The 55,841-nt window shown below is 73.9% G+C and carries 50 protein-coding genes and 2 pseudogenes (2 of these 52 only partly in view); 23 read left to right on the top strand and 29 right to left on the bottom strand.

Annotation, left to right across the window (positions count from 1 at the left end):
• Positions 1–572, top strand: partial view of a DedA family protein gene (locus ACOTKD_RS23900; RefSeq protein ID WP_424891048.1) — the 3' portion only. It extends 172 nt beyond the left edge of the window; the window shows 572 of its 744 coding nt (coding positions 173–744); the start codon falls outside the window, past its left edge; its stop codon occupies positions 570–572.
• Here ACOTKD_RS23900 and cynR read toward each other — a convergent pair.
• The 4 genes from cynR to ACOTKD_RS23880 form a co-directional block, all read right to left on the bottom strand.
• A complete protein-coding gene (gene cynR, locus ACOTKD_RS23895; RefSeq protein ID WP_424891047.1) occupies positions 475–1,419 on the bottom strand; it encodes a transcriptional regulator CynR in 945 nt (314 codons plus the stop codon). The genes ACOTKD_RS23900 and cynR overlap by 98 nt on opposite strands.
• Before the next feature lie 79 nt (positions 1,420–1,498).
• Entirely contained in the window at positions 1,499–1,978 is a 480-nt protein-coding gene (locus ACOTKD_RS23890) for an NUDIX hydrolase (RefSeq protein ID WP_424891046.1), read from the bottom strand.
• A 73-nt stretch (positions 1,979–2,051) separates the two neighbouring features.
• A complete protein-coding gene (locus ACOTKD_RS23885) occupies positions 2,052–2,657 on the bottom strand; it encodes a hypothetical protein (RefSeq protein WP_424891045.1) in 606 nt (201 codons plus the stop codon).
• Between the two features lie 90 nt (positions 2,658–2,747).
• On the bottom strand, positions 2,748–3,545 hold the full coding sequence (locus ACOTKD_RS23880) for a glutamate racemase (protein ID WP_424891044.1): 798 nt from the start codon (positions 3,543–3,545) through the stop codon (positions 2,748–2,750).
• Between the two features lie 121 nt (positions 3,546–3,666).
• Here ACOTKD_RS23880 and ACOTKD_RS23875 point away from each other — a divergent pair, with 121 nt between their 5' ends.
• The gene (locus ACOTKD_RS23875; RefSeq protein WP_424891075.1) at positions 3,667–4,827 is read left to right on the top strand and encodes a glycosyltransferase; all 1,161 of its coding nucleotides are present in this window, start codon (positions 3,667–3,669) and stop codon (positions 4,825–4,827) included.
• Positions 4,828–4,840: 13 nt separating this feature from the next.
• Here ACOTKD_RS23875 and ACOTKD_RS23870 read toward each other — a convergent pair whose 3' ends face one another.
• From ACOTKD_RS23870 to ACOTKD_RS23855, 4 genes are all read right to left on the bottom strand, one after another.
• Positions 4,841–6,148: a TerD family protein gene (locus ACOTKD_RS23870; RefSeq protein ID WP_424891043.1), complete on the bottom strand. Its 1,308-nt coding sequence runs from the start codon at positions 6,146–6,148 to the stop codon at positions 4,841–4,843.
• 138 nt (positions 6,149–6,286) lie between these two features.
• Complete coding sequence (locus tag ACOTKD_RS23865) at positions 6,287–7,768, bottom strand: DUF6777 domain-containing protein (RefSeq protein WP_424891042.1); 1,482 nt, start codon at positions 7,766–7,768, stop codon at positions 6,287–6,289.
• Between the two features lie 92 nt (positions 7,769–7,860).
• On the bottom strand, positions 7,861–9,360 hold the full coding sequence (locus ACOTKD_RS23860) for a protein kinase domain-containing protein (protein WP_424891041.1): 1,500 nt from the start codon (positions 9,358–9,360) through the stop codon (positions 7,861–7,863).
• 154 nt (positions 9,361–9,514) lie between these two features.
• Positions 9,515–10,279, bottom strand: coding sequence for a DUF72 domain-containing protein (locus ACOTKD_RS23855; protein WP_424891040.1), 765 nt, complete (start codon positions 10,277–10,279; stop codon positions 9,515–9,517).
• A 127-nt stretch (positions 10,280–10,406) separates the two neighbouring features.
• Here ACOTKD_RS23855 and ACOTKD_RS23850 point away from each other — a divergent pair, with 127 nt between their 5' ends.
• From ACOTKD_RS23850 to ACOTKD_RS23840, 3 genes and pseudogenes are all read left to right on the top strand, one after another.
• A complete protein-coding gene (locus tag ACOTKD_RS23850) occupies positions 10,407–10,856 on the top strand; it encodes an HIT family protein (RefSeq protein WP_424891039.1) in 450 nt (149 codons plus the stop codon).
• A 121-nt stretch (positions 10,857–10,977) separates the two neighbouring features.
• Positions 10,978–11,619 (top strand): annotated as a pseudogene (locus ACOTKD_RS23845) (phosphoribosyltransferase); the annotation flags it as partial.
• Positions 11,620–11,636: 17 nt separating this feature from the next.
• Positions 11,637–11,912 (top strand): DUF1876 domain-containing protein, encoded by a 276-nt coding sequence (locus ACOTKD_RS23840; RefSeq protein ID WP_424891038.1) that lies wholly within the window; start codon positions 11,637–11,639, stop codon positions 11,910–11,912.
• Positions 11,913–11,997: 85 nt separating this feature from the next.
• Here the strand turns inward: ACOTKD_RS23840 and ACOTKD_RS23835 are convergent, their stop codons facing one another.
• Together ACOTKD_RS23835 and ACOTKD_RS23830 are read right to left on the bottom strand one after the other, a co-directional pair.
• On the bottom strand, positions 11,998–13,281 hold the full coding sequence (locus ACOTKD_RS23835) for an erythromycin esterase family protein (protein ID WP_424891037.1): 1,284 nt from the start codon (positions 13,279–13,281) through the stop codon (positions 11,998–12,000).
• Positions 13,282–13,430: 149 nt separating this feature from the next.
• Complete coding sequence (locus ACOTKD_RS23830) at positions 13,431–14,780, bottom strand: radical SAM protein (protein ID WP_424891036.1); 1,350 nt, start codon at positions 14,778–14,780, stop codon at positions 13,431–13,433.
• 243 nt (positions 14,781–15,023) lie between these two features.
• On the opposite strand from ACOTKD_RS23830, the gene ACOTKD_RS23825 reads away from it, so the two are divergent.
• Positions 15,024–16,430 (top strand): amino acid permease, encoded by a 1,407-nt coding sequence (locus ACOTKD_RS23825; RefSeq protein WP_424891035.1) that lies wholly within the window; start codon positions 15,024–15,026, stop codon positions 16,428–16,430.
• Positions 16,431–16,624: 194 nt separating this feature from the next.
• Here the strand turns inward: ACOTKD_RS23825 and ACOTKD_RS23820 are convergent, their stop codons facing one another.
• Positions 16,625–18,283 (bottom strand): APC family permease, encoded by a 1,659-nt coding sequence (locus ACOTKD_RS23820; protein ID WP_424891034.1) that lies wholly within the window; start codon positions 18,281–18,283, stop codon positions 16,625–16,627.
• A 525-nt stretch (positions 18,284–18,808) separates the two neighbouring features.
• On the opposite strand from ACOTKD_RS23820, the gene ACOTKD_RS23815 reads away from it, so the two are divergent.
• From ACOTKD_RS23815 to ACOTKD_RS23790, 6 genes are all read left to right on the top strand, one after another.
• Entirely contained in the window at positions 18,809–19,135 is a 327-nt protein-coding gene (locus ACOTKD_RS23815; RefSeq protein WP_424891033.1) for a hypothetical protein, read from the top strand.
• A 203-nt stretch (positions 19,136–19,338) separates the two neighbouring features.
• On the top strand, positions 19,339–20,799 hold the full coding sequence (gene gndA, locus ACOTKD_RS23810) for an NADP-dependent phosphogluconate dehydrogenase (RefSeq protein ID WP_424891032.1): 1,461 nt from the start codon (positions 19,339–19,341) through the stop codon (positions 20,797–20,799).
• A gap of 233 nt (positions 20,800–21,032) precedes the next feature.
• Positions 21,033–21,539 carry a DUF6643 family protein gene (locus ACOTKD_RS23805; protein WP_424891031.1) on the top strand — a complete coding sequence of 169 codons (507 nt, stop codon included), beginning with the start codon at positions 21,033–21,035 and terminating at the stop codon, positions 21,537–21,539.
• 84 nt (positions 21,540–21,623) lie between these two features.
• Positions 21,624–22,460, top strand: a complete 837-nt coding sequence (locus ACOTKD_RS23800) for an MOSC domain-containing protein (protein ID WP_424891030.1) — start codon at positions 21,624–21,626, stop codon at positions 22,458–22,460.
• A 283-nt stretch (positions 22,461–22,743) separates the two neighbouring features.
• Positions 22,744–23,349: an Rv1733c family protein gene (locus ACOTKD_RS23795; protein WP_424891029.1), complete on the top strand. Its 606-nt coding sequence runs from the start codon at positions 22,744–22,746 to the stop codon at positions 23,347–23,349.
• A gap of 106 nt (positions 23,350–23,455) precedes the next feature.
• Positions 23,456–25,888: a right-handed parallel beta-helix repeat-containing protein gene (locus ACOTKD_RS23790; protein WP_424891028.1), complete on the top strand. Its 2,433-nt coding sequence runs from the start codon at positions 23,456–23,458 to the stop codon at positions 25,886–25,888.
• Here the strand turns inward: ACOTKD_RS23790 and ACOTKD_RS23785 are convergent.
• On the bottom strand, positions 25,858–28,263 hold the full coding sequence (locus ACOTKD_RS23785; RefSeq protein ID WP_424891027.1) for a hypothetical protein: 2,406 nt from the start codon (positions 28,261–28,263) through the stop codon (positions 25,858–25,860). The two genes, ACOTKD_RS23790 and ACOTKD_RS23785, sit on opposite strands and share 31 nt — an antisense overlap.
• A 147-nt stretch (positions 28,264–28,410) precedes the next feature.
• Here ACOTKD_RS23785 and ACOTKD_RS23780 point away from each other — a divergent pair, with 147 nt between their 5' ends.
• On the top strand, positions 28,411–29,259 hold the full coding sequence (locus tag ACOTKD_RS23780; protein WP_424891026.1) for a DeoR/GlpR family DNA-binding transcription regulator: 849 nt from the start codon (positions 28,411–28,413) through the stop codon (positions 29,257–29,259).
• Between the two features lie 7 nt (positions 29,260–29,266).
• Here ACOTKD_RS23780 and ACOTKD_RS23775 read toward each other — a convergent pair whose 3' ends face one another.
• On the bottom strand, positions 29,267–30,364 hold the full coding sequence (locus ACOTKD_RS23775) for a PLP-dependent cysteine synthase family protein (RefSeq protein WP_424891025.1): 1,098 nt from the start codon (positions 30,362–30,364) through the stop codon (positions 29,267–29,269).
• 133 nt (positions 30,365–30,497) lie between these two features.
• On the opposite strand from ACOTKD_RS23775, the gene ACOTKD_RS23770 reads away from it, so the two are divergent.
• Positions 30,498–30,851 carry a hypothetical protein gene (locus ACOTKD_RS23770; RefSeq protein ID WP_424891024.1) on the top strand — a complete coding sequence of 118 codons (354 nt, stop codon included), beginning with the start codon at positions 30,498–30,500 and terminating at the stop codon, positions 30,849–30,851.
• A gap of 199 nt (positions 30,852–31,050) precedes the next feature.
• Positions 31,051–31,617, top strand: coding sequence for an ATP-binding protein (locus ACOTKD_RS23765; RefSeq protein ID WP_424891023.1), 567 nt, complete (start codon positions 31,051–31,053; stop codon positions 31,615–31,617).
• A 302-nt stretch (positions 31,618–31,919) separates the two neighbouring features.
• Here the strand turns inward: ACOTKD_RS23765 and ACOTKD_RS23760 are convergent, their stop codons facing one another.
• Together ACOTKD_RS23760 and ACOTKD_RS23755 are read right to left on the bottom strand one after the other, a co-directional pair.
• Positions 31,920–32,210 (bottom strand): SHOCT domain-containing protein, encoded by a 291-nt coding sequence (locus tag ACOTKD_RS23760; protein ID WP_424891022.1) that lies wholly within the window; start codon positions 32,208–32,210, stop codon positions 31,920–31,922.
• A 201-nt stretch (positions 32,211–32,411) separates the two neighbouring features.
• The gene (locus ACOTKD_RS23755) at positions 32,412–33,632 is read right to left on the bottom strand and encodes an ROK family protein (protein ID WP_235485110.1); all 1,221 of its coding nucleotides are present in this window, start codon (positions 33,630–33,632) and stop codon (positions 32,412–32,414) included.
• A gap of 17 nt (positions 33,633–33,649) precedes the next feature.
• Here ACOTKD_RS23755 and ACOTKD_RS23750 point away from each other — a divergent pair, with 17 nt between their 5' ends.
• Together ACOTKD_RS23750 and ACOTKD_RS23745 are read left to right on the top strand one after the other, a co-directional pair.
• On the top strand, positions 33,650–34,894 hold the full coding sequence (locus ACOTKD_RS23750; protein WP_424891021.1) for an MFS transporter: 1,245 nt from the start codon (positions 33,650–33,652) through the stop codon (positions 34,892–34,894).
• Between the two features lie 80 nt (positions 34,895–34,974).
• The gene (locus ACOTKD_RS23745) at positions 34,975–35,874 is read left to right on the top strand and encodes a DUF2797 domain-containing protein (protein WP_424891020.1); all 900 of its coding nucleotides are present in this window, start codon (positions 34,975–34,977) and stop codon (positions 35,872–35,874) included.
• 25 nt (positions 35,875–35,899) lie between these two features.
• On the opposite strand, the gene ACOTKD_RS23740 is transcribed toward ACOTKD_RS23745, so the two are convergent.
• From ACOTKD_RS23740 to ACOTKD_RS23730, 3 genes and pseudogenes are all read right to left on the bottom strand, one after another.
• Positions 35,900–36,571, bottom strand: a complete 672-nt coding sequence (locus ACOTKD_RS23740) for a response regulator (RefSeq protein ID WP_424891019.1) — start codon at positions 36,569–36,571, stop codon at positions 35,900–35,902.
• A gap of 10 nt (positions 36,572–36,581) precedes the next feature.
• Positions 36,582–37,067: pseudogene (locus tag ACOTKD_RS23735) on the bottom strand (sensor histidine kinase); the annotation flags it as partial.
• A gap of 96 nt (positions 37,068–37,163) precedes the next feature.
• Positions 37,164–38,390, bottom strand: coding sequence for a geranylgeranyl reductase family protein (locus tag ACOTKD_RS23730; RefSeq protein WP_030364814.1), 1,227 nt, complete (start codon positions 38,388–38,390; stop codon positions 37,164–37,166).
• Positions 38,391–38,566: 176 nt separating this feature from the next.
• Between ACOTKD_RS23730 and ACOTKD_RS23725 the strand changes: the two genes are divergently transcribed.
• The gene (locus tag ACOTKD_RS23725) at positions 38,567–39,964 is read left to right on the top strand and encodes a dipeptidase (RefSeq protein WP_424891018.1); all 1,398 of its coding nucleotides are present in this window, start codon (positions 38,567–38,569) and stop codon (positions 39,962–39,964) included.
• Between the two features lie 223 nt (positions 39,965–40,187).
• Here ACOTKD_RS23725 and ACOTKD_RS23720 read toward each other — a convergent pair whose 3' ends face one another.
• Positions 40,188–41,225: an NUDIX domain-containing protein gene (locus ACOTKD_RS23720; RefSeq protein WP_424891017.1), complete on the bottom strand. Its 1,038-nt coding sequence runs from the start codon at positions 41,223–41,225 to the stop codon at positions 40,188–40,190.
• Between the two features lie 139 nt (positions 41,226–41,364).
• On the bottom strand, positions 41,365–42,336 hold the full coding sequence (locus tag ACOTKD_RS23715) for an ROK family protein (RefSeq protein ID WP_424891016.1): 972 nt from the start codon (positions 42,334–42,336) through the stop codon (positions 41,365–41,367).
• Positions 42,337–42,521: 185 nt separating this feature from the next.
• Here ACOTKD_RS23715 and ACOTKD_RS23710 point away from each other — a divergent pair, with 185 nt between their 5' ends.
• Positions 42,522–43,502, top strand: a complete 981-nt coding sequence (locus tag ACOTKD_RS23710) for a LacI family DNA-binding transcriptional regulator (RefSeq protein ID WP_424891074.1) — start codon at positions 42,522–42,524, stop codon at positions 43,500–43,502.
• 90 nt (positions 43,503–43,592) lie between these two features.
• Here the strand turns inward: ACOTKD_RS23710 and ACOTKD_RS23705 are convergent, their stop codons facing one another.
• The 5 genes from ACOTKD_RS23705 to ACOTKD_RS23685 form a co-directional block, all read right to left on the bottom strand.
• On the bottom strand, positions 43,593–44,876 hold the full coding sequence (locus tag ACOTKD_RS23705; protein WP_424891015.1) for a DUF6986 family protein: 1,284 nt from the start codon (positions 44,874–44,876) through the stop codon (positions 43,593–43,595).
• Positions 44,877–45,020: 144 nt separating this feature from the next.
• Positions 45,021–45,983 (bottom strand): electron transfer flavoprotein subunit alpha/FixB family protein, encoded by a 963-nt coding sequence (locus tag ACOTKD_RS23700; RefSeq protein WP_359094789.1) that lies wholly within the window; start codon positions 45,981–45,983, stop codon positions 45,021–45,023.
• Positions 45,984–46,040: 57 nt separating this feature from the next.
• Positions 46,041–46,829 carry an electron transfer flavoprotein subunit beta/FixA family protein gene (locus ACOTKD_RS23695; RefSeq protein ID WP_235485100.1) on the bottom strand — a complete coding sequence of 263 codons (789 nt, stop codon included), beginning with the start codon at positions 46,827–46,829 and terminating at the stop codon, positions 46,041–46,043.
• Between the two features lie 264 nt (positions 46,830–47,093).
• Positions 47,094–47,597, bottom strand: a complete 504-nt coding sequence (locus tag ACOTKD_RS23690) for a flavin reductase family protein (RefSeq protein WP_424891073.1) — start codon at positions 47,595–47,597, stop codon at positions 47,094–47,096.
• A gap of 182 nt (positions 47,598–47,779) precedes the next feature.
• The gene (locus ACOTKD_RS23685) at positions 47,780–48,169 is read right to left on the bottom strand and encodes a thioredoxin family protein (protein ID WP_424891014.1); all 390 of its coding nucleotides are present in this window, start codon (positions 48,167–48,169) and stop codon (positions 47,780–47,782) included.
• A 201-nt stretch (positions 48,170–48,370) separates the two neighbouring features.
• Here ACOTKD_RS23685 and ACOTKD_RS23680 point away from each other — a divergent pair, with 201 nt between their 5' ends.
• Positions 48,371–49,102, top strand: a complete 732-nt coding sequence (locus ACOTKD_RS23680; protein ID WP_424891013.1) for a lysophospholipid acyltransferase family protein — start codon at positions 48,371–48,373, stop codon at positions 49,100–49,102.
• Between the two features lie 102 nt (positions 49,103–49,204).
• Here ACOTKD_RS23680 and ACOTKD_RS23675 read toward each other — a convergent pair whose 3' ends face one another.
• Genes ACOTKD_RS23675 through ACOTKD_RS23665 form a run of 3 tightly spaced genes read right to left on the bottom strand, consistent with a single transcriptional unit; the run spans position 49,205 to position 52,466 of the window.
• Positions 49,205–50,287 carry a threonine aldolase family protein gene (locus tag ACOTKD_RS23675; protein ID WP_424891012.1) on the bottom strand — a complete coding sequence of 361 codons (1,083 nt, stop codon included), beginning with the start codon at positions 50,285–50,287 and terminating at the stop codon, positions 49,205–49,207.
• Positions 50,284–51,045, bottom strand: coding sequence for an SDR family NAD(P)-dependent oxidoreductase (locus ACOTKD_RS23670; protein ID WP_424891011.1), 762 nt, complete (start codon positions 51,043–51,045; stop codon positions 50,284–50,286). Before ACOTKD_RS23670 ends, ACOTKD_RS23675 begins: the two co-directional genes overlap by 4 nt.
• 23 nt (positions 51,046–51,068) lie before the next feature.
• Positions 51,069–52,466, bottom strand: coding sequence for a DUF6421 family protein (locus ACOTKD_RS23665; protein ID WP_424891010.1), 1,398 nt, complete (start codon positions 52,464–52,466; stop codon positions 51,069–51,071).
• A gap of 370 nt (positions 52,467–52,836) precedes the next feature.
• On the opposite strand from ACOTKD_RS23665, the gene ACOTKD_RS23660 reads away from it, so the two are divergent.
• Genes ACOTKD_RS23660 through ACOTKD_RS23650 form a run of 3 tightly spaced genes read left to right on the top strand, consistent with a single transcriptional unit; the run spans position 52,837 to position 55,435 of the window.
• On the top strand, positions 52,837–53,772 hold the full coding sequence (locus tag ACOTKD_RS23660) for an ABC transporter substrate-binding protein (protein WP_424891008.1): 936 nt from the start codon (positions 52,837–52,839) through the stop codon (positions 53,770–53,772).
• A gap of 35 nt (positions 53,773–53,807) precedes the next feature.
• A complete protein-coding gene (locus ACOTKD_RS23655; protein ID WP_424891072.1) occupies positions 53,808–54,686 on the top strand; it encodes an amino acid ABC transporter permease in 879 nt (292 codons plus the stop codon).
• Positions 54,683–55,435 carry an amino acid ABC transporter ATP-binding protein gene (locus ACOTKD_RS23650; protein WP_424891007.1) on the top strand — a complete coding sequence of 251 codons (753 nt, stop codon included), beginning with the start codon at positions 54,683–54,685 and terminating at the stop codon, positions 55,433–55,435. The genes ACOTKD_RS23655 and ACOTKD_RS23650 overlap by 4 nt, the downstream gene beginning before the upstream one ends.
• 125 nt (positions 55,436–55,560) lie before the next feature.
• On the opposite strand, the gene ACOTKD_RS23645 is transcribed toward ACOTKD_RS23650, so the two are convergent.
• Positions 55,561–55,841, bottom strand: the 3' portion of a protein-coding gene (locus tag ACOTKD_RS23645; RefSeq protein WP_424891006.1) for a GNAT family N-acetyltransferase. The gene runs 262 nt beyond the window's last position; 281 of the gene's 543 nt are visible here — the last part of the coding sequence; its start codon lies off the right edge, out of view; its stop codon occupies positions 55,561–55,563.

Raw genomic sequence — 55,841 nt, 5'->3', positions numbered from 1 at the left:
GCAGCGGGGCCCACTCCGGACCGCACCTGGACCTCGTGCAGGTCCTGGCCGCGTCCGTGGCCGGCGCCCTGGGCGGTGCCCAGGCCGGCTACGCCCTCGGGCGGCGCGGCGGGCGGGCGCTCCTCACCCGCTCCCGCAGCCGCAAGCTGCACGAGGGCGCCGAGCGCGCCGAGGAGCTGCTCGGCCGCTACGGGCACGCCCGCGCCATCGTGCTGGCCCGCTTCGTCCCCGTGGTGCGCACGGTCCTCAACCCCCTCGCCGGGGCCCTGGGCGTCGCACCGCGCACCTTCACGCTCTGGCAGGTGGCCGGCGGCCTGGTGTGGACGGTGGGCCTCGTCCTCGCCGGCTACGGCCTGGGCTCGGCCGTACCGCACGTGGACCACTACCTGCTGCCCGTCGTGGGCGCCGTCGTCGCCCTGTCCCTGCTGCCGGTCGCCCTCGAACTGCTGCGCGGCCGCAGGCGCCGCGCCGCCGTCACGCCGGAGCCGCGTCCCGGGGAGCTCCGTTCTCCGGAGGGTCATTCTCCGGAGGGCCGTCCTGCTCCCGCGCCCAGCGCCGGGCAAGAGCCGTGAAGGCCCGCGCCGCCGCACTCTGGTAGGCGGCCTCCCGGCGCAGCAGCGTGACGGTGCGCGCGGGCAGCGGCGGATCGACCGGTACGGGAAGCAGGTGCGCGGGCCCGCGGGTGATGGCGTCGGGCAGCACGGTGGCGAGTGCGCTCCTGCCGACGATCTCGGTGAGCGCGTTGATGGAGTTGGCCTCGACGGCGATCCGCGGCGTGACACCGTGCCCGGCGAGGTAGGCGTCGATGTGGCGGCGCGTCGCGAAGTCGCCGCTCAGCAGGGCGAGCGGATGGCCGGCCAGTTCGCCGGCCGGCAGCGCGGTGCCGCGGCCCGCGCACGCGTGGCCGGGACCGACGACGAGGCCGAGCGTCTCGGTGAACAGGTCGGTACCGGCGACCCCCGGCAGGTGCGTGCCGCTGAAGGCGATGCCCAGGTCCAGTTCGTCGGCCAGGAGGCCGGATTCGATGCGGTCCTGCGGCAGCTCGCGGAGGTCGAGGGCGATCCCGGCGTGCCGGGCGTGGAAGTCCGCCACGAGCGGCCCGATCAGGTACGCCGTGAACGTCGGGGTCACGGCAAGCCGCAGCGTCCCGCGCGAGAGGTCCTGCACGTCCAGCACGGCGCGTTCCCCCGCCGCCAGGTCCTGCAGGGCGCGCCGGGCGTAACGCGTGTACACCTCGCCGGCGTCGGTGAGGCGCACGGTGCGCCCGGAGCGGTCGAGCAGCTGGACCCGCAGGGACCGCTCCAGCTGCTTGATCTGCTGGGACAGCGTCGGCTGCGAGATGTGCAGGGCCTCCGCGGCGCGGGTGAAGTTCGCGTGCTCGGCGACGGCGAGCAGATAGCGGAGGTGGCGCAGTTCCATGCGCGCCACTATAGGCAGCCATAGACCACGTCGATGGCTGCCCCGGGGGGCTCCCGCAGCCGCCTATGTACGGGGCCGGTCAGCTCTGCCCGATGCCCTCGAACCAGGTGGCGCCGCCCTCCACGGCGTGCTTGATGCGCCGGACCGCGAACTCCTGCAGGGGCGGGAGGGCGTCCGGCTCGAACCAGCCGACCTCCAGGGACTCGTCGTCGTTGACGCACGCCTCGCCGCCCACGGCCCGGCACAGGAAGCAGACGTCCATGTACTGGCACTGGTCGCCGTTGGGGTAGGTGACGGGGGCGAGCGCCTCGACCACCAGGACGCGCTCCGCCACGCAGTGGACGGCGGTCTCCTCGTACACCTCGCGCACGATGGCGGAAGCGGGCTGCTCACCGGGGTCGGGGATGCCTCCGATGATCGCCCATTCGCCGCTGTCCGAGCGGCGGCCGAGCAGCACGCGGCCCTCGGGGTCGAGGACGACGGCGCTCACGCCGGGGATCCACAGGAGCTGCTGACCCGCGGTGGCGCGGAGGTCTCGGATGAAATCGGGGGTGGGCATGGCAGGAGCCTAGTGGTCCGGGAGGGCCGGGCGTTCACCCAGGTGGCGGCAGGGGCGGCGGGAAAAGCCCAGGTCAGGCGGGTGCCTTGCGGCCGGGGGCGAGCCGCAGGGCCCGCCGGATCACCCGTACGGCGGATTCCGCGTCGTCGACCGTGACCGTGAACGTACGGCCGTCGCCGAGGCGGAGCACGAAGCCCTCGCCGCGGCGCACGACGACGGCGGTGCCCTTCTCGGGCCGCCACCGGTAGCCCCAGCCGCCCCACTGACGCGGCGTGACGCGCGGGGCGAAGTCCGCATCGACCACGTGGGACAGCGGGATGCGGGTGCGCGGCACGCCGATGTGCCCGCAGCGCACCTCCAGCGCCTCCATGTCGACCCGTACGGCCACATGGACGAACGCGAGGGTGCCGTAGAGCATCAGCAGCCCGGCCGCGACGCAGCCGACGACCGCCATGACGAGAGGGGCCAGACCTGAGGTCCATGCGCTGTCCACGGCCAGTTCGACGCCGAGTGCCAGGCAGGCGGCGCCGGCCGCGGCAAGCAGCCACTGGACGCGGTTGGTCGCGCGACCGGTCCAGACGGCGAGGTCCGCGGCGCCGTCGGCCGGGGAAGGGGGTCCGGCCGCGCCCGTGTTCTCGTCGCCCTCGTGGCCCTGCGGGCCCGTGGAATGGTCCCTCATACCAGGCAGCCTACTCACCTTCCGCCACCACGGCAGGGGTGATGCACGGACCGCACCGGATCGGGTGGCCGGAAGGGCCCGGCGGCCGGCTCAGGGGCGTACGGCGGCGGCCTCGACGAGGGAGCGGCCCTCGGGGTAGGTCAGGGAGGCCGGGTCGATGCTGCCCTCGCGGCCGCTGAGCAGCACCGTCAGACGACCGGACGGCGCGGCGCCGGGGTCGGGCGCGGCGCCGATGCGGCGCAGCGTCTGGGCGGCGACGGCCTCCGCCGAGCCGTACAGGGTCAGGCGCGGGACCGCCGGCGACAGCAGGGGCTGGACCGCCGCGCGGATACGCTCCGCAACGAGCTCGTAATGGGTGCAGCCCAGGACCACGCTCCTCACATTGCGGGGCGTGAGGGCGGCCGCGGCGGCGACCGCGGCGTCCACGGCCGCGGAGTCGGCGTACTGGACGGCGTCCGCGAGGCCGGGGCAGGGCACCTCCGTGACCTCGACGCCGGCTGCGAAGTCCCGGATCAGGCCGCGCTGGTACGGGCTGCCGGTGGTGCCCGGGGTCGCCCAGATGGCGACGGGGCCACCGGCGGCCGCGGCGGGCTTGATCGCGGGCACGGTGCCGATCACCGGGATCGCCGGCTCCAGCTCCGCCCTTATCGCCGCGAGCGCGTGCACGGACGCCGTGTTGCAGGCGACGATCAGCGCGTCGGGGGCGAGGGCGGCCGCGGACCGGGCGCACTCCAGGGCGTGCGCGACGATGTCCTCGGAGGTACGGGGGCCCCACGGCATGCCGTCGGGGTCGGAGGAGAGGACCAGATCGGCGTCCGGTCGCAGCCGGTGCACGGCGGCGGCCGCCGCGAGCAGCCCGTTGCCGGAGTCCATGAGCGCGATCTTCACCCGGTCACTCTAATGGATGGACGGAAACGGCGGCCCCGGCGGGCGGGCGCGTTCGCTCCGCTTCCTGCAAAGACCCCCGATCAGCCGCCCCGCGTGGGGCAGACTGCGACGGGTGAGCGCGCTGACTTGGATCACTGTGGGTTCCCTGGCCGCGTGGCTGTGGCTGCTGCTGGGCCAGGGCTTCTTCTGGCGTACGGACGTACGGCTGCCCGAGCGCAGGCCACCCGCGGCCTGGCCGCCGGTGGCGATCGTCGTCCCCGCCCGCGACGAGGCGGAGGTGCTGCCGTCGAGCCTGCCGTCCCTGCTCGCGCAGGACTACCCGGGGAAGGCGGAGGTCTTCCTCGTGGACGACGGCAGCACCGACGGCACCGGGGAGCTGGCCCGCGCCCTGGCGGCCGAGCACGGCGGACTGCCGCTGACCGTCGCCTCCCCGGGCGAGCCCGGGCCGGGCTGGACGGGCAAGCTGTGGGCCGTGCGGCACGGCATGGCGCTCGCCCGGGCCCGCACCGACGCCACGTACCTGCTGCTCACCGACGCCGACATCGCCCACCGGCCGGACAGCCTGCGCGAGCTCGTCGCGGCGGCCGAGTCGGCAGGCCTGGACCTCGTGTCACAGATGGCCCGGCTGCGCGTGGCGACCGTGTGGGAGCGGCTGATCGTCCCCGCCTTCGTCTACTTCTTCGCGCAGCTCTACCCCTTCCGCCGGATCAACCGGCCGGGCGCGCGGACCACGGCCGCCGCGGGCGGCTGCGTCCTCCTGCGACGCGACGCCGCCGAGCGGGCGGGCGTCCCCGACAGCATCCGGCAGGCCGTGATCGACGACGTGACCCTCTCCCGGGCGGTGCGCCGCACGGGCGGGCGGATCTGGCTGGGCCTCGCGGACCGCGTGGACAGCGTCCGGCCGTACCCGGGCCTGGGCATGCTGTGGCGGATGGTCTCGCGCAGCGCCTACGCCCAGCTACGCCACAACCCGCTGCTCCTGGCCGGGACGGTCGCCGGGCTGGCGGTGGTCTACCTGGCACCGCCGGTCGCCGTGGTGGCGGGCGCCCTGACGGGCGGGGCCGTCGCCCTGGCCGCGGGAGCCGCCGCCTGGGCGATCATGGCCGGGACGTACCTGCCGATGCTGCGCTACTACCGGCAGCCGCTCCTCCTGGCGCCGCTGCTGCCGTTCACGGCCCTGCTCTACCTGCTGATGACCGTGGACTCCGCGGTCCAGCACTACCGGGGCCGGGGCGCGGCCTGGAAGGGGCGGACGTACGCCCGCCCCGAGGCCGCGCCCTGAGCGGCCCGGGCGGTCACTTGCGGCCCGGCGTCCAGTTCATGCCCCAGCCGTACGCGCGGTCGAGGGTGCGCTGCGGGCTGACGCCGCGGTCGGGCACGAGGTAGCGGGCCTCGCGCTGGACGACGAGGTCGCCGCCGTTGTTGGTGATGAGGGCCAGCGCGCAGACGTTGGAGAGCACGGTGCACTCGTCGAGCGAGAAGTCGACGGGCGCGCCGTGCTGCGGCTGCAGCGTGACCGTGGCGTGCAGGCCGGCGAAGCTCCGGGCGCCCTCGTAGATCGTCACGAAGACGAGGATGCGCCGGAAGTCGTTGATGTGGTCCAGGTTGACCGTGAGGTTCTCGCCCGCGGCCACCGCCCCGGTGCGGTCGTCGCCGTCGAGGTGGATGAACGGCGGCCGGTGCAGGGAACCGAAGGAGTTGCCCAGCGCCTGCACCACGCCCTTGGTGCCGTCGCGCAGCTCGAAGAGGCAGCCGAGGTCGAGGTCCAGGTCGGAGTGCATGGCCATGGCCTTGCCGAACTTGTGGCCCCAGCCCTTGAACGACTTGCGCACCTCCCAGTTGAGGTTGACGCGCAGCGCCCCGGACGTGCCGCCCTGCTTGGTGAGGGAGACGGTGGGCGCCTCCTTGGTGAGCGTGACCTTCGTCAGGCGCACGGGCTGGGGCGCGGGCGGCGCGGCGGGCGGGGGCGGGGCGACCGGCGGCACCGGCGGCGCAGCGGGCGCCTGGGCGGGCGGCGCCGGTATGGCGGCCGGGGCGGGAGCGGCGAGGGGCGCGGCCGGGGCGGGGACGGACTGCGGCTCGTCCACCGTGATGCCGAAGTCGGTCGCCAGGCCCTCCAGGCCGCTGCTGTAGCCCTGGCCCACCGCCCGGAACTTCCACTCGCCCTGGCGGCGGTAGAGCTCGCCGAGGACGAACGCCGTCTCGACGGTGGCGTCCGTGCTGTCGAAGCGCGCGAGCTCCGTGCCGCCGGCCGCGTCGGTGACCCGGATGTACAGCCCCGGCACCTGCCCGAAGCTCCCGCCGTCGGCCGAGGCGGCCAGCACCACGGTCTCCACGGACGGCTCCACCGCGGCGAGGTCCACGGCGAGGGTGTCGGTCGTCGTGCCGGCGCCGGACGGCCGCTTCCCCTCGTGACGGACCGCGCCCGAGGGGTGCACGGCCTGGTTGTAGAAGACGAAGTCCGCGTCCGAGCGGACTCTGCCGCCCGCGAGCAGCAGGGCGGAGGCGTCGACGTCCGGCACCCCGGGGGCCGCGCTCCAGCCCAGCTCCACCCGCACCGCCGGCGCCGGAATCCGGACGTTGGCACCCTTCAGCATCCCCATGCTCCACCCCTATGGACGGTCTCTTGCTTGTGGGGGACAACGTATCGCGACCTTCGTTTGTCCCTGCTTGGCATGGATTGGGGAAGTGCGGGGTCCTGTGTCCTTGCCCTTGGCCGTGACTTCGGCCTCGGCCCGGTGTCAGGACGAGCCGGTCGCCGCCTTGGGCGGGTCGGGCCGGGCAGGGGCCACCGGGTGGCCCGCCGTGGGTGCCACTGGCTTCTCCGGCTTCTCGGGCTTCTCGGGCTTCTCCGCCGTCGGCGCCACGGGCTTCTCGGGCTTCTCCACCGGCGGCTTCACCGGTTTCTCCGGTTTGTCGGCCGTCGGCGCCACCGGCCTCTCAGGCTTCTCGGTCGGCGGCGCCACGGGCTTGTGGGTCGTGGGCGCCACGGGTTTCGTGGGGGCCTCCGGCTTCGCCGACGTCGGCGTCACCGGCTTCGGCGCCGTGGGCGGCGCGACGGGCCGCGTCGCTGTGGCGGCCGGCGCGCTCGGCCGGGGCGGCGTGGTGCGCGGAGCGCCGGGCGTGGTGCTGCCGTGCGACGGCTTCTGGGAGGACGCGCCCGACCCCGGGGGCTCCGTCGTCGGCCGGCCCTGGGCCGAAAAGCCGCCTGACGGCTCGCCGGATCCGCTGGATCCGCCGGAGGACGCTCCCGGGCCGGAAGAGCCGGCGCCGGTCGGGCCGGATCCGGACGAACCGGCCGACGGCTCCGAGGACTTCCCCGAGGACGATCCCTTGTCCTTGGGGTCCTTGGGGTCCTTGGAATCCTTGGGGTCCGGCGTCCCCGTGGATCCCGTGGCACCCGGCGAACCCGCAGAGCCCGCAGGCGTCTTCGGCGGATCCCAGTGGAAGGGCTTGCTGTCCTTGCTCCCGTCGCTTCCCACGCCGCGGTCGAAGGCCTTGTCGCCCTGGAAGGGGTCGACGAGGGGGATCTGCTTGACCGGTCCCTGTTCCTTCGTACGGGCCTTGATGACGGTCACCTCCGTGGCGGTGAACGATTCCCAGCGGGTGCCCGTGTAACTCGCCGCCTTCGTGTCGACGGCCTGGTCCGGCTCCTGGAGCGGGTTGCCGCAGTTGCACTTGACGGCCGGCCCCATGAAGTTGTCCACGAGGACGAGCACGCCCTTCTGCAGCACCGACAGGTACTCGCTGGCCTCGCCGTCGCGGAAGTCGTGGTTCTTGACGAGCGTGTCGAACTCCAGGCTCGTCTCGGTGAGTCCGTTGATGTACTCGCCGATCCTGCCCTCGTCGATGTTCTTCACCGCGGCCCACGCCCTGGCCTTCTCGGGGTCCTCGGTGAGCTGCTTGATCAGTGACGCCTTGTCGCAGTGCGTGGCGCCCTGGAGCCCGCCGAACGTGCCCCGGGCGTCCCCCGCCCGCTCCCCGCCGCCGCGCACAGCGGAACGGACGCCGCGAAGATCGGTGTCCGGGTGTTCGACGAACGGGAACGCCCCCATCTCACCCACGGCTTCCAGGACGAGTTGAACGGATTTCTTGCCGCCGGACCCGCACCCGGCCAGGCTCGCGCCGCCGATCAGCGCAGGCACGGTGAGGAGCGCGACGAGCCGGAGCCGACGGCGCCGCGCGGACGGTTTCTGCTGTGTTCCCCGGAACGGATTGGCCACCAGCCGCATCTGCACTCCCCCGAAAGCCGGTCAGTTCATTCCTTCGTCGTCTTCCTTCGGCCCTTCGGCTTCTTTCAGCCCTTCGGCCGTCTTCAGTGCGTCGCGCATTTCGTCACCCAGCCGCCGTTGCACGTGCCCGGGTTCCTCGTCGGTTCGGTCGTGGGGTAGGTGGGAGAGGTGGGGTAGTCCGTGGCGTGCCCGGACGGGGAGGGGCGGGGATCCTCCGAGCTCCCGGGGCCGCCGGATTCGTCCGGCTGCTGGGATTCTCCGGGCTGCACGGTGCCCGTGGAGCCGCCGTCCGGCTGCTTCCCGCTGTCCCCGGGACCTCCCGCCGACAGCACCCCCGCGACGGTGCCGCCCGCGATGAGCAGCAGCGCCAGCAGCGGCCCCAGGTAGACGGGCCAGCCGCGGCGCGGCGGCGGTGCGGTGCCGGGGACCGGGCTCCGGACCGGCAGCGGCAAGGGGGCCTGCACCGCCCCGTGGCCGGCCATCGGATACCCCGTGGACGATCCGGCCGAGCCGACCGAGCCGGCCGGGCCCCTGACCGCCGCGCCGGCTGTGCTCGTCGGCGCTCCGGGCACCCCGCCCGCGCCGGGCATCCCGGCCATCCCCGGCGGGCCCGGAGGCGGCGGGCTGCCGTACGACGGGGCCGGGTAGCCGGATCCGGTGGTGGGGGCCGGCGGGGGCGGCGGGGTGGGCGTGGAGGCCGCGGTGGGCACGTATCCGGCGGGCTCGGGCCTGCTCCAGTCGGGCTGGGTGAGCAGCTGACCGGAGGCGACGGCGTCCAGCAGGCGCTGTGCTTCGGTCGAGCCCATGCGGGTCTGCGGGTCCTTGCGGAGCAGTCCTTCGAGGAGCGGGGCGAGCGGCCCGGCGCGCCGGGGCGTGGGCGGGTCGTCCTGGACGACGGCCTGCAGCGTGCTGAGCGCCGACGTGCGGCGGAAGGGCGAGACGCCCTCGACGGCCGAGTAGAGCGTGGCGCCCAGGGACCACAGGTCGGAGGGGGTGCCGGGCCGTTCGCCGAGGGCGCGCTCGGGCGCGAGGTAGTCGGGCGAGCCGACGAGGTCGCCGGTGCGGGTGAGCGTGCCGGAGCCCTCCACCAGGGCGATCCCGAAGTCCGTCAGCACGACGCGGCCGCCGGGCTCCAGCAGGACGTTGGCGGGCTTGACGTCGCGGTGCAGGACGCCGCAGGAGTGCGCGCTGCGCAGCGCCTGCAGCACCATGGAGCCGACCTTGGCGGCCTCCTTGGGGCTGAGCACGCCCTCGTGCTGCAGGATCTCGGCGAGCGACCGGCCGCGGACGAACTCCATGACGATCCAGGGGCGGCCCTCCTGCTCGACCACGTCGTGGACCGTGATGACGTTGGGGTGGCTGATGCGGGCGGCGGCGCGGGCCTCCTGCTTCAGGCGCGCGTAGAGGGTGCGGACGTCCTGCTCGCGCATGTGGTCGGGGGCCCGGACCTCCTTGGCCGCGACCTCCCGGTCGAGGAGCTCGTCGACGGCGCGCCAGACCACGCCCATGCCGCCGCTGCCCAGCTGGTCGATGAGCCGGTACCGGCCGGCCAGTAACGGGTGCCGCTGCTGCTCGCCGTCCATGTGCCGTGCGCCCCCTTCCCCGTACGCACGGCACCCCGGACCGTGCGCGTTTTCGGGCCACACCGGCTGGGACGAGCCGGGTGCGTGCGGCGTTCCCGGTTCCGCTGCCGGCCGGGGAGGCACGCGGCGCACGGTGCGGCGCACCGGCGTGAGCTCAGGCGCGCACCTCCGGGGTGCGGCTCACCTTGCGCCCGAGCGCGGCCGCTGCGCGGGCGAAGGCGACGGCGTCGTGGACGGCCGCCCCGCCGGGGTCGTTGTTGAAGTAGGCGTAGACGTGGGCCCGGCCGGGCCACGTGCCGGCGATGCGCGCGGCCCAGCTCGCCAGCGCGGTCCGGCCGTAGCGCGGCCAGGGCCGGGCCCGTCCGCTGTGGAAGCGCACGTATCCCCAGGAGGCCGTCCGCCACAGCGGGGTGACGGGGCGTGAGCCGTGGTCGGCCCAGCACAGGGCGGCGCCGTGGCCGCGCAGGACGGCCTGCACCTCGTCGGTCCACCAGGAGTCGTGGCGGGGCTCGACGGCCACGCGGACGCCGTCGGGGAAGCAGCCGAGGGCGGTGTCCAGGAGGGCGGGGTCGGCGCGCAGGGTGGGCGGCAGCTGGAGGAGGACGGGGCCGAGCCGGGAGCCCAGCCCGGCGGCGTGGCGCATCAGCCGCGCGACCGGCTCCTCGGGGTCGCGCAGCCGCTTGATGTGGGTCAGGTAGCGGCTCGCCTTGACGGCCATGACGAAGTCGGCGGGCGTGCGGTCGTGCCAGTCGGCGAAGGTCCCCGGCGGCGGCAGCCGGTAGAAGGCGTTGTTGTTCTCGACGGTCGCGAACTGCCGCGCGTACTCCTCCAGCCACAGGCGCTGCGGGCAGCCGTCCGGGTAGAGGACGCCGCGCCAGTCCTTGTACTGCCAGCCCGAGGTTCCGACGTGGAGAGGCATGCGTCTTCCCTGCCCCGGCCGGGCGGGGGCGTCACGGGCGGCCCGCGAGGAACGCCGGATCGGCGGCGGTGCGGGACGCCGGCCGGGGATCGCGGGGGCGTGCGGCCCGCTGCGGTTGACTGGGGGCATGGACGAGGCTGCCTGCATCTTCTGTGAGATCGCCGCGGACGGCTCCGCGGGGCACCGGGTCTTCGAGGACGCGACGGCGGTCGCCTTCCTGGACGCCCGGCCGCTCTTCCCCGGCCACGTGCTGGTGGTGCCCCGGCGGCACGCCGAGACGCTCACCGACCTGTCCGCGGACGAGGTGGGGCCGTTCTTCGCCCGGGTGCAGCGGATCGCGGGGGCCGTGGAGCGCGCGATGGGCGCCGCCGGGTCGTTCGTGGCCGCGAACAACCGGGTGAGCCAGTCGGTGCCGCATTTCCACGTGCACGTGGTGCCGCGCAACCGCAAGGACGGCCTGCGGGGCTTCTTCTGGCCGCGGGGGCGCTACGCCTCGGACGAGGAGGCGGCGGAGGTGGCGGCACGGGTCCGTGCGGCGCTCGCGGCGGACCCCGGGGACGCGGGGCCCGTGCCCTGACGCGGACGAGCAGCGGACGCGGACGATCGCCTGACATGGACGAGCGGCGGGAATCTGACCATATTGGAGGTATGGCTTCCCTCGTTCTCCGGAGCGCCGTCCCCGGGAGAAGAGGTGGATCATGAGATTCCGCGACCGCGTGGACGCCGGGCGCCGCCTGGCCGAGCGGCTGGGCCACCTGCGCGCCGAGGACCCCGTCGTCCTGGGCCTGCCGCGCGGCGGCGTCCCCGTGGCCTACGAGGTCGCGCGGGCGCTCGGCGCCCCCATGGACGTGGTGCTCGTGCGCAAGCTCGGGGTGCCCTTCCACGAGGAGCTGGGGTTCGGCGCGATCGGCGAGGGCGGGGTGCGCGTCGTGCACAGCGACATCATCCGTATGGGCCGTGTGGAGGAGGACGACCTCGCCGAGATCCAGCGGCGCGAGGAGGCGAACCTGGCCCGCCAGGCCGAGCGGTTCCGCGGCGGCCGCCCGCGGATCCCCCTGAAGGGCCGCACGGCGATCGTCGTCGACGACGGCATCGCCACCGGCGCCACGGCGTCGGCCGCCTGCCAGGTGGTGCGGGCCCAGGAGGCGGCCCGCGTGGTGCTCGCCGAGCCGGTGGCGCCGCCGGACGCGGCGCAGGCGCTCCGCGCGGAGGTGGACGAGCTGGTCTGTCTCAGCACGCCGGAGGTCTTCTTCGCGGTCGGCGAGTGGTACCAGGACTTCTCCCAGACCCCGGACGAGGAAGTCATCGACCTGCTGGAGCGCAACAGGGCGGCAAGGACGGATCCCGGAGGTGTGCGATGACCACGGAGAAGATCGTCGAGAGCCCCATCGACATGGAGTTCCGCGAGGCCGGCGCGCTGACCCAGGCGGCGGTGCGGCTGCACATGCACGACGGCACGGACTTCACCGCCGTCGGGACGACCAACCGCAACCCCGCCGACCCCTCCCAGCAGCGCGTCGGCGAGGAGGTCGCGGCGGCGCGGGCGCTGCGCGACCTGTCCGAGCAGCTGCTCGACAAGGCGGGGATGGACATCGAGGAGGCCACGCACGTCACGACACGGCTCAACCACTGACCGGGCCCGCGGCCGCCGGGCGCGGCGGCGTGCCCGTGACCGTACGGGCCGGCCTGCCACTCGTGCCGGCCCGTAGGGTCACCGGTCAGATCTCGATGCCGTCGGCCACCCTTGAGGACGGTACGCAGAGCATCCCGTCGAAGGCGTCGGCGACCGGTACGTGCAGGTAGGCGCCCTGCAGCCGGGTCCGGTCGGGGCTGCCTGCGCCCTTGGGCGCCCGGCGCAGCCCGGCGAGGCCGATGGCGCCGGCCGGCAGGGCGCCGGCGAAGGCGGCCTCGATGCTGCCCCGCTCGGGCGGCTCCAGCTCCGTGTCGTCGACGGTGAAGCCGAACCGGGCGTTCTCGTCGAGCGGCATCTCCGCCGTGCGCCCGCCGGCGCTCGTCACGCCGAGGACGAAGTAGTCGTCGCCCAGGGCGCGGTGGAGGTAGTGGCCCATGGGCAGCGTCGCCTCGGCCCCGTCGAAGGAGACGGGCTCCTTCTGGAGGTGGGCGTTGTGGGCCATGAGCACGACGCGGGCGTCCGGCGCGGCGTGTTCCAGGTGCCACAGCACGGACCCGGCCATGAAGGTCTCCCGGGCCGAGGTGTCGACGGTGAGTCCGCCGCCGGAGAAGAGACGGGCCATGGCACGGAGGGTGTGGTCCGCATGGGCCGCGGCTTCCAGGCGCCGGAGGGCGACCTCGTACGCGTACCGGCCGGTACGGGCCACCTGCAGGGGCTCGGTGGCGCGGAAGCGGATGAGGAGGCGGGCGAGGGCGGCCGTGAGGGCGTCCTGCTCGGCGGCGGCCAGGCGGCCCCACGCGGGAGCCGCCGCGGCCGCGGACCGGGCGGCGAACCGCGCGGCGATCGCAAGGGCGGTCTCGGCGAGCGGCAGCGCTCCGGGGTCGGCGTCGCCGAGGTGATCGGCGACCGGGCGGAGCGCGGGCAGGAGGGAGCCGCCCGCCGCCGGGATGTCGACGCCGGTGAAGGCCACGGGCCGGGTCGCGGTGCGGTTGTGGAGGCGGAGGGCGCGCAGCAGCTCCTGCGCGCCCATGGGGAGGTCCGCCGAGGTGAACCGGGCGAGGTCGCCGTCCCGGCCGGCGCCCCGGCCCCAGGCGTCGAGGGCGAGGGCCTCGCTGAACCCGTACTCGAAGGCGAGGACGGTGAAGCCGCAGCGCTCGACGAGGAACCGCAGGAGGCGCCGGCGTGCTAGGCCGAATTCGTGGATGAAGTGCGAGCTCTCGCCGATGCCGACGACCCGGGCGTCGCCGATGAGGGCGCGCAGCGGCTCCAGGTCGTCGAGCGGTGCGCCGGGGTCGAGGGTGGGCAGGGTGGTGGCGTGGTCGCGCAGCCAGTGCGCGAAAAGGTCATGGCCGGAAGGCTGAACAGGCATGCTGAAGGCTCGTCTCTCGGGGTGCGGTGCACAGGTGCGGAAGCGCCCCTGTGCAGGGGTGTGCGGCTTCCCGAGGGAGCGTCAGCGGAAGAGGGTGCCCGGAACCATGATCGAAGGCTAACCGGCGCCGTGGACCGCGGGCAAAGGGTTTATTGCGGCGCGGTCCGCTCACCGGCCGCTGCCGGTTCCTCCGCCGGAAGGCTGTCCATGAAAGAGCTCACCGAGAAGACGGCCCGCCCCGGCCCGGGCGGCCCGTAGCCGGGGGGCGAGGCCAGTCCGTACTCCTCCAGGGTCGCGCGGTACACCTCCAGCAGCCGTACGTGGTACTCCAGCGGGGCGCCCTCGGGGTTCAGCCGGCCCAGGGGCGTGGTCGGTTCGGGGCACCAGGTGGTGAACCGCGGGACGATGCCGTGGGACATGAAGAACCGCAGCCCCTCCGCGGTGGACGCGATCGCCTCGTCGACCGTGGCGAATCCGTCCGGGGCCGCCATCTCCACGCCGGCGACGAAGTTGGGGATGACGTTGCGGGCGCCGAAGACGTCGGCGGAGTCGAGGATCCGCCGGTGCCACTCGGCGCGGCCCACGTAGCGCTCCTTGCCCGGGCAGTAGAGCTGGAAGAGCCGCTCGTTCCACACCTCGAAGTTGGGGTGGTAGATGCGGATGCCGTAGTCGTGGAAGCGCTGCACGTCGGCCTTGGGGAGGGCCTGTGCGACGACCTTGCCGATCCAGCGGCCCGGGAAGCGCTCCTCGATGGCCTGGGCGTAGCGGCCGTAGAAGTCGGCCTCGCCGAGCCCCGCGACCTTCGAGGTGATGGCTCCGCCGGTCAGGGTGTACGCCTGCGAGGCCCGGCCGGTGTCGTACCGGTCGATGATCTCCAGCGCCTCCAGCACCTCCTCGACCGGCTTGACGCCGGTGTAGGGGCGCCCGGCGGCCTTGTGCTGGCGCCAGTTGTGGTTGATGTCGCAGTACTGGCACTCCTCCTTGGCGCCGAAGTACTGGCACACGCGGAAGACGGTCAGGTAGACGAGGTAGCCCCACTGGATGGTGGGGGCGACCTCCATGACGGACTTCCCGTTCGAGAGGGTCTGCCGGTAGTAGTCGGGCATCGGCGGCAGCCCGACGTCCGAGATCCGCCGCCCGTCGAGGTAGAGGCCCAGCGCCCCGTCCTCGCCCGCCCGGACGCGGTAGGGCGAGGCGGGGTTGACGCGGACGGAGACGACCGTGCGGCGCAGCTCGTAGGGGCCGCCCGTCAGCACGATCTCCTCGGGCGGGCGGCGCAGGGCGGCGGCGCCGAGCTCGGGGAGGGTGCGGTGGTCGAAGGAGAAGATGAAGTACGACTTGGGCTTGATCCCGCCGGACGCCTCGTTGGCGGTGTCGCTGAGCGCGGAGTCGTCGAAGGCCATGCCGCCGCGCAGCAGGTCCTCTTTGAGGACGGCTTCCCGCGGGATGTGCGGGAACCGTTCCATCAGGCCTTCGATCAGGTGGGTACGGCCGGTCATGTGCGGTGCTCCCCCTTCGTGCGCTGCGGGCGGGGTTCGCCCGTGATCACTGACGCTAGTCCCGCGCGGTGCGGGGGATTCAGCCGGGTCCGCCGTTCCGGGGCTGTACCGTCCTCGGATGGAATGCTGCGAAACGATCACCCTGTGTGAAGGGACTGTCCGGATAACGGACGAGTTAACCGGATCTCCGCCCGCCTGCACATACTCGAACATCCCGATCTCGCATGATGGACAGGCACGACCATGAGCCGGACAGACATAACCTCTCCCCCGCAGACGGAGGGCGCCCCGACGCAGGGGTCGCCGCTCTCGAACGGGCTCAAGCAGCGCCACCTGTCGATGATCGCCCTCGGCGGCGTCATCGGCGCGGGCCTCTTCGTGGGCTCCGGTGCCGGCATCGCCGCCGCCGGCCCGTCGATCGTGCTCGCGTACGCGGTCTCCGGACTGCTCGTGATGTTCGTGATGCGGATGCTCGGCGAGATGTCCGCCGCGAACCCCGCCTCCGGGTCCTTCTCCGTCCACGCCGACCGGGCGATCGGCCCGTGGGCCGGCTTCACGGCGGGCTGGATGTTCTGGACCCTGCTGGTCGTGGGCGTGGCGATCGAGGCGATCGGCGCGGCCCACATCGTGCAGGGCTGGCTCCCGGGCACCCCGTCGTGGATGTGGGTGCTGGTCTTCATGGCGCTGTTCTGCGGCAGCAACCTGGCCGCGGTCTCGAACTTCGGTGAGTTCGAGTTCTGGTTCGCCGCCCTGAAGATCGGCGCCATCGGGCTCTTCCTGGTCCTGGGCGCGCTCGCCGTCCTCGGCGTCCTGCCCGGCAACGACTCCCCCGGCGCCGCGCACCTGCTGCACGACGGCGGCTTCCTGCCCACGGGCGTGAACGGCCTGCTGATCGGCCTGCTGGCCTCGCTCGCCGCCTACGGCGGCCTGGAGACGGTGACCATCGCGGCCGCCGAGGCGAAGGACCCCGTGCGCGGCGTGGCCAAGGCCGTGAAGACGACGATGTGGCGGATCGGCATCGTCTACGTCGGCTCGATGCTGATGATCGTCACGCTGATCCCGTGGAACGACGAGAGCGTCACGGAGAGCGGCCCGTACGCGGCCGTCCTCGACCGCCTCGGCGTCCCCGGCGGCGGGCAGATCATGAACGTGGTCGTCCTGATCGCCCTGCTGTCGGCCATGAACGCCAACATCTACGGCTCCTCGCGCATGGCCTACTCGCTGGTCTCCCGCGGCCAGGGCCCCAAGGCGCTGGGCAAGGTCTCCGGCGGGGTGCCGCGCCGCGCGGTGCTCGCGTCGTCCGCCTTCGGCTTCTTCGCCGTCCTCCTGTCGTACTGGTACCCCACCACGGTCTTCGCCTGGCTCCTGAACATGGTCGGCGGCGTCGTGCTGGTGGTGTGGGGCTTCATCGCCGCCTCCCAGCTGGTGCTGCGCCGCCGCCTGGAGCGCGAGGAGCCCGGCAAGCTGGTCGTGCGGATGTGGGCCTTCCCGTACCTGACCTGGCTGACGCTGGCCGGGGTGATCGGGGCGCTGGTGCTGATGCTGCTGGAGGACGACACCCGCGTGCAGCTGTACTCGACCGGTGGCCTGGCGCTGGCCCTGGCCGTGGTCGGGTACGTGCAGCAGCGCCGCGCCTCCGCGAAGCGCTGACGCTCGGCACACCCGGTATCCGGCGAAGGCCGGTTCCCTCATCGAGGGAACCGGCCTTCGCCGTACGTACGGGGCTCATGGCCTGCCCGGCGGGCCCCTCCGGGCTGTGCCCGGTCCGGCACCGCCGGTCAGCTGCGCCGTGGCGCGCCACCGCTGCGGCGGGAGAGCGCTGCCCGCCGCAACGGCGAGGGATCCTAGGAGGCGGCGGCAGCCGCTTCACGCTCGCGCTCCTGCGCGGGGATCACGGGCTCGGCGACGTCCGCGCCGGTGAGCACCGGGTCCGGGCCCGGCAGGCCCGCGCGGTGCGCCCGGACACCGGCCCGCACCGCCCAGAAGTAGAAGCCCAGGGCCGACAGCCCGACCAGAGCGGTGTCGAGGCCGCCCGGGATCACGCCGTGGCCGCCGAACTCCTTGCTGCCGAGGGCGGACAGCAGGGACAGCCACAGCAGGAACCCGACCATCCACCAGGCCGGCGCGAACTGGCGGCGCAGGTTCTCGCCCCGGCGGCGCAGCACGACCGCGGCGATGGGAACCGAGAGCAGGGTGAGCAGGGTCACCTTGCCGGTGTTGGGCCACTTCGACCAGTACAGGGCGCAGGCCGCGAAGGCGAAGATCAGCGGGCAGAGGACCTTGGCGGCGGGCAGCCGGAAGGGGCGGGGCAGCTCCGGCTTGGTCTGCCGGAAGACGCCGACGGCGATGGGACCCATGAGGTAGGAGACGACCATCGCGGCGGAAACGACGCTGGCCAGGGCCTCCCAGCTGTGGCCGATGGTCAGCAACAGGAGGACGGAGAAGCCCAGGTTGAGCCACATGGCGGGGCGGGCGACGCCGTAACGGGGGTGCACCTCGGCGATCTTCTTGGGGAAGAAGCCGGTGTCGGCCAGGTTCTGCGCCAGGTAGGCGGAGGAGGCGACGTTGCCGATGTTGGCGCCGTTGGGCGAGATGAAGGCGCCGAACTGGAGCATGGTGACGACCCAGTGCAGCATCAGCAGCTTGGCGAGGTCGGCGAAGGGCGAGGCGAAGTTGATGCCGCTCCAGCCGCCGGCCTCGGCGAGACTCGCAGGGGGGACCGCGCCGAGGAAGGCGACCTGGAGGGCCAGGTAGATGACCAGGCCGAGGGAGAGCGCGCCGACGAGGGCAAGCGGGATGGCCCGGCCGGGGTTCTTGGCGTTGCCGCCGAGGTTGACGACGGCCTGGAAGCCGTTGAAGGCGAAGACGACGCCGGAGGCGGTGACGGCGGTGAGGACGGCGGACCAGCCGTTGGGGGCGAAGCCGCCGTGCGCGGTGAAGTTGTCCGTGTGGAAGCCGGAGGCTATGAGCGCACCGACGGCGAGGACCGGGATGGCGAACTTGACCAGGGTCAGCAGGTTGTTGGCGCGCGCCAGCAGCTCGACCGACCAGTAGCAGGCCAGCCACAGGGCGACGGTCAGGAACAGGGCCGTCGCGATGCCGGTGCCGGTCAGGCTGCCGTCGGCGACCAGCCCGCGGGCCCAGCCGAAGCTCCACGACGACATGTACTGGGTGCCCGCGATGGCCTCGATCGGGATCAGCGAGGCGGTCGCGATCCACACGGCCCAGCCCGTGATGAAGCCGAGCACCGGGCCGTGCGAGATGGAGCCGAACCGGGCCATCGCGCCGGGCAGCGGGTAGGCGGCGCCGACCTCCGCGTACGACATGGCGATCATGCCGATGAAGATCGCGCCGATCACCCAGGCGACCAGCGCGGCCGGGCCCGCGACCTGCGCCGCCTGACCGGCTCCGAAGAGCCAGCCGGAGCCGAAAATGGACCCCAGCCCGATCATGATCAGGGCGAAGAGGCTGAGGCCTTTTCGATTGGCCGCGCTCAGATCCACGACGTGCATTCCGTTCTGCCGGAGACAAAGTCTGCGGGCAGCACGGTGCGCCTCATCGGCCGTCCGGCTGCCCTGCCTGCGTCGGCTCGCGCCGACGGGTACTCCGTCTTCCGGGCCGGGCGGGAAATGCGGCAGGGAATTCGATCAGCAGTGGTCCGATCTCGCCTGCGACGAGATCACCGAGGGCGCAAATTACGACGCCGGTCATGCTACGGCAACGGACGGATCCACTCCAATCGCCTTGATCGGAAACTTATTTCCAAAATAATTCCTGCATTTCGGCGCCGCGGCACGGTGACGAGTCCCGGTCAACTGCTCCTTGCGCCGCGGGGACTTCGGACCGCCGCTCGCTTGTGATCACCGGGCGGAAGATCCACAAGGTCCGGAAGGCCCGGCGTACGGGAGCCGCGCGGGTGGAGATGTCACAGGTACCTCGATGAACGGTGAGGTCCGCATCCGTTTGCCGGGGCCCGTCCGGCACGTCTCGGCCCGGGGGAACGTCAGCCGTGCCGGCGGCGCCCGGCGGTGAGCGCGGGCACGCCGGTGACGGTCGACGAACCGGTCGACGGCCTCTACGCCGACGACCCGCCCGCCTCCGCCCGTGTGTCCGTGGCCGACCGCGCGGGCGCCCTTCCGCACCCTGCTCTCGCGGCGGGCCGTCCTGGTCGTGCTCGGCAACGCCACGACCGTGGCCCGGTTCGAGCCGCTGTGGACGTCGGCAGGCGGTGGCGGCCGTACAGGGCCGCGGACGCGGGCGACGCCTCCGTGCGGAGCCGTCCCGTGGTCGGCCGGGCCGCCGCCTCCTCCGCCCAGAACTCCTGGTCCGCACGGTACGTGCGGCTGGCCTCGTAGGCCCGGTCCGGCCCGGGTGTTCCCGTTGCGCGAAGAAGGTGACAGTCTCCGGGCGGCCCCCGGCGGGCACCCCGTCATGCCCCGCGTGCCGTGTCACGATGGCCGGGCGGCATCCGGCTGCCCGCGGGGAAGATCCCGGCGCCCTCCGGCGTCGGGGCCTCGCACCGGCCTTTCCCCCGTACGTGACAGGAGTGGAGCCCCGCATGCCCAGCAATCCCACCCCCACGGCCACCGCTCACATCGGCGTCACCGGACTCGCCGTCATGGGCAGCAATCTCGCCCGGAACTTCGCCCGGCACGGCCACACCGTCGCCGTCCACAACCGCACGTACGCCAGGACCGAGGCGCTGATCGGCGAGCACGGCCACGAGGGGGACTTCGTCCCCGCGGAGAGCGCCGAGGCATTCGTCGCCGCGCTCCAGAAGCCCCGGCGCATCGTCATCATGGTCAAGGCCGGCGACCCCACCGACGCCGTCATCAAGGAGTTCGCCGCCCTCCTCGAACCCGGGGACGTGCTCATCGACGGCGGCAACGCCCACTTCAACGACACCCGGCGCCGCGAGAAGCAACTCCGCGAGAAGGGCATCCACTTCGTCGGCACCGGCATCTCCGGCGGCGAGGAAGGCGCCCTCAACGGGCCCAGCATCATGCCCGGCGGGTCGGCCGAGTCCTACGAGTCCCTCGGCCCGCTCCTCGAATCCATCGCGGCCGAGGCCCCCGACGGCACCCCCTGCTGCACCCACATCGGCCCCGACGGCGCCGGACACTTCGTCAAGATGGTCCACAACGGCATCGAATACGCCGACATGCAGCTCATCGCCGAGGCCTACGACCTGCTGCGCCACGTCGCGGGGTACGAGCCGCAGCGGATCGCGGAGACCTTCCGCACCTGGAACACCGGCCGGCTGGACTCGTACCTCATCGAGATCACCGCCGAGGTGCTGGCGCACACCGACGCCGCCACCGGCCGCCCGTTCGTGGACGTCGTGGCCGACGGCGCCGAGCAGAAGGGCACCGGCCGCTGGACCGTGCAGACCGCCCTCGACCTGGGCATCCCCGTCTCCGGCATCGCCGAGGCCGTGTTCGCCCGGTCCGTTTCCGGCCACGCGGACCTGCGCGGCGCCGCGCGCGAACTCCCGGGCCCCGGGCGGGAACCCCTCGCCCCGGCCGAGGCCGGGGAGTTCGCCTCCCTGGTCGAGGAGGCGCTGTACGCGTCGAAGGTCGTCTCGTACGCCCAGGGCTGGAACATGATCACTGCGGCGAGCGCCGAGTACGGGTGGGACATCGACCTCGGGGCCGTCGCCGCCATCTGGCGCGGCGGCTGCATCATCCGGGCCGCGTTCCTCGACCGCATCCGCGCCGCGTTCGCCGCCGACCCGCAACTGCCCACGCTGCTCGCCGACAAGGGGTTCGCCGCGGAGGTCGGCAAGGCGCAGGACGCCTGGCGCTCGGTGGTCGCCACCGCGGTCGGCCGGGGCGTGCCCACGCCGGGGTTCTCGGCGGCCCTCGCGTACTACGACGCGCTGCGCGCCGAGCGGTTGCCGGCCGCCCTGACGCAGGGGCAGCGCGACTTCTTCGGTGCGCACACCTACCGGCGCGCCGACCGCGAGGGCTCGTTCCACACGTTGTGGGGCGGGGACCGCAGCGAGGTGCAGACCGGCTGAAACTGCCCTGTCCTTACCGCGCGTACGGCCGTCCGCGCGGCCGTGCACCCTTCCGTCCGGGCAGCTCCGCACGGTGGCGGCGGGTGTACAGCGCGATACCCCCGGATGGCCGTACGTACGGATGTGTCCGACCTTGACGGTTCTGTCCTGACCTGCGTCTTTGCAGGTCAGAGAAGCGTTAGTGCGGACCGGGGCATGGACCGGGCGAGGGGCGTGGGCTTAACTTATGCGCTATGACCTCCCCCCGCAGCACCTACGGCGGCGGCTACTACGCCTCGTCGTCGTTCCCGGACACCCCGATTTACGACAGCCTCGTCGCCGAGCGGGGCACCCCGCAGATCGCCCCGATCCGCGTGTCGTCCCCGTACGACGGCGGCGGCAGCAACCTGCCCGCGCTCCCCGCGCTGCCGTCCGGCCCCTCGGCCGGCTCCGCGGCCCCGGCTCCGCAGGCGCCGTACGGCGCCCAGGGCGGCGCGCCGTACGGGTATCCCGCGCCCGGCCCGCAGCAGCCCGCCGGGCTGCAGCAGGCGGCCGCCCCGTACATCCCGCAGCAGACGCCGCAGCGCGCCTACCCGGGACCGGGCCCGCAGCAGTACCAGCAGCAGCGGCCCGGGGCGGCCCCGGCAGGCCAGGCGGGTCCCGCCGGATACGACGCCATGCGCCCGGTCGCACCCCGCCCGGCGGCGGGGCAGTACGAGGACCCGTACAACCGCCAGTATCCGAATCAGGGGGGTTACTGACCGTCTGTCCGTTGTGCTGGGGGTCCCGCTACGGCGGGCAGGGGTACTCGTTCAACCGCCCGGCCGGGGTGGCAAGATGACCGCATGTCCACGTCGCCCACGCTGACCGCGCTGCACTTCTACCCCGTCAAGTCACTGGCGGGGTGCACCGTCCCGGAGGCGGCCGTCGAGCCGTGGGGCCTGGCCGGCGACCGGCGGTGGATGGTGGCGGACGCCGACGGGATGATGATCACCCAACGGCAGCAGCCGAGGCTCGCCCTGGCCTCGGCCCGCCCACTCGCGGGCGGCGGCGTCCTGCTCGACGCGCCCGGGGCCGAACCGCTCGACGTCGCCGTGCCCTCCCTCGCGGAAGCGGAGGGCACGGTCACGGTGCAGGTGTTCCGGGACAAGATCGAGGCGGTCCCGGCGGGGGACGCCGCCGACGCATGGGTCAGCGCACATCTCGGGACCACGGCCCGCCTCTTCCACATGGACGAGCCCGCGAGCCGCCGCCCTATCGATCCCGAATTCTCCCTCCCCGGCGAGACCGTGAGCTTCGCCGACGGCTATCCGCTGCTGGTGACCACCCTCGCCTCGCTCGACGCCCTCAACGCGCTCGTCGCGCAGGGCGACCTCCCCGGCGAGGGCCCGCTCCCCATGAACCGCTTCCGGCCGAACGCCGTGGTCGGCGGCACCGAGCCCTGGGCCGAGGACGGCTGGAGGCGCGTGCGGATCGGCGAGGTGACGTTCCGGGCGGTCAAGGACTGCGGCCGGTGCGTGGTCACCACCACCGACCAGACCACCGCCGAGCGCGGCAAGGAACCCCTGCGCACGCTCGCCCGGCACCACCGCATCGGCAGCAAGGCCGTGTTCGGCAAGAACCTCATCCCCGAGCACACCGGGACCCTGCGCGTGGGCGACACCGTCGAGATCCTCGGCTGAGCAGCGCGCCCTCGCCCTTCTCCGCTCTTCCCTCGCCCTTCTCCGCTCTTCCCTCGCTCTTCTCCGGATTTCCCTCACCCTTATCCGGATTTCCGTCACTCTTCTCCCTCCGCGCCCTCACTCCCCTCCCCCCCGGCTCCCTCGCTCCCCTCCCCCGCCGCACGCCACCCGTCAACGCGCTGCCGCGAACGGCATCCGGAGGGGGTGATTTTGCTCTCTCCGCCGTCTTCCTCCGCATGCGGTGCCCTGTGTGAGGTATTTACGGACCCGGAAGGGGGTGAGCATGGTGCGCGCTACGGCACTCGCATGGCGATGGCGGCGCAATCCCCTGCGTCGCCGGACCGACGTCCTGGAGTCCTGGGTGGGACTGGTCGCCGTGGTGCTCATGCTGCTCGCGGGCCCGGTCACCGGCTGGGTGACGGGATCCCTCGCCCACGAGGCCCTGCGGCACACGGTCCACGAACAGCACCGGCACCGCCATCTGGTGACGGCAACGACGCTGCGCGCCCTGCGCGGCGGACCGGCCGAGACCGACCGCGAGGCCACGGCCGGCCGGGAGGGACACCATCGGGTGGTCGCCCGCTGGCCCGGACCGGACGGCAAGGAGCGCTCCGGTGTGGTCGCCGTACGCCATGCCACGCGCCCGGGGCAGCCGTTCCCGCTGTGGACGGACGACCGGGGACGGCTCTCGGGCCGGCCCATGGACCACGACACGGCCGCCGTCCACGCCGGTCTGGCGGGCACCGGGGCGGCCATGGTCGCCTGCGGCCTGCTGGAGGCGGTGCGCCGGCTGGTCGTATGGCGGCTCATGCAGCGGCGGTACGCCCACTGGGACCGCGCGTGGCAACGGGCCGGGCAGACCTGGGGCCGGGCGGACGCGGGCAGCTGACCGGTCAACTCCCGGGGCCTGCGCGCGCTACGGTGGCTCCGGTGGCCGGTCCGGTACGCACCGGTCCCGGGTGGACGCACGCACGAGGTGGGGGCAGAGCAGCACCATGGCACAGGGCTCGGTCCAGGTGACGCACACCGGCACGGCGCGATGGCGGCGGCGCACGGGCGAGTACGACTCCCTCGCCTCGGCCCTGGAAGCGGCGGCCGACGGGGACGTGCTGTCCGTCGCGCCCGGCACCTACCGGGAGAACCTGGTCGTCACGCGCGCGGTCACGCTGCGCGGCGCGGAGGGTTCGCGCGGCAGCGTGCGCATCGCTCCCCCTGATGGAGTCGCCCTGACCGTACGGGCCTCCGCCGCGCTGCAGGACCTGCACGTCGAGGGGCACGACGCGGCGGCGCCCGCGCTCGTCGTCGAGGACGGCGCCCCGGAGCTGTCCGGCCTGCGCATCGTGACCCGCTCCGCGGTGGGCATCGAGGTGCGCGGCGGCTCGCGTCCGACGGTGCGTCAGTGCACGGTCGACAATGCGGGCGGCGTCGGCATCAGCGTGCTGGACGGTGCGGGGGGCGTGTTCGAGGAGTGCGAGGTGGTGGCCGCCGGCCAGTCGGGGATCGCGGTCCACGGCGGGGCGCATCCGCGCCTGGAGCGCTGCCGGGTGCACCACGCGTCGGGCGCGGGGCTCTCGCTCACGGGCGAGGGCAGTTCGCTGGAGGCGGTGGGCTGCGAGGTGTACGAGGTGCGGGGCGCCGGGGTGCAGGTGGCCTCCAGAGCCGCGGGCCGGCTGACCGACTGCCGGGTGCACCGCACGTCCGGGGACGGCGTGACGCTGGACACCGACGCCGTGCTCTCCCTCGTCGACTGCGACATCCACGACGTTCCGGAGAACGGGGTGGACCTGCGCTCCCGTTCGGTGCTGTCGATGACGCGCTCGGCGATCCGCAGGTTCGGGCGCAACGGCCTGTCCGTCTGGGATCCGGGCACGCGCGTCGACGCCGACCTGTGCGAGATCCACGACAGCAAGGGCGACTATCCGGCGGTCTGGATCAGTGACGGGGCGACCGCCTCCCTCGGCTCCTGCCGCGTGCACGACGTCCCGGACGCCCTGTTCGTGCTGGACCGCGGTTCCCACGTCGACGTGGTGGACAGCGACCTCTCCCAGGTCCGCAACACGGCGGTGTCGGTGAGCGACGGCGCGTCGGCCCAGCTGGCCGGGTGCCGGATCCGCGAGACGGGCACGGGCGCCTGGTTCCGCGACCACGGCAGCGGCGGCTCGATGGCGGGCTGCACCATCGACGCCGCGGCGACGGGCGTCATCGTCACCAAGGGCGCCGATCCCGCCATCGAGCAGTGCACGGTGAGTTCGCCGGTGGAGGCCGGCTTCTACGTGTCGGCGGGCGGCCGCGGCACGTTCCACGAGTGCCGGGTGACGGGCAGCGGCGGCTACGGCTTCCACGTCATCGACGGCTGCCGCTCGACGCTCACCCGCTGCCGCACCGAGCGCTGCGAGCGCGGCGGTTACGAGTTCGCCGAGGCCGGCCCCGTCAGCGAGGGCTGTACGAGCGACGAGGCGGTGACGTCGACGGCCGTGGCCGCGCTGCCCTCCGGGGGCGGCGCGGGCACGGCGCCGGTGACGACGGCCGTCCCGCGGACGGTGCTGAAGCCGGTGGCCGTGCCGGTGCAGCGCTCGGCCGAGGAGGCGCCGCCCGCGCCCGCCGCCCGGCCCGGGGCGCGCGCCTCGGTGACCGTGCTGCAGGAACTGGACGCGCTGGTGGGCCTGGAGAGCGTCAAGAAGGAGGTCCGCGCCCTCACCGACATGATCGAGGTCGGGCGGCGCCGGCAGGAGGCGGGGCTGAAGGCCGCCTCGGTGCGCCGGCACCTGGTGTTCACGGGCTCGCCCGGCACGGGCAAGACGACGGTGGCCCGGCTCTACGGCGAGATCCTCGCCTCGCTCGGCGTGCTGGAGCGCGGCCATCTGGTCGAGGTGTCGCGCGTGGACCTGGTGGGCGAGCACATCGGCTCGACGGCCATCCGCACCCAGGAGGCCTTCGACCGGGCCCGCGGGGGCGTGCTGTTCATCGACGAGGCGTACGCGCTCGCCCCGGAGGACTCGGGGCGCGACTTCGGCCGGGAGGCCATCGACACCCTGGTGAAGCTGATGGAGGACCACCGCGACGAGGTCGTGGTGATCGTCGCCGGCTACACCGACGAGATGGAACGCTTCCTGACCGTCAATCCGGGCGTGGCCTCGCGCTTCTCACGCACCATCACCTTCGGTGACTACGGCCCGGAGGAGCTGCTGCGCATCGTGCAGCAGCAGGCGGACGAACACGAGTACCGGATCGGGGCGGGGGCGTCGGAGGCCCTGCTCCAGTACTTCCGCGACATCCCGAGGGGGCCCGCGTTCGGCAACGGCCGTACGGCGCGGCAGACCTTCGAGGCGATGGTCGAGCGGCACGCGGGCCGGGTCGCGCAGCTGGCCGACCCGAGCACCGACGACCTCACCCTGCTCTACGCCGACGATCTGCCGGCGCTGCCCTGAGGGGGCACGGGCATCCAGGCGGCGAGGCGCGCGAGCAGGGCCGCGCGGGTCCGGGCGAACTCGGGGTCGGACTGGTACTGGGAGTGGCCCAGGATGCCCGCGGGCAGCGGGTGTTCGGGGGTCCGGCCGTAGGCGAGGGGGTCCTTGAGGGGGCCGCGGTCGACGGCGGCGGTGCCGGCGCTGTCACCGGGGAGGCCGACGGGGCCGCCGATGGGGTCGGTGAGCCGCCACAGGTTGCACCAGCAGTGGACGTCGTCGTGGAGGGCGGCGAGCTTCACGGGGCCGAAGTAGGCGGGGAACCAGCGGCCGTAGAGCCGCTCCAGGGGTGAGCCGTAGGTGAGCAGGGCGACGCGGCTGCGCGTGGCGGCGGGCAGCTGCCAGACGGCGGCCGCGGCGAGGACGCTGCCCTGGGAGTGGCCGGAGATGACGAGGCGGCCGCCGGTGCGCTCGGTCCAGGTGCGCATCCGCCAGGTGAGGTCGGGAACCGCGCGCTCGGCGTAGCAGGGCGGGGCGAAGGGGTGGGCGGCGCGCGGCCAGAACGTGCCGACGTCCCAGAGGATGCCGACGGTGCGCCGGGCGGCGGGGTCGCGGTAGGCGCGGCGGCCCCAGGCGATCAGCAGGACGAAGCCGAGGCCGACGCACCACGAGCCGAGGGCCTGGGCGGTCTGGGCGACGTCCTCGACGGCGGCCGGGGTGCCCGCGGCGGCCCGGCCCGGGACGTCGTGGGTGCCCCAGGCGCCGGCCACCGCGCCGCCGCCGAGGAGGAGCGTGAGCGCGGCGACGGTGCCGAGCGCCCAGGGGGTGGCGTCGGTGAGGCCGGCGCGGGCGATGCTGCCGGCGATGGCGCGCGTGCGGGCCTGGTCGTACCGCTCGTCGGGATAGCCGTCGGGGACGGTGCGGCACAGGCGTTTGCGCAGGCGCAGGGTGCGGGCGGCCAGGACGAGGAGCAGCAGGAGCAGGACGGAGAAGAGCGGCGGGATCACGGACGCCTGCCAGGTGAGCAGCACCGGCGGGCCGCCGATCGGGCCGTCGCCCATGCCGGGGGTGGCCGGGCCGTCGAGCCAGTCCGCGACGCGGTGGGCGACGCCCGCGGTCATGACGCCGCCGAGGGCGCAGGCGAGCGTGGCGACGGCGGGGCCGGCGAGCCCGCCCAGCGGGGTCCGCTCGACGGGGGCGGCGCGGTGGAGCCTGCGGGCGGCGAGCGCGAGGAGGAGGACGAGGGCGCCCTGCCCGAGGGCGATGAGGCCGAAGACGCGGTCGCCGGGGAGCATGCCGTGGGACTGCCAGCCGGGGCGGTCCCAGGCGGCGTAGACGGCGGAGAGCAGGAGCAGGCCGAGCGCGGTGAAGGGCAGGGCGGCGACGGTGAGGCGGTCGGCCGTGTGGTCGGGGGTGCTCTCGCTGCGGCCCCTGCGGGCGACGGTGTGGACGACGAACAGGGCGGAGGCGGCCAGGACGGCGCCGAGGACCCGGCCCAGGGCGTCGAGGGCGGGGCTGCCGCCCGGTGCGCGGTCGTGGTGGGAGGCGGCCTGGACGAGGAAGGCGGCGACGGTGAGCAGGGCCGCGGCGGTGTGGGCGGCGCGCAGCCGGGCGACGATGCGCCGCCCGTACCAGAAGCCGGGCAGGCACAGGGCGGGGCGCCTGCGGGCCTCGTGGCCGTCCTCTTCGGTGCCGGGGCGGGCGGGCGGCTGGGTCTCGTACGCGCTCCAGGTGCGGCGGGAGAGGAGCCACAGCAGGCCGGTCACGGCGGCCGGCACGGCGGCGGCGAGGGCGAGCCGGCGGCCCGGCGGGCTCCACCAGCCGCCCCGGCCGGCCGACATGAAGCCGAGCCACGCCTTGCCCGAGGAGCAGGCGGGCGTGCCCGCGCACTGCCAGGCCGTCAGGTCGAGGGCCACTTCACAGGCGGCGGCGGTGAGGAGGACGGTGAGGGTGAGGGCGACGAGGCGCACCAGCAGGCCGTAGGCCCGCGTGGTCGTGGTGCGGCCTTCGGAGGTGGGGCGCATCCAGTGGGCGAGGTTGATGACCATGAAGGGCAGGAGCACCAGCCAGAGGGCGCGGGAGCCGTCGCCGGAGGTGAGGTTGGACCACACGTAGGCCTCGCGGACGGGCTCGCGGCGGTGGTCGCCGGGGCGGTCCTCGGCGTCGAGGTCGCCCGCGCGGCGGTGGATGCCCGCGACGGCGTCGCCCGTGACGCGCACGGTGCGCGGATCGCCCAGCATGGCCTGCGGGGTGGTGCCCCCGACGCCGTGCACGAGCAGCTCCAGGGCGAGCCCGGGGGCTCCCGCGGGCGCGGGCGGTTCCGTCTTCTTCGTCTGGGGTCGTTCGTCCGCTGCCACCGTGTGCCCCCGGTCCCGGTGTGTCGTACCGTCAACCAGCATGGTGCCAGGGGCCGCTGACAGTGCGGGGCACCGTCGGCAGGATAGGCCCGTTCGTGATCCGGCCGAACGAAGACGATCGTTGCGGCGTGCCGCGTGGGAGGATGAGCGCGCACGACTGCCGGCGGCTGACCGGAAAGGACGGGCCGGGTGAGCGACAACCAGAATCTCCTGGCGGAGCAGCGGCGTGCGCTGATCCTCGACGAGGTCAGGAGGCGCGGTGGGGTTCGGGTCAACGAACTGACGCGGAGGCTCAATGTCTCGGACATGACGGTCCGCCGGGATCTGGACGCGCTGGCCCGGCTGGGCGTGGTGGAGAAGGTGCACGGCGGGGCGGTGCCGGTGGCGGAGGCCACGGCGCACGAGCCGGGCTTCGAGGCGAAGTCGGCGCTGGAACTGGCCGCCAAGGAGGACATCGCGCGGGCGGCGGTGCCGATGGCGCCGCCGGGCAGTGCGATAGCGCTGGCGGGCGGGACGACCGTGTTCGCGCTGGCGCAGCGGCTGGTGGACGTCCCCGATCTGACGGTGGTGACGAACTCGGTGCGGGCGGCCGACGTCTTCCACAGCTCCCAGCGGCCGGTGACGGCGGCGGGGCCGTCGGCGCGGCCGGGGGCGGCCACGGTGGTGCTGACGGGCGGGGTGCGCACGCCCTCGGACACGCTGGTGGGGCCGGTCGCGGACGCGGCGATCCGCTCGCTCCACTTCGACGTCCTGTTCATCGGGGTGCACGGCATATCCGCGGAGGCGGGGCTGTCGACGCCGAATCTGGCGGAGGCGGAGACCAACCGGCACTTCGTGCGGTCGGCCCGGCGTGTGGTGGTCCTTGCGGACCACACCAAGTGGGGGACGGTGGGGCTGAGTTCGTTCGCGGCGCTGGATGAGGTGGACGCGCTGGTCACGGACGCGGGGCTGCCGGAGGCGGCGCGGCGGGAGATCGCCGAGCGGCTGCCGGAGCTGGTGGTGGCCGACGCCTCCGGCCCGGAGTCCGGTGCGGGCTGACAGCGCGTCAGTCCGGCCAGTGCCCGGTGGCCAGGAAGGTGGTGACGGCCCCGGCGTACGGGCCGATGTCCAGGCCCTGTCCGGCGAGCCAGGCGTCGGAGTAGTACGTGTCGAGGTAGCGCTCGCCGGGGTCGCAGATGAGGGTGACGATGCTGCCCTTCGTGCCGTTGCCGGCCATCTCCGCGACGATCTTCAGTGCGCTCCACAGGCCGGTGCCGGTGGAGCCGCCCGCCTTGCGGCCGATGGCCTCGTCGAGCGCGCGCACGGCCGCGATGCTCGCGGCGTCGGGCACCTTCATCATCCGGTCGATCACGCCCGGCATGAAGCTGGGCTCCATGCGCGGCCGGCCGATGCCCTCGATCCGCGAGCCGCGCTCGCCCGTCGCCGTGGGGTCGTGGTCGCGCCAGCCGTCGAAGAAGCAGGAGTACTCGGGGTCGGCGACGCAGATGCGGGTGTCGTACTGCATGTAGCGCACGTAGCGGGCGATGGTGGCGGAGGTGCCGCCGGTGCCCGCGGTGGCGACGATCCAGGCGGGCACGGGGTGGCGTTCGCTGCGGAGCTGGGTGAAGACGGATTCCGCGATGTTGTTGTTGCCGCGCCAGTCGGTGGCCCGTTCGGCGTAGGTGAACTGGTCCATGTAGTGGCCGCCGGAGCGTTCGGCGAGGGCCGCCGCCTCCGCGTACATCTTGCGGGGGTCGTCGACGAAGTGGCACCGGCCGCCGTGGAACTCGATGAGGCGGCACTTCTCGCGGCTGGTGGTGCTGGGCATGACCGCGATGAAGGGCACGCCGATCAGGCTCGCGAAGTACGCCTCGGAGACCGCGGTGGAGCCGCTGGAGGCCTCGACGACCGGGGCCTCGGGGCGGATCCAGCCGTTGCACAGGCCGTGCAGGAAGAGCGAGCGGGCGAGGCGGTGCTTGAGACTGCCCGTGGGGTGCGTGGACTCGTCCTTGAGGTAGAGGTCGATGCCCCATTCCTCGGGCAGCGGGAAGCGCAGCAGGTGGGTGTCGGCCGAGCGGTTCGCGTCGGCCTGGACCTTGCGGACCGCTTCGCTCAGCCAGGCGCGGTAGGCCGGGTCGCTGCGGTCGACGTCGGTGGTGTGCACGCCGCCTCTCCCGTTCCATCCGGGCCCATGCGGAGCACTCGGACGTTTCGATCATAAATGGGCACTGGTGCGTGGGCCCCCTCACGGGCAGACTGCGCACGAGGCACACGAATCGGCCGGGGAGGCGGTTGGCGTGGCGGAGCCGGAGTTCCAGGAGCCGGAGTTCACTGCGACCGGGGTGCGGATCGAGCGGTCCCTCCGCTCGCTCACCCGGGCGGGCCAGGTGAAGATCAAGGACGGCAGGCTGGAGCTGCTCACCAGCTACGGCCGGGAGATCGACAGCGCTCCACTGGGGGCGGTCCACGCGAGCAAGCCGTGGTTCGCCGGCCGGGACCGCGCCCGGGCGACGGTGAACGGCACGCGCTACGTCCTGACGCTGGGCCGGCTGGAGGATCCCTCGGGGTCCGGGGAGACCACGGGGGAAGCGGCCGTCCGGCGGTTCCTGGAGGCCGTGCGCTCCGGACGCGGCGGTGACGCCAGGGGCTGACGGTGCAGAAGTTGCGCGTCCGGCTGCTGGAGCCGACCCTTGACTCGTACCAGCATCACTGAGGGTTCGCGGACGGTTACGCTCTGGATGAGTAGCCGCCGCGCGGCTCGGCAGCCACCGCCGCCGGCCCGGCCCCAGCGCGTGCCAGAACGCGTTCCTGAATCAGGCTAGCCCTACTTCTTTCCAGGGAGTCGCAGCCGTGATCAGCCGACCGAACAAGCACTGCACCGTAGAGCTCCAGGCTCTTCCGCCGCGGATCGGCCAGGTCCGCAGAATCGTATCTGCGCAATTGCGGTACTGGAATCTCGATCCACTCATCGACCCCGCGGCGCTGTGCGTCACCGAGCTCCTCACGAACGTGCACCAGCATGCCGAACCGGACAAGCGCTGCACTGTCGAGATCGACCTCGTGCTGGACCGGCTCACCGTCTCGGTCCGCGACCACGACCCGCGGCTGCCCCGGCTCGCCGACGCCGACACCGGCAGCACGCACGGCCGCGGCCTCGCCCTGATCGCGGCGGTCAGCGACAGCTGGGGGGTGCAGGAGCGCCACGACGGCGGCAAGATCGTCTGGTTCTCGCTGCCCGTCCCGGAACACGCGGCCGCCGCCCGGCAGACCCGCGACGACCGGACGACGGTCACCCTCGAACAGCCCGCCCCGGCCCTGCCGCCCCTGGAGGAGCCCTCCTTCGAGCGGCCCGCCCCCGCCCGCCGGGCGGCCGTGGTGCTCGACCGCTCCCCCGCCCGCTCCGCCGTTCCCGGCTGACCGGACGGGGGTTGCCACCGTCGGGGACGGCTGCGCCGCGGGACTCGCGCGGCGCGCCGGGTCACGACCGGCCGGTCCGGCACCGCCGGACTGCGCCGTGGAGCTTGCTCGCGGTAGCGGCGGGGGGGGGGTCGTGCCGACGCGTGGACACGGCCACGGGCGGACCGTCCTGGTCATCGCTGCCGCCACGGCACCAACCCTCCGCCGCAACGGCGAGCAACGACCGTCGCGGAACCCGGCGGCGCCCGGCCGGCGTCAAGGCCGCCCGGCAGCCGTGGAAACCCCGGCGGCACGCGCCGTGCTCACGCCGGACCGCGCTTGCCGGGCGCCCCGAAGTGCTCCTCCAGGACGGAGACGCACCGCCAGTACTCGTCCTCGTCGATGTCGCCGGCGGCGAACCGGCGGCCGAGGACGGTCAGCGGGGAGTGCTCGGCACGCGCCTGGCGCTGATGCCAGGGGGCGCGGCCGCCGCGCCACACGGTGCGGCGCAGGACGGTGACGACGCCGATGACGACGGCCGCCCAGACGAGCGGGAAGAACAGGATCCACGGGCCGGGACCGCCGTCGGCCAGGGCATGGGCGAGGGTGCTCATGAGAGCTCGCCTCCTCGGTGGTGAAAGGGAAGGCGGCGGTTTGCCGCCCACCACCGAGCCTCCTCGCCGAGGCCCTCCGGGTCGTCGTACGGCCGGCTGCAGTGCCGCTGCGGCGCGGGGAGTACGCGGGGGTCGAGCCCGTACTCCGCGGCGCGGCGCGCGGTCCGCCGCGAGCGGTTGCGGCCGGCTCGTCCGTCCGGGTCAGCCCAGGACCGTCAGCGGGTCGTCCAGGACGGGCTGCCAGGCCGCTTCGGCCGCGCCGATGAGGCTGTTGAAGTCGAGCGTGCAGGGCAGGATCGGCACGCTGCCGCTGCGCCCCCACAGGCTGCGGTCGGCGACGACGGCGCGCAGCCGCTCGGGGTCGGCGTCCAGCAGGGCGCGGTGGAGCCCGCCGAGGATGATGCGGTCGGGATTGAGGATGTTGACGAGGCCCGCGAGGCCGAGGCCGAGCCGGTCGACGATGAGCTCGGCGGCGGCGCGCACGGCCGGGTCGGCGTACTCCGTACGGAGCAGGTCGCGGGCCTGCTGCAGCAGGGACACCTCGGGGCCCGGGGTGCGGCCGGCCGCGGTGAGGAAGGCGAGCGGGTCGGTCTCGACGTCCAGGCAGCCGCGGCTGCCGCAGTGGCAGGGCAGGCCGGCCGGGTTGACGGTGAGGTGGCCGACCTCCAGGGCGAGACCGGAACTGCCGCTGTGCAGGCGGCCGTCGAGGACGAGCGCCCCGCCGACGCCGCGGTGGCCCGTGGCCACGCAGAGCAGGTGGCGGGCGCCGCGGCCGGCGCCGTGCCGGTGCTCGGCGAGCGCCGCGAGGTTGACGTCGTTGCCGGTGACGCCGGTGGCGGGGCCCTCGCCGGGGCCGGGAACCCCGGCCTTGGCCAGGGCTTCGGTGAACAGCCGGCGGACCGGTGCCCCGGCGGGCCAGGAGAGGTGCAGCGGATTGAGGGCCGTGCCGTCCGGTTCGGCGACGGCCGAGGGGACGGCGAGACCCGCGCCCAGGCAGCGGCGGCCGGTCTCGCGCAGCAGGCCGGCGCCCGCCTCGACGACGGCGTCGATGATGTGCGACGGGTCGGCGGGGACGGTCATGCAGCCGGGCGCGGTGGCGACCATCCGCCCGCCGAGGCCGACGAGGGCGGCGCGGAAGCCGTCGGCGTGGATCTGGGCGGCGAGCACCACGGGGCCGCCGGGCGCGACGGAGAGCCGGTGCGAGGGGCGGCCCTGGGAGCCGGCGGCCGCGGGGCGGGCGTCGACGGTGATCAGTCCGAGGGCCTCCAACTCGGCGGCGACGGCACCGGCGGTCGCGCGCGTCACCCCGAGTTCGGCGGTGAGCACGGCGCGCGTGGGGGCGCGGCCGGTGTGTACGAGCTCCAGGGCCGGGCCGAGGGCGCCGCGGCCCCGCTCCAAACGTGTTGTCCGAGTCTGGGTCACCCCCCTATTGTGACTTTGTGCCGACACTAAACAAAATACGGACGGCTCTTCTGGGCGACACACGGACGGTCCTTCCGGGCGAACGGCGCCCGGACCGGGGCAGTCCCGCCCTCCGCCGGCTCCGTATCGCCCTCACCCTGTTCTTCGCCCTCGACGGATTCCTGTTCGCCGGCTGGGTGGTCCGGATCCCCGCCATCAAGGAGCAGACCGGCGCGTCCGCGGGCGCGCTGGGACTCGCGCTGCTCGGCGTGTCGGCGGGAGCCGTGGCCACCATGGTGCTGACCGGCCGGCTGTGCCGCCGGTTCGGGAGCCACGTGGTGACGGTCGTCGCCGGCGTGCTGATGTCCGCGGGGATCGCGCTCCCTCCCCTGACCCACTCGGCGACGGCCCTCGGCCTGGTGCTGCTCGTCTTCGGTGCCGCCTACGGCGGCATCAACGTCGCCATGAACAGCGCGGCCGTCGACCTCGTCGCGGCGCTGCGCAGGCCCGTGATGCCGAGCTTCCACGCCGCGTTCAGCCTCGGCGGGATGCTCGGCGCGGGACTGGGCGGCCTGGTCGCGGGGCACCTCTCCCCCACCCGGCACCTGCTGCTCCTGACCCTGGCCGGGCTCGCCGTCACCGCGGTCGCGGGGCGCGCGCTCCTGGCGCACCCCGCGCCGCGGGCCGAGCGGCCCGCGCCCGCACCGGCGGCGGACGGGGGCAGTCCGCGCCGCGGCAGCCGGACGGTCGCCCTCTTCGGGGTGATCGCCCTGTGCACGGCCTACGGGGAAGGAGCCCTCGCCGACTGGGGCGCGCTGCACCTGCAGCAGGACCTCGGGGTCCACGCGGGCGTCGCGGCCGCCGGCTACTCCGTCTTCGCGCTGGCCATGACCCTCGGCCGGCTCAGCGGCACGTTCCTCCTCGAACGCCTCGGCCAGACCACGGCGTTGGTCGCGGGCGGGGCGGCGGCCGCGGGCGGCATGCTGCTCGGGGCGCTGGCGCCCACGGTGTGGGCGGCGCTCGCGGGCTTCGCCGTCACGGGTCTGGGCCTGGCCAACATCTTCCCCGTCGCCGTCGGGCGCGCCGGCGAACTGGGCGGCCCCGGCGGCGTGGCCGCGGCCTCCACCTTCGGCTACGGCGGGATGCTGCTCGGGCCGCCGGTCATCGGGCTCCTGGCCGACGCCTCGTCCCTGCCCGTCGCCCTGACCACCGTCGCGGGCCTCGCGGCCGTGGCGGCGGCGATCGCCTACGCCACCCGCCGCACGGTCTCCGGTCCGCGCTGACCTGCTGCTCCGCCTGCCGCGCGGCGGCGTTGTCAGTGGCGGCTGACACAATCCGGGGGCGTGGACGGAAGGGGTGGGCCATGAGAGCCGAGCAGGAGGACTGGCGCTGCGGCGGGGTGCGCTGGGGGGCCGCCGGGCCGGCCCTCGTCTGGCTGCATCCCGCGCACGGGGAGCGCAGCACTCCGCTGTCCGCGGGGCGGCCGGTCGCCTTCACGACGGGGGCCGCGCGGCGGTGCGTGGGGGTCCGCAGGGGCGGGCGGCGCACCCCGTGTCCCGTGGGTGCGGAGCCCGCGGCCTCGGCGGTGTCGGCGCAGTGCGCGGAGTGCGCGCGGCTCGACCGCTCGCACTCGGTCGCGGCCGACACCGCTCTCGACGACCCGCGCCCGTACGACGTGTACCTGGCCTGGTCCGTGCCCGGCGCGGTGAAGGTCGGGATCACCGCCGCCGAGCGCGAGGGCGTCCGCCTGCTCGAACAGGCCGCGCTGTCCTACGCCCTGCTGGGGCGCGGGCCGCTGATGGCCGCGCGCCGTGCGGAGGCCGTGCTCGGCGCGGCGCTGTCGGTGCCCGACCGCATCCCGTACGCAGCCAAGCGGGCCGCCCGCTGCCCCGCGCCGTCCCAGGAGCTCCGGACGGCCGAGCTGGCGGGCCTGCACGCGCAGGCGTGCGGACTGGCCACGCTGCCGGAGTCGCTGACGGTGCTGCCCTTCGCCCCGGTGCACCACGACGCTGCCTTCCACCTCGACCGGCTGCGGCCGGGCTGCGGGACGGTCGTCCTTGCTCCGGGGCGCACCGTAGCGGGCACGGTCGCCGCCGTGGCCGGGCCCGACCTGTATCTGGACGCGGCGGACGGGCGGCAGCTGCTGGTGGACGCACGGCGGCTGGCCGGGTGGGCGCTCGCGGCCGCGCCGCCGGGGGTGGAAACCACCGCGGAAGTGCTGATACCCCCGCCCGCGACCGCCGGTCCCGAGGCGCTGTTCTGATCCGCCGCGGCATACGGCGGGGGGTTCAGCCCAGCCATCCGGGGCGGACGAGCCCGCTCTCGTAGGCGAGGACGACGAGCTGTGCCCGGTCGCGGGCGCCCAGCTTGACCATGGCGCGGCTGACGTGGGTCTTGGCTGTCAGAGGGCTGACGACGAGCCGCCGCGCGATCTCCTCGTTGGACAGGCCGATGCCGACCAGTGTCATCACCTCGCGTTCGCGGTCGGTCAGCTCCGCGAGGCCGGGCGCCTCGGCCGGTTCCTCGGAGCGCGCGGCGAACTCGGCGATGAGGCGGCGGGTCACGCTCGGCGAGAGCAGGGCGTCGCCGTGGACCACGGCCCGCACCGCGCGCAGCAGCTCCTCCGGTTCGGTGTCCTTGACCAGGAAGCCCGAGGCGCCGGAGCGGATGGCCTCGAAGACGTACTCGTCCAGCTCGAAGGTGGTGAGCATGATGACCTTCACGTCCGCCAGGGCCGGGTCCGCCGTGATCCGGCGGGTGGCGGCGAGGCCGTCGAGGACGGGCATGCGGATGTCCATGAGGACGGTGTCGGGCCGCAGTTCGCGGACGAGCGCGAGGGCCTCCTCGCCGTCGGCGGCCTCGCCGGCGACGGTGATGTCGGGCTGGGCGTCCAGCAGGGCCCGGAAGCCTGCGCGGACGAGCATCTGGTCGTCCGCGAGCACCACACGGATCCCGGTCATTGCGTCTCCTTCATCCGTCGCCGTTGCGCCACGGCATCTCCCTGCGCGAGGAAGTGAGGGGCAGCCGGGCCCGTACGCGGAAGCCTCCGTCCGGGCGGGCGCCCGCCTCGGCGGTGCCGCCCAGGGCCGCGGCCCGCTCGCGCATGCCCACCAGGCCGTTCCCGCCGCCGGAATCCGTGCCGGAGAGGGCGGGTCCCGCGTCGTCGACGGTCAGTTCGAGGGCGTCGGGCCCGTAGTGCAGCCGGACCTCGGCCGTGCGGGAGCCGGAGTGGCGGACGATGTCGGTGAGGGCTTCCTGGACGATGCGGAAGGCCGCGAGGTCGGTGCCGGGCGGCAGGTCCGTCCGCGGGCCCTCGGTCGTGACGCGCACGTCGAGTCCCGCGCCGGCGGCCTGCCGGGTCAGCTCCTGCAGCCGGCCGAGGCCCGGGGCCGAGGAGCGGGGCGCCTCACCGGGCGTGCGGAGGGTGTCGAGGACCTGGCGGACCTCGCCGCGCGCCGCCGGCGGCCGCCGCTTCGGCGGGGCGCGGTGGGCGCGCCTACTCCACCGGGAGCAGGCGCCGGCCCCACCGCGCGGGACGGCGCCGCGGAGGAGCTACCGGTCGACGGTGGAGAGCACGCGGCGGGCCACCGGGTGGGTCCGGACGATCTCCGCGAGCGTCGTCTGGCCCCGGGTGATCCGGGTGAAGGCGTGCCACGCGGGGCGGAAGCCGGTGAGCGCGGCGTGCATCATGCCGGGGCGGCGTTCGAAGAAGGTGAGCATGCGGCGTCCGACGCCCATCTCCACGCCCAGCCCGGCCTTGATGGCGAACGCGTAGTTCAGGGCCTGCCGGCGGGCGTCGACCGCGTCCTGCGCCTCGCCGATGCGCACCGCCCACTCGCCGGCCAGGCGGCCCGAGCGCAGGGCGAAGGAGATGCCCTCGCGGGTCCACGGCTCCAGCAGCCCCGCGGCGTCGCCGCAGACGATGACGCGGCCGCGGGAGAGCGGGGAGTCGTCCGAGCGGCAGCGGGTGAGGTGGCCGGAGGAGATGCTGGGCTCGAAGCCCGCGAGGCCGAGGCGGGCGATGAAGTCCTCCAGGTACCGCTTGGTGCCGGAGCCGTCGCCGCGCGCCGAGATCACTCCCACCGTGAGGGTGTCGCCCTTGGGGAAGACCCAGCCGTAACTGCCGGGGATCGGGCCCCAGTCGATGAGCACGCGCCCGGCCCAGTCCTCCGCGACCGTCGGGGGCACGGGGATCTCGGCCTCCAGACCGAGGTCGACCTGGGCGAGCTTCACCCCCACGTGTGCTCCTATGCGGCCGGCGCTGCCGTCGGCCCCGACGACCGCGCGGGCGAGGACGGTCTCGCCGCCGGCGAGCACGACGGCGACCGTGCGCCGGTCGGGCACGGCCGGGCCGTGCTGCTCCACGCGCGCCACGGCCACGCCCGTGCGCACCTCGGCGCCGGCGTCCTTGGCGGCCTCCACCAGGGCGGCGTCGAACTCGGGCCGGTTGATGAGGCCGAACAGCATCCGCTTGGAGCGGCGCGTGCGCGTCAGCTTGCCGTTCAGCGAGAAGGTGACCGCGTGGACGCGGTCACGGAGCGGCAGTTCGAAGCCGGGCGGCAGGGCGTCCCGCGAGGGGCCGATGATGCCGCCGCCGCACGTCTTGTACCGCGGCAGTTCGGCCTTCTCCAGGAGCAGCACCCGGCGGCCCGCGGAGGCGGCGGCGTGGGCGGCGGAGGCCCCGGCGGGCCCTGCGCCCACCACCACGACGTCCCACACCGGCTCCCGGTCCCCGCCCGCGTCCCGCCCCGCGCCCTGGGCTGCGTTGTCGCTGCTCACCTGTGCTTCTACTCCCGCTCCGTCACCGGTTTCGGCTGTCTGCCGCATCCTACGGCCAGCCCTCCGCGGCCCCGCCACGGGAAGCCCGTGGGTGCTGCGAACGGCGGGCGTGGGAGGATCGACGGCACAATCGCCCATTCGTACGGATACAACGCCGCGTCCACAAGGAGCGTTCCATGGAAGCGTCCTCGCACCACCAGGCCGGGCCGGTCCCGGCCGAGCTGGCGGCCACCGTCGCCTCGCTGCAGTCCCGCGCCCGCACCGAGCTGGCCGAGCTGGTGGCCTTCCGGTCGGTGGCGGACGAGGCGCAGTTCCCGAAGAGCGAGTGCGAGGCCGCCGCGAACTGGGTGGCGGACGCGCTGCGCGCCGAGGGCTTCCAGGACGTCGCCCTGCTCGACACCCCCGACGGCACGCAGTCCGTCTACGGCTATCTCCCGGGTCCCGCCGGCGCCCCCACCGTCCTGCTCTACGCGCACTACGACGTGCAGCCGCCGCTGGACGAGGCCGCCTGGATCTCGCCTCCGTTCGAGCTGACCGAGCGCGACGGCCGCTGGTACGGGCGCGGCGCGGCCGACTGCAAGGGCGGCGTGGTCCTGCACCTGACGGCGCTGCGCGCGCTCAAGGAGCACGGCGGCGTGCCGGTGAACGTGAAGATGATCGTCGAGGGTTCCGAGGAGCAGGGCACCGGCGGCCTGGAGCGCTACGCCACGGCGCACCCGGAGCTGCTGGCCGCCGACAGCATCGTCATCGGCGACGCCGGCAACTTCCGCGTGGGCCTGCCGACCGCCACCGCCACGCTGCGCGGCATGACGCTCGTCCGCGTCCGGGTGGACACGCTGGAGGGCAATCTGCACTCGGGGCAGTTCGGCGGCGCGGCGCCCGACGCGCTGGCGGCGCTGATCCGCGTGCTCGACTCGCTGCGCGCCGAGGACGGTTCGACGACGGTCGCCGGCCTGGAGGCCGAGGCGGCGGCGAGCTGGGAGGGCATGCAGTACCCGGAGGAGGACTTCCGCAAGGACGCCAAGGTCCTGGACGGCGTGGAGCTGATCGGCTCCGGCACGGTCGCCGACCGGCTGTGGGCGCGCCCGGCGGTCACGGTCCTGGGCATCGACTGCCCGCCGGTCGTCGGGGCCACCCCCTCGGTGCACGCGGGCGCCCGGGCGCTGATCAGCCTGCGCGTGCCGCCGGGCACGGACGCCACCGCGGCGACCAAGCTGCTCGCCGAGCACCTGAAGGCGGCGGCCCCGTGGGGCGCGCGCGTCGCGGTGGAGCAGGTCGGCCAGGGCCAGGCGTTCCGCGCGGACACCGGCAGCCCCGCCTACACGGCCATGGCCGACGCCATGCGCATCGCCTACCCGGGCCAGGAGATGCAGATCTCCGGCATGGGCGGCTCGATCCCGCTGTGCAACACCCTCACCGCGCTGTACCCGGAGGCGGAGATCCTGCTGATCGGGCTGAGCGAGCCGGAGGCGCAGATCCACGCGGTGAACGAGAGCGTCTCGCCGGAGGAACTGGAGCGGCTCTCCCTGGCGGAGGCCCTGTTCCTGGGCAACTACGCGGCGGGCAAGCGCTAGCCCCTCCCGGTCGGGGTGCGGCGGGACGGGCCCCGCTCGGGCCGGCGGGCGTTCCGCCGGCCCCTCGGCGCGGTGGCTTGCCGCGGTTGAGGCGGGCGACCTCTTCCGCCGCACCACGCGGGCCGGCAACGAAGCGGGGCCGGAACCGCGGCCCGAGCGGGGGCAGGAGCCGCGGCCGGGGCCGCAGCCCGAGCGGGCCCGGATCCTGCGCCGGGCCCCGCCGTCACCCGACGGGGACCCCCGCCTCCAGGTTCAGCGGCCGTCCCTGCTCGCGGGCCCGCAGGGCCCACCGCAGCCTGCTCAGCCGTACGGGCGGCAGCAGGGCCGCCGCCTCGCCCTCGGTGACGAAGCGCCAGCCGCGCAGTTCGGCGCCGGGCAGCAGGAGCCGGCGGGCGTCGGCCCCGGCCAGCCGCCCGCCGTCGAAGAGGAAGCGCAGGCCGCCGTAGCCCGGCGGCTTGGGCGGCTCCCAGTCGACGACCAGCAGGCGGGGCACGGCGGGGAGTTCGATGCCGATCTCCTCGGCCACCTCGCGCATCCCGGCGCGGGCGGGCGCCTCGCCCGGCTCCACGACCCCGCCGGGGAACTCCCAGCCCGGCTTGTAGGTGGGGTCGACCAGCAGGACCCGGTCCTCCTCGTCGAAGAGCAGCACCCCGGCGGCGAGCGTCTCGGCGGTCGGCTCCGGGGTCTGCACGATCTGGCACGCCCCGGCGGCGCCGCTGCGGACGGCGTCCGCGACCCGCCCGGCCACCTCACGCGGCGTCAGACGGCTCGTCTCGACCGCGTACGCGTCGGCGCGGAGCCACGACAGCGCCTCGCGGTACGGGGCGATGTGGTCGAGCGCCCACCGGCGGACGGACTCGCTGCGCTCGGGATCGTCCTCGAACTCCTCGCGCCCGGCGATCCGTTCGCGCAGGATCGTTTCGTCGGCATCCAGCAGCACGTGTCGCACCGGGATGCGGCGGGCGGCGAGCCCACCGAAGATCTCGTCCCGGTACTCCTGGCGCAGCAGCGTCATGGGGACGACGAGCACCCCGCCGACCTCGGCGAGCAGGGCGGCGGCCGCGTCCACGACCAGCCGCCGCCAGACCGGCAGGTCCTGGTAGTCGCCGACCTCGCCCATTCTCTTGGGCGGCACCAGGTGCTTCAGCGCTCCGCCGATCACCTCGGGGTCGTAGAGGGTGCTGTCCGGGATCAGCTCGGTCAGTTCCCTGGCCGTACTGGTCTTCCCCGCACTGAACGCGCCGTTCAGCCAGACGATCACGGTTCCCCCTTCTCCGTAGCCCCCTGTGAAGTGCCCGGAACACCTTGCCATGGAAACGCTTGTGAGGGGCACGGTGCCGGGGCTCCCTGCGGGTGCGCCCATCGCCGCAGGGGCACGTACTGCCACTGTCCGGCGCGCTCTACGCCGGGCCGGGCTCCCGCGCCGCCCACAGCCCGAACTCCTGCGCCGCCGCGGCCGCGGCCCCCACGAGGCCCGCGTCGGAACCGAGTTCGGCGGGCAGCACCTCGACGCCGGAGGCGAAGGAGAGCGTCGCGTAGTCGCGCAGGCGCTCGCGCAGCGGAGCGAAGAGCACTTCGCCCGCGCCCGCCACGCCGCCACCTATGACGGCGACCTCGATCTCGACCAGCGTCGCGGTCGCGGCGATGCCCGCGGCCAGCGCCTGCGCGGCTCGCTCGAACGAGGCGCGTGCCACGGCGTCCCCCGCCCCGGCCGCCGCCGCGACGGCCGCGGCGCTCCGGTCGCCGTCCGGCCCCGGCAGCCAGCCGGCCTCGAGCGCGCGCCGGGCGATGTTGGGGCCGCTGGCGATGCGCTCGACGCAGCCGCGGGCGCCGCAGGGGCAGTCGTCCCCGTCGAGGTCGACACTGATGTGCCCGATGTGACCGGCGTTGCCGGTGGGACCGGGGTGCAGCTTGCCGCCCAGCACCAGCCCGCCGCCCACCCCGGTGGACACCACCATGCACAGGGCGTTCGCGCGCCCCCGGGCGGCGCCCTGCCAGTGCTCGGCCGCGGTCATCGCCACGCCGTCGCCGACGAGCACCACCGGCAGCCCGCCCACTCGCCGCGTCACCTCGCCGACCAGGGGATAGTCCCGCCACCCCGGGACGTTGACGGGACTGACGGTCCCCCGGGAGGCGTCCACCGGACCCGCGCTGCCGATGCCGACGGCCCGCACGCGCGACCACTGCGCCGCACTCCGGAGCTCGTCGATCACCGCCGCCACCGCGCCCATCACCGTGGCCCCGTCCTCGCGCGCCGGCGTCGGCCGCTGCGCGCGGGACAGCAGCCGGCCGCGGTCGTCCACCAGCGCGCCCGCGATCTTGGTGCCGCCGATGTCGAGGGCTGCGACAAGATCGGCGAAGTCGGTGCGCATGGGGACGATCTCTCCTGGCCGGGCGGGGGTTCAGGCTTTGCGGACGCCAGTCTGTCCGCATCTGACAACGTTGTCTAGGCTCTATGCTCGACGTCACCCCGCACGCCCCCGGTAAGGACGAGCCCGTGCCGAGCAGCGCCCAGCCCACCCGCAGTCCCTCGCCCCGCTACGGCGCCCGCCCGACGATGAAGGACGTGGCGGCCCGCGCGGGCGTCGGCCTCAAGACCGTCTCCCGGGTGGTGAACGGCGAGCCGGGCGTCACCGCGGACACCGAGCGGCGCGTCCAGGACGCCATCACCGCGCTGGGCTTCCGGCGCAACGACAGCGCCCGCATCCTCCGCAAGGGCCGCACCGCCTCCGTCGGACTCGTCCTCGAAGACCTCGCCGACCCCTTCTACGCCCCTCTCAACCGGGCCGTCGAGGAAGTCGCCCGCGCCCACGGCGCCCTGCTCATCAACGGCTCCAGCGCGGAGGACCCGGAGCGCGAACGGGAGCTCGCACTGGCCTTCTGCGCCCGCCGGGTCGACGGCCTCATCGTCATCCCGGCCGGCGACGACCACCGCTACCTCGCACCCGAGATCGCGGCCGGCATCGCCACGGTCTTCGTCGACCGGCCCGCCGGCCGGATGGACGCCGACGCCGTCCTCTCCGACAGCTTCGGCGGCGCCCGCGAGGGCGTGGCCCACCTCGCCGCCCACGGCCACCACCGCATCGGCTTCATCGGCGACCGCCCCCGCATCCACACCGCCGCGGAGCGGCTGCGCGGCTACCGCGCGGCCATGGCGGACGCGGGCCTGCCCGTGGACGAGTCCTGGGTGTCCCTGGGCCCCACGGAGCCGGGGCGCGTCCGCGCGGAGACGGAACGGATGCTGGCCGGCCCACGGCCGGTGACGGCGCTGTTCACGGGCAACAACCGGGTGACGGCCACGGCCGTACGCGTCCTCGCCCGCGCACCCCGCCCGGTCGCCCTGGTGGGCTTCGACGACCTCGAACTCGCCGACCTGCTCTCCCCCGCGGTCACCGTGATCGCCCAGGACGCGGCCCGGCTGGGCCGCACGGCCGCCGAACTGCTCTTCCGCCGCCTGGACGGCGCGTCCGAACCGCCGCAGCGGGTGGTGCTGCCCACGCGCCTGATCGTGCGCGGCTCGGGCGAACTCCGGGCCTGACGGCCGGTCACCGGGACGCGATGCCGCCGCCCGGGACGGCACCGCCGGGACCGCCGGCGCCCCGCCCCGTACCCCGCCTCCGCCTCCGCCTCAGCGCCCCGCCAACCCTGCCAACCCCTCCCGCCCCAGCCCCGTCAAAGCCGCGACCTCCCCCTCGTCCACCGCACCGCAATCCATCCCCCGCAGCAGATACCCGCTCAGCGCCCGCGCCGTGGCGGGCTCGTCCAGCACGTCACCACCGGCCCGGTTCACATATGCGTCCAGACGGGCCGCCGCACTCCCCAGCCCCTCCCGGTAGAACGCGTACACCGCCGCGTACCGCGTCGGCAGGTGCCCGGGATGCATGTCCCAGCCCTGGTAGTACGCCCGCGCCAGCGACCGCCGCACCAGGCCGAAGTGCAGCCGCCACGCCGCGTGCACCTGGGACGCCGAGCCCACCGGCAGCACGTTCGTCGACCCGTCCGACACCCGCACCCCCGTTCCCGCGGCCGCCACCTGCATCACGGCCTTCGCGTGGTCGGCCACCGGATGGTCCAGCGCCTGGTACGCCGCACCGACCCCGCACGACGCGCTGTAGTCGAACGTCCCGTAGTGCAGCGAGTTGACCCGCCCCGCCCCCGCGTCGATCATCCGCGCCACCGTGGCACGGCCGTCCGCCCCGAGGACCGCCTGCGTGGTCTCGATCTGTATCTCGAAGCGGATGCGGCCCGGCTCCAGCCCTCGCGCCTTCTCGAACTCCCCCACGAGTTCGGCCATGGCCGCGACCTGCTCCGCGTAACTCACCTTGGGCAGCGTGAGCATCAGCCCCGCGGGCAGCCCGCCGGCGTCCATCAGCCCGGTCAGGAAGATGTCCAGGGTACGGATCCCCCGCTCCCGGACAGCGGCCTCCAGGCACTTCATGCGCATGCCCACGAAAGGCGGCGCCGCACCACCCGCACCACCCGCACCCCCGCCCATCGCGGCCACGAGCCCCGCCGCCCGCACCGCCGCCGCGTCCTCCTCCTCATCGGGCCGCGGCCCGTACCCGTCCTCGAAGTCGATGCGGAGGTCCTCGACCGGCTCCCGCAGCAACTTGGCGCGCACCCGCTCGTAAACCGGCACGGCGAGCTCCTCGGGAAGCCCTAGCACCGCTCCGAACGAGGAAGCGTCGGGCGCGTGCTCGTCGAGCGCGTCCAGTGCCTGATCGCCCCAGAACCGCACCGTGTCCGCGGCGAAGACGTCGGCGGGGACGTACACGGTGTGGACGGGCTGCCGCGTGCCGGGGTCGCCGGGGTAGCGGCGCGCGAGGTGGGCGTCGACATCGGCGAGAGAAGCGCCGATACGTTCCTTCACCGCCCCCGTCAAGGTCGTCGCAACCGGCTGCCGCTGTCCCATGGCTGGCCCACCTCCACGTTTCCGCTGCACGGAACCGACCGTCCGCGCGGGCGAAGCTATCGACGCCGCCGGGACAGGTCAACAGGCAGGCCCCCGCACGCAGCAGCGTGCGGGGGCCTGCCCGAAAGGCGACCGCGGACCGGGTCAGCCCTTGCGCGTCTTGACCTCGTCGGTCAGCTGCGGGACGACCTCGAAGAGGTCGCCGACCACGCCGTAGTCGACCAGGTCGAAGATCGGGGCCTCGGCGTCCTTGTTGATGGCCACGATCGTCTTCGAGGTCTGCATGCCGGCCCGGTGCTGGATGGCACCGGAGATGCCCGCCGCGATGTAGAGCTGCGGGGAGACCGACTTGCCGGTCTGGCCGACCTGGTTGGTGTGCGGGTACCAGCCGGCGTCCACCGCGGCGCGGGAGGCACCGACGGCCGCGCCGAGCGAGTCGGCCAGGGCCTCGATGATCGAGAAGTTCTCGGCGCCGTTGACGCCGCGGCCGCCGGAGACCACGATCGCGGCCTCGGTCAGCTCGGGGCGGCCCGTCGACTCGCGCGGGGTGCGGGAGACGACCTTGGTGCCGGTGGACTTCTCGCCGAAGGAGACGGCGAGCTGCTCGACCGTGCCGGCGGCCGGGGCGGCCTCCGGGGCGGCGGAGTTGGGCTTGACGGTGATGACCGGGGTGCCCTTGGTGACGCGGGACTTGGTGGAGTACGAGGCCGCGAAGACGGACTGCGTGGCCACCGGGCCCTCGTCGCCGGCCTCCAGGTCGACGGCGTCGGTGATGATGCCGGAGCCGATGCGGACCGCGAGGCGGGCCGCGATCTCCTTGCCCTCCGCGGAGGACGGGACGAGCACGGCGGCCGGCGAGACGGCCTCGACCGCGGCCTGCAGCGCGTCGACCTTCGGTGCGACCAGGTAGTCGGCGAACTCGGCGGCGTCGGCCGTGAGGACCTTCACCGCGCCGTACTCGGCCAGCGTCGCGGCGGCGGCGTCCGCACCGGCACCCAGGTGCACGGCGACGGGCTCGCCGATGCGGCGGGCGAGGGTGAGCAGTTCGAGGGTGGGCTTGCGGACGGCGCCGTCCACGTGGTCGACGTAGACGAGGACTTCAGCCATGGCGTTGCTCCTGCGGAAAAAGTGGGGCGGGTGACGGTTCGTACGGGATCAGAGAGCTCAGATGAACTTCTGGCCCGCGAGGAACTCGGCGAGCTGCTTGCCGCCCTCGCCCTCGTCCTTGACGACGGTGCCGGCCGTGCGGGCCGGGCGCTCCGCGGCCTCGTCGACCTTGGTCCAGGCGCCCTCCAGGCCGACCTCCTCGGCCTCGAGGCCGAGGTCGGAGAGGTCCAGGGACTCGACCGGCTTCTTCTTGGCCGCCATGATGCCCTTGAAGGACGGGTAGCGGGCCTCGCCGGACTGGTCGGTCACGGAGACGACGGCCGGGAGGGAGGCCTCCAGCTGCTCGCTGGCGGCGTCGCCGTCGCGGCGGCCGGTCACCTTGCCGTCCTCGACCTTGACCTCGGAGAGCAGGGTGACCTGCGGGACGCCGAGGCGCTCGGCGAGCATCGCCGGGACGACGCCCATGCCACCGTCGGTGGAGGCCATGCCGGAGACGACGAGGTCGTAGCCGACGTGCTCCAGGGCCTTGGCCAGCACCAGCGAGGTGCCGAGCGCGTCGGTGCCGTGCAGGTCGTCGTCCTCGACGTGGACGGCCTTGTCCGCACCCATCGACAGCGCCTTGCGGAGCGCGTCCTTGGCGTCCTCGGGGCCGACGGTCAGGACCGTGATCTCCGCGTCGTCGTCGGCCGCCTCCTTGATCTGCAGCGCCTGCTCGACCGCGTACTCGTCGAGCTCCGAGAGCAGGCCGTCCACGTCGTCGCGGTCGACGGTCAGGTCTTCGGCGAAGTGCCGGTCGCCGGTGGCGTCGGGCACGTACTTCACAGTGACAACGATCCTCAAGCTCACGCCGGCTCTCCTACTGCATCGTCTCTTCGTAGCTGCCTTGGCAGGCAGCATAGGCGCCTTGTGGGGCGGATTCCGCCCGTTGCGGGCCGCGCCTCGAACGGAATGTTACTCGTCAGTACAGCGACCCGTTCACCCGGACGCAAGGCCGGTCGGCTGTGATCTGTCCAACGCGGGAAACGCGGGACGTCTCGGCCCCGCAGACCGTTGAGACGTCTCGGTCCCGCAGACCTTGGGACGCCTCGGTCCCGCAGACCTTGAGACGTCTCAGTCCCGCAGACCGTTGAAGCGCCCCTGGTGGTAGACGAGCGGGCGCCCCGCCCCGGCGGAGTCGCCCGCGACGACCTCGGCGAGGACGACCCGGTGGTCCCCGGCGGGCACCCGGGCCACCACGCGGCACACCAGCCACGCGAGGACGCCGTCCAGCAGCGGTACGCCCTCCGGCCCGGGGCGCCAGCTCGTGGGCGGGGCGAAGCGGTCGGCGCCGCTGCGCGCGAAGGTCCCGGCCAGCTCCCTCTGGTGCTCGCCGAGTATGTGCACGCCGACGTGCTCGGCCTCCGCGAGGACGGGCCAGCTGGACGAGCCGGTGCCCACGCCGAAAGAGACGAGGGGCGGCTCGGCGGCGACGGACGTGAGCGAAGTGGCCGTGAAGCCGACCGGGCGCGCACCCTGCGCGGTGATCACGGCGACGCCGGCGGCGTGCCTGCGGAAGACGGAGCGCAGCAGTTCAGGAGTGGCGAGGGAGGTGCCGAGCCCGGGCATGGCCGTCATGGAACTGTCCTTCTGCTGGTGGGTCGAGCCGGTCTGTACGGTCATCGCGGGCATCGCCGGCGCGGGCGGCCCTGGCCACATCACGTCACACTGACGATTCGCGATGCGAAGCGTCAAGGCCGGCCCGGAAGATGGGAGGGGGATCACGGGGCGGGCCGGAGGAACGGGATTCCCGCGGCCGGTCACACCGCCGCCCCGAGCGCCGCGATGACGTCCGCCTTGCGGGGCTGTCCGGCGGCGCGGCGCACGATGCGGCCGGCGGCGTCGAGGACGAGGACGGTCGGCGTCGCGGTGATGTCCAGGGCCCGGACGAGCGCGAGGTGCGCCTCGGCGTCGACCTCGACGTGCGCGACCCCCTCGACCATGCCCGCGACCTGCTCCAGGGTCCGTCTCGTGGCCCGGCAGGGCTGGCAGAAGGCGCTGGAGAACTGGACGAGCGTGGCCCGCGCCCCGAGCTCCCCGCCGATGTCGGCGGCCCCCAGCCGCAGCCCGTCGTCGCCCTCGCGCACCCTCGGTCCCTCTTTCCGTCTCGTCTTCTCCGCGGGTTCTACGGGCCTCGCGGGCCCCCGCATCCACCGGTGCAGCACCGCGCGGCCCGGAGAAAATTCCTCGTTCCCGGCGCCGACGTGATGAGGATCTCCCGGCCGCCGGGCCGTCCTCGCTGGCACCCGGGCCGGGCATTCGGGCACGATCTGGCAGAAGCCGAACCCTACGGCCGCGTAACTCAGCCCGGGAGACCCCCTCCTCCCCAGGCCCGGAAGGATCCTCCCCCGATGGCAGAGCTCGTCTACCCCCCGGTGATCGGTGTCGCCCGCACCATGTTCAAGGCGCTCGACCTGCGCTTCGACATCCAGGGCACCGAGAACGTCCCCGCGCGGGGCGGGGCGGTCCTGGTGAGCAACCACATCGGCTACCTCGACTTCATCTTCTGCGGGCTGGCCGCCCGCCCCGCCAAGCGGCTGGTGCGGTTCATGGCCAAGGAGTCCGTGTTCCGGCACAAGGTGTCGGGGCCGCTGATGCGGGCGATGAAGCACATCCCCGTGGACCGCGCGGCCGGCATGGACGCCTACAAGCACGCGCTGTCCGCACTGCGCTCCGGCGAGATCATCGGGGTGTTCCCGGAGGCGACGATCTCGCAGTCGTTCACGCTGAAGAACTTCAAGTCCGGCGCGGCGCGGCTCGCCCAGGAGGCCGGGGTGCCGCTGCTGCCGATGGCGCTGTGGGGCACGCAGCGGCTGTGGACCAAGGGCCACAAGCGCGACCTGGGCCGCAACCACGTGCCGATCTCGATACGGGTCGGCGAGCCGATGACCCCCGAGGCCGGCGAGCACCCGGACACCCTCAGCGACCGCCTGCGCTCGCGCGTCCAGGAGCTCCTGGAGACGGCGCAGCGCGCCTACCCGGTGCGGCCGAAGGACGCGGACGACACCTGGTGGATCCCGGCGCACCTCGGCGGCACGGCGCCCTCGCCGGATCTGGCGGCGGCGATGGACCGGCGCCGCTAGAGCGGCACCCGGTCACAGCCGCCGGGGCGCACCCGGACACGGCAAGGGGCGCCCGGCCGCACACGCGGCCGGGCGCCCTTTCGCCTTCGCCGGGGGCCGCTGCTACTGCCGGCCCATCTCCTCGGCCAGGGCCGCCGCGAACGCGTCGACGTCGCCCTCGGTGGTGTCGAAGGAGCACATCCAGCGGACGTCGCCGGCCGCCTCGTCCCAGAAGTAGAAGCGGTAGCGCTTCTGCAGGCGCTCGCTCACGTCGTGCGGGAGCCGGGCGAAGACGGCGTTGGACTGCACCGGGTGCAGGATCTCCACGCCCTCGACGGCCCGTACGCGCTCGGCCAGGCGCGCGGCCATGGCGTTGGCGTGCGAGGCGCTGCGCAGCCACAGGTCGCCGCTGAGCAGGGCCTCGAACTGGGCCGAGACGAAGCGCATCTTGGACGCGAGCTGCATGGACATCTTGCGCAGGTGCTTCATCGCCCGCACCGCGTCCGGGTTGAGGACGACGACGCACTCGCCGAAGACCAGGCCGTTCTTGGTGCCGCCGAAGGAGAGCAGGTCCACTCCGGCGTCGGTGGTGAAGGCCCGCAGGGGGACGCCCAGGGTGGCCGCGGCGTTGGCGATCCGCGAGCCGTCCAGGTGGACCTTCATGCCCCGCTCGTGGGCGTGGTCGCAGATCTCGCGGATCTCCTCGGGCGTGTAGCACGTGCCCAGCTCGGTGGTCTGCGTGATCGAGACGACCTGCGGCTGCGCCCGGTGCTCGTCGTCCCAGCCGAAGGCCTCGCGGTCGATGAGCTCCGGGGTGAGCTTGCCGTGCTCGGTGGGCACGTGCAGCAGCTTCAGCCCGCCGACGCGCTCGGGCGCCCCGCACTCGTCGACGTTGATGTGCGCGGAGGAGGCGCAGATCACCGCGCCCCAGCGCTCGGTCGCGGCCTGGAGGGCGACGACGTTGGCGCCCGTGCCGTTGAAGACCGGGAACGCCTCGGCGGTGGGGCCGAAGTGCCCCCGCATCACGTCCTGGAGGTGGGCGGTGTAGTCGTCCTCGCCGTAGGCGACCTGGTGCCCGCCGTTGGCGACGGCGAGCGCCACGAGGATCTCGGGGTGGGCGCCCGCGTAGTTGTCGCTGGCGAAGCCGCGCACCTCGGGGTCGTGGCGGCGTATGGCGTCGGTCGCTGCCGACGGGGTCGTGCTCACGCTTGCGGAGTCAGCCACAGACGGGTTCCGTTCACTTCCTGGGCGGGCTTCTCCCAGACGCCGACGATCGCCTCGGCGAGGTCCTTGACGTCGGTGAAGCCCGCGAACTTCGCGTTCGGGCGCTCGGCGCGCATGGCGTCGTGCACCAGTGCCTTGACGATCAGAATGGTGGCCGCGGCCGGCGGCGCCCCCTCGCCCCCCGCCTTGCGGAAGGAGTCGGCGAGCGCGAGCGTCCACGCCTCGGCGGCGGCCTTGGAGGCGGAGTACGCGGCGTTGCCCGCGGTGGGCTTGCTGGCGCCCGCGGCGCTGACCAGCACGAAGCGGCCGTTGCCGCTGCGCTGGAGGGCCGGCTCGAAGGCGAGCGAAGTGTGCTGCACAGTGCGGATGAGCAGCTTCTCGAGCAGTTCCCAGTCGGCGAGGTCGGTCTCGGCGAAGGTCGCCGAGCCGCGCCAGCCGCCCACCAGGTGGACCAGGCCGTCGACGCGGCCGAACTCCTTCTCGGTGCGGTCCACCCAGCTGCGGGTGGCCTCCAGGTCGAGGAGGTCGACGGTGTCACCGGTGACCGTGGCGCCGCCGTGGGCGTAGCGGGCGGCGTCGACGGCCTCCGCGAGGCGGGCCGCGTCCGCATCGGCGGCGACGACCGTCGCCCCGGCCTCGGCCAGGCGCAGCAGGGTGGCGCGGCCGGCGGGGCCGGCGGCACCCGCCACTGCCACGACGGCACCGTCCAGCGGGCCGTTGCCGTTGGTGGGAGTGCTCATGGTCGTCTCCTTCGTCTGCTCGCTCACGCGGCCACCCGCTCGGCCTTCGCCGCGGTGATCCCCTTGGTCGAGGCGATCACGTGACGCAGCTTCTTGGCAAGCGCCTCGTAGAACATGCTGAGCGGGAACTCGTCCGGGAGCACGTCGTCCACGAGCTTGCGGGGCGGCTGGGTGAGGTCGAGGGCCTCGGGGCCCTTGGCCCAGACGGAGCCGGGGTGCGGGGGGAGGTAGGAGGAGACCAGCTCGTAGGCGGCGAGCCAGTGGACCAGCTTGGGGCGGTCGATGCCGTCGCGGTAGAGCTTCTCGATCTCGCCGCAGAGCTGGTTGGTGATCTGCGGGGCGCGGTCCCAGTCGATGTGGAGGGTGTTGTCCGTCCAGCGTACGACGTCGTGGCGGTGGAGGTACGCGAAGAGGAGCTGGCCGCCGAGGCCGTCGTAGTTGCGGACGCGGTCGCCGGTGACCGGGAAGCGGAACATCCGGTCGAAGAGGACGGCGTACTGCACGTCGCGGCCGTGGGCGTTGCCCTCGGCCTCCAGCTTCACGGCCTCCTTGAAGGCGGTGAGGTCGCAGCGGAGCTCCTCCAGGCCGTACATCCAGAACGGCTGCCGCTGCTTGATCATGAAGGGGTCGAAGGGCAGGTCGCCGTGGCTGTGGGTGCGGTCGTGGACCATGTCCCACAGGACGAAGGCCTGCTCACAGCGGTGCTGGTCGCCGATCATGGCCTGGATGTCGGCGGGGAGCTCCAGGCCGAGGGCGGCGACGGCCGCCTCGGTGACGCGGCGGAAGCGGGCCGCCTCGCGGTCGCAGAAGATGCCGCCCCAGGTGAAGCGCTCGGGGGCCTCGCGGACGGCGATGGTCTCCGGGAAGAGGACGGCGGAGTTGGTGTCGTAGCCCGCGGTGAAGTCCTCGAAGGTGATGCCGAGGAAGAGCGGGTTGTCGTAGCGGGTGCGCTCCAGCTCGGCCAGCCACTCGGGCCAGACGACGCGCAGGACGACGGCCTCGAGGTTGCGGTCGGGGTTGCCGTTCTGCGTGTACATCGGGAAGACGACGAGGTGCTGGAGGCCGTCGGCGCGCCGGGCGGCGGGCTGGAAGGCCAGGAGCGAGTCCAGGAAGTCGGGCACGCCGAAGCCGGCCTCCGCCCAGCGGCGCAGGTCGGCCACGAGGGCCTCGTGGTACGCGGCGTCGTGCGGGACGAGCGGCGAGAGCCGCTCGACGGCCGTGACGACGCGGTCCAGCTGGGCCCGGACGGCCTCGCCCGGTGGCGCGTCCTCCGCGGTGAAGTCGATGGAGCCGTCCTGGGACTGCCACGGCCGGATTGTTTCCACGGCGTCCTTGAGCTCGGCCCACGCGGGGTGATCGATCACCGGCTCGGCGGTCGATTCGTCGGCCCGTATCGCCGTGGACGCAAGGATTTCCGTCATGGCTGCTCCTCCTCGGGAGAACTTGGCGTTAAGACACCGTATCCGTGCGCGCTTCTCCTGCTCAAGAGGGGAGGCCACAAATTATCCTGCCGACCCCCAGGTCAGGCCGCCGTTTTTCCTGCAGGCCTCCGCCATATGTGTTCCCGGATCCACAATTCCGACACATTAGCCCCAGCAGTCCCGTGCACTGTCCTAGTCGAGTTCCAGCCATTCCGGGTCGTCCCGACGGCCCCGGGGCCCGCCCTCCCACGTCCTCCGGGCCTACCCGCGCGCCGCCGGTGAATTCACGAAGGCGCAACAGTCTTCCGGTATTCGGACGGTCGGTGGCCTGACCTGGACAGACCGATGATCACGCTGCCAGTCTCGCGCCATGCCCGTCGCCCACCGGCCCACGCGCCGCACCGCCACCCAGGCCACGCCCTCCGCAGCCCGCCGCACGGCCCCGGTCGCCGCCTGCCTCGCCGTCCTCCTCGCGGCCGCCGCCGGCTGCGCTCCCCAGGACGACAGCGGCTCCGGCTCCTCGAAGTCCTCCGCGGCGCCGCCCGCCGCGGCCGCGTGCACGAAGGGGAAGCTGGCCACGCAGGTCCCCGGCAAGCTGACCATGGGCACCGACAAGCCCGCCTACGCGCCCTGGTTCGAAGGCGACGACCCCTCGAACGGCAAGGGCTTCGAGTCGGCCGTCGCCTACGCCCTGGCCGAGCGGCTCGGGTACGACCGGGCCGACGTGGTCTGGCAGACCGTGCCCTTCAACACCGCCGTCGCCCCCGGCGCCAAGAAGTTCGACGTCGACCTCAACCAGATCTCCGTCAGCGACGAGCGCCGCCGCGCCGTCGACTTCTCCTCCGGCTACTACGACGTCCGCCAGGCCGTCGTCGCCCTGAAGGACTCCCCCGCCGCGAAGGCCGGGAGCGCTGCCGACCTCAAGCACGCGAAGCTCGGCGCCCAGGTCGGCACGACCAGCCTCGACGTCATCAACGACGTCATCGAGCCCGGCGAACGGCCCGCCGTCTTCCAGAAGAACGACTACGCCAAGACGGCGCTCAAGAACGGCCAGGTCGAGGCGATCGTCGTGGACCTGCCGACCGCCTTCTACATCACCTCCGCCGAGATCCAGGACGCCAGGATCGTCGGCCAGTTCGAGGCCGGGGGCGGCAAGCCCGAGCAGTTCGGTCTCGTCCTCGACAAGGGCAGCCGCCTCACCCCGTGCGTCAGCGGCGCCGTCGACTCCCTCCGCAAGGACGGCACGCTCGCCCGGCTGGAGAAGCAGTGGCTCTCCGAGGCCGCCGACGTGCCGGTGCTGAAGTGAGCGCCGGAGAAGCGGCCGCCGGGCCCGGGGACGCCGTGCCGTCCCTGGTGAAGGACGCCGCCCAGGACACCTACACCCCCTCCGCACGCCGCCTCGAACGGGAGCGCTTCAAACGGACCCGGGCGCGCCGCGCCACGGCCGTCGCCGCCTGCAGCACCCTGGTCACGGGCGCCGTCCTGTTCCTGGCCGTCGTCAACTCCCCCGGCTGGCCGCGCACCCGTGAAACGTTTCTGAACGGGCACTACGCGCGCGAGGCGCTGCCCAAGGTCCTGGAAGGCCTGTGGCTGAACCTCCGCCTGCTGGTCGTGTGCGGAGCGGCCGTGCTCGTCCTCGGCCTGCTGATCGCCGTCGCCCGCACGCTGCGCGGCCCGGTCTTCTTCCCGCTGCGCGCGCTCGCCACCGCCTACACCGACTTCTTCCGCGGGCTACCCCTGGTGATCTGCCTGCTGATGGTCGTCTTCGGCGTCCCGGCGCTGCGGCTCCAGGGGGTGACGACCGACCCGGTGCTGCTGGGCGGGACGGCGCTGGTACTGACCTACTCGGCGTACGTCGCCGAGGTCTTCCGCGCGGGCATCGAGTCCGTGCACCCCAGCCAGCGCGCCGCCGCCCGCTCGCTGGGCCTCAGCGCCCGGCAGACCCTGCGGTTCGTCATCCTCCCGCAGGCCGTGCGCAGGGTCGTGCCGCCGCTCCTGAACGACCTGGTCTCGCTGCAGAAGGACACCGGGCTCGTCTCGATCGCCGGCGCGGTGGACGCCGTCTACGCGGCCCAGATCCTTTCGAGCAAGAGCTTCAACTACACGCCGTACGTGGTCGCCGGGCTCATCTTCGTCGCCCTCACCATCCCCATGACCCGCTTCACCGACTGGGTCACGGCACGGACGGACCGCCGGCGGGCACAGGGAGGGATCGTATGAGCACGCAGCCCGTGCTGCGCCTCGAATCGGTGCGCAAGACCTTCGGCGGCACGGTCGTGCTGCGCGACGTGGACCTGGAGGTCGCCCCGCACACGGTGACCGCCCTCATCGGCGCCTCCGGCTCCGGCAAGTCGACGCTGCTGCGCTGCGCGAACCTGCTGGAGGAGATCGACGACGGGGCGATCCTGCTCGACGGCGAGGACATCACCGACCCGCGCGTCGACCCGGACACCGTCCGCCGCCGCATCGGCGTCGTCTTCCAGGCGTACAACCTCTTCCCGCACATGACCGTGCTCGACAACATCACGCTGGCCCCGCGACGGGTGCACGGCGTACCCCGCGCGGAGGCCGAGGAACGGGCCCGGGAGCTGCTGGAGCGGCTCGGCCTGGGCGGCAAGGCGGGCGAGTACCCCGACCGGCTCAGCGGCGGTCAGCAGCAGCGCGTGGCGATCGTCCGGGCGCTCGCGGGCCGGCCGCGGCTGCTGCTCCTGGACGAGGTCACGGCGGCCCTCGACCCCGAGCTGGTCGGCGAGGTCCTGGGCGTCGTGCGGGACCTCAAGGAGGACGGCATGACGATGGTCCTGGCCACACACGAGATGGGCTTCGCCAGGGACGTCGCCGACCAGGTGTGCTTCCTGGACGGCGGGGTCGTGCTGGAGCGCGGCACCCCCGAGGAGGTCTTCGGCCAGCCCCGCGAGGAACGCACCAGGAGGTTCCTGCGGCGGATCGTGGAGGCGGGCCGGCTCTGACGGCGCGCCGGTGACGAAGTAGCCGGTGACGAAGTAGCCGGTGACGAAGTAGCCGGTGACGAAGTAAGGGGCGCTGTCCATAGGACAGCGCCCCTTACCGTCTCGTCAGTCCCCTGATCGCGTCGTCAGACCAGTTCCTTGATCAGCAGCTCGAACTCCAGGTCGTCGCGCTGCGGGATGCCGAAGCGCTCGTCCCCGTACGGGAACGGGCTCATCCGCCCGGTGCGCCGGTATCCCCGGCGCTCGTACCAGGCGATCAGCTCGTCGCGCTGCTTGATGACGGTCATGTGCATCTCGGTGGCGCCCCACTCGGCACGGACCAGCCGCTCGGCCTCCGCGATGACCACCTTGCCGAGCCCGCCGCCCTGCATCTCCGGGCTGACGGCGAACATCCCGAAGTACGCGT

The organism is Streptomyces sp. XH2 (assembly GCF_049725035.1).
GTDB lineage: Bacteria > Actinomycetota > Actinomycetes > Streptomycetales > Streptomycetaceae > Streptomyces > Streptomyces roseoverticillatus.
This window is presented reverse-complemented; position numbering and strand designations above follow the sequence as displayed.

Excerpts from the sequence above, each read along its gene's own strand:
- ACOTKD_RS23740 (WP_424891019.1), bottom strand. The coding sequence starts at position 36,571 with ATGACCGGGATCCGTGTGGTGCTCGCGGACGACCAGATGCTCGTCCGC.
- ACOTKD_RS23830 (WP_424891036.1), bottom strand. The coding sequence starts at position 14,780 with ATGACCGGCCGTACCCACCTGATCGAAGGCCTGATGGAACGGTTCCCG.
- ACOTKD_RS23850 (WP_424891039.1), top strand. The coding sequence starts at position 10,407 with ATGGACGAGGCTGCCTGCATCTTCTGTGAGATCGCCGCGGACGGCTCC.
- ACOTKD_RS23860 (WP_424891041.1), bottom strand. The coding sequence starts at position 9,360 with ATGGACGGCGAGCAGCAGCGGCACCCGTTACTGGCCGGCCGGTACCGG.
- gndA (WP_424891032.1), top strand. The coding sequence starts at position 19,339 with ATGCCCAGCAATCCCACCCCCACGGCCACCGCTCACATCGGCGTCACC.
- ACOTKD_RS23705 (WP_424891015.1), bottom strand. The coding sequence starts at position 44,876 with ATGGGACAGCGGCAGCCGGTTGCGACGACCTTGACGGGGGCGGTGAAG.
- ACOTKD_RS23710 (WP_424891074.1), top strand. The coding sequence starts at position 42,522 with ATGAAGGACGTGGCGGCCCGCGCGGGCGTCGGCCTCAAGACCGTCTCC.
- ACOTKD_RS23715 (WP_424891016.1), bottom strand. The coding sequence starts at position 42,336 with ATGCGCACCGACTTCGCCGATCTTGTCGCAGCCCTCGACATCGGCGGC.
- ACOTKD_RS23680 (WP_424891013.1), top strand. The coding sequence starts at position 48,371 with ATGGCAGAGCTCGTCTACCCCCCGGTGATCGGTGTCGCCCGCACCATG.
- ACOTKD_RS23725 (WP_424891018.1), top strand. The coding sequence starts at position 38,567 with ATGGAAGCGTCCTCGCACCACCAGGCCGGGCCGGTCCCGGCCGAGCTG.
- ACOTKD_RS23660 (WP_424891008.1), top strand. The coding sequence starts at position 52,837 with ATGCCCGTCGCCCACCGGCCCACGCGCCGCACCGCCACCCAGGCCACG.
- ACOTKD_RS23690 (WP_424891073.1), bottom strand. The coding sequence starts at position 47,597 with ATGACGGCCATGCCCGGGCTCGGCACCTCCCTCGCCACTCCTGAACTG.
- ACOTKD_RS23855 (WP_424891040.1), bottom strand. The coding sequence starts at position 10,279 with ATGCCTCTCCACGTCGGAACCTCGGGCTGGCAGTACAAGGACTGGCGC.
- ACOTKD_RS23650 (WP_424891007.1), top strand. The coding sequence starts at position 54,683 with ATGAGCACGCAGCCCGTGCTGCGCCTCGAATCGGTGCGCAAGACCTTC.
- ACOTKD_RS23745 (WP_424891020.1), top strand. The coding sequence starts at position 34,975 with ATGAGAGCCGAGCAGGAGGACTGGCGCTGCGGCGGGGTGCGCTGGGGG.
- ACOTKD_RS23885 (WP_424891045.1), bottom strand. The coding sequence starts at position 2,657 with ATGAGGGACCATTCCACGGGCCCGCAGGGCCACGAGGGCGACGAGAAC.
- ACOTKD_RS23785 (WP_424891027.1), bottom strand. The coding sequence starts at position 28,263 with ATGCTGGTTGACGGTACGACACACCGGGACCGGGGGCACACGGTGGCA.
- ACOTKD_RS23840 (WP_424891038.1), top strand. The coding sequence starts at position 11,637 with ATGACCACGGAGAAGATCGTCGAGAGCCCCATCGACATGGAGTTCCGC.
- ACOTKD_RS23790 (WP_424891028.1), top strand. The coding sequence starts at position 23,456 with ATGGCACAGGGCTCGGTCCAGGTGACGCACACCGGCACGGCGCGATGG.
- ACOTKD_RS23805 (WP_424891031.1), top strand. The coding sequence starts at position 21,033 with ATGACCTCCCCCCGCAGCACCTACGGCGGCGGCTACTACGCCTCGTCG.
- ACOTKD_RS23800 (WP_424891030.1), top strand. The coding sequence starts at position 21,624 with ATGTCCACGTCGCCCACGCTGACCGCGCTGCACTTCTACCCCGTCAAG.
- ACOTKD_RS23795 (WP_424891029.1), top strand. The coding sequence starts at position 22,744 with ATGGTGCGCGCTACGGCACTCGCATGGCGATGGCGGCGCAATCCCCTG.
- ACOTKD_RS23890 (WP_424891046.1), bottom strand. The coding sequence starts at position 1,978 with ATGCCCACCCCCGATTTCATCCGAGACCTCCGCGCCACCGCGGGTCAG.
- cynR (WP_424891047.1), bottom strand. The coding sequence starts at position 1,419 with ATGGAACTGCGCCACCTCCGCTATCTGCTCGCCGTCGCCGAGCACGCG.
- ACOTKD_RS23870 (WP_424891043.1), bottom strand. The coding sequence starts at position 6,148 with ATGGGGATGCTGAAGGGTGCCAACGTCCGGATTCCGGCGCCGGCGGTG.
- ACOTKD_RS23700 (WP_359094789.1), bottom strand. The coding sequence starts at position 45,983 with ATGGCTGAAGTCCTCGTCTACGTCGACCACGTGGACGGCGCCGTCCGC.
- ACOTKD_RS23760 (WP_424891022.1), bottom strand. The coding sequence starts at position 32,210 with ATGAGCACCCTCGCCCATGCCCTGGCCGACGGCGGTCCCGGCCCGTGG.
- ACOTKD_RS23685 (WP_424891014.1), bottom strand. The coding sequence starts at position 48,169 with ATGCGGGGGCCCGCGAGGCCCGTAGAACCCGCGGAGAAGACGAGACGG.
- ACOTKD_RS23670 (WP_424891011.1), bottom strand. The coding sequence starts at position 51,045 with ATGAGCACTCCCACCAACGGCAACGGCCCGCTGGACGGTGCCGTCGTG.
- ACOTKD_RS23835 (WP_424891037.1), bottom strand. The coding sequence starts at position 13,281 with ATGCCTGTTCAGCCTTCCGGCCATGACCTTTTCGCGCACTGGCTGCGC.
- ACOTKD_RS23825 (WP_424891035.1), top strand. The coding sequence starts at position 15,024 with ATGAGCCGGACAGACATAACCTCTCCCCCGCAGACGGAGGGCGCCCCG.
- ACOTKD_RS23665 (WP_424891010.1), bottom strand. The coding sequence starts at position 52,466 with ATGACGGAAATCCTTGCGTCCACGGCGATACGGGCCGACGAATCGACC.